We start from the raw sequence: 57,671 nt of genomic DNA, 5'->3' as shown, positions 1-57,671 counted from the left end.
GACGGGGGGCTGGGCGGCGGCTGCGGCGGCAGCGGTCTCCGGGGTCTGGAACATCGGCTCGGCGAAGACCGGCGCCTGGAACACGGCGACGGCGGGGCGCTCCGCCCGGCGGCTCCTGCGCGCGGGCTCCTCGACCTTGCCGGTGAACTCGGGCCGGCCCGCGGCCGCGGTGGCGCGGCGACGCTGACGGCCGCGCGGGGCGGCCTCCTCGACCTCGGCGGTCTCGGCGGCCAGTTCCTCCACGGCTGCCTCGGGCAGGCTCTCGCCCGTCTGGTTCCCGTTGCGCTCCTCGACGGCTTCCGTGACCTGCGGGGCACCCGCGGGAGAGGTCGCCTTGCGGGAGGCACGGCGGCGGCCACGCGGGGCCTCGACCGGCTCCGCGGCCTCTTCCTCGACGGGCTCGGCCGGCTCTGCAGCCGCGACAACCGGCTCCACGACGGCTTCGGTCCGGGCGGCCTGCGGCGCACCGGCGGGGGCGGAGGCCCTGCGCCGGGTACGGCCACGCGGCGCCTCGGTCACGGCGGGCTCGGTCACGGCGGGCTCGACGGCCTCGGCCGCGACGGCCTCCTCGACGATCTCGGCCACCTCGGCGGCCTGCGGCGCACCGGCAGGCGCGGTCGCCTTACGGGACGCACGACGACGCGCACGCGGGGCCTCGACCTGCTCCACGACCTCTTCCTCGACCGGCTCGGCAGCCGCGACAACCGGCTCCACGACCTCCACGGTCTCGGCGGCCTGCGGCGCACCGGCAGGCGCGGTCGCCTTACGGGACGCACGACGACGCGCACGCGGCGCCTCGACCTGCTCCACGACCTCTTCCTCGACCGGCTCGGCAGCCGCGACAACCGGCTCCACGACCTCCACGGTCTCGGCGGCCTGCGGCGCACCGGCAGGCGCGGTCGCCTTACGGACGGCGCGGCGGCGCGCGCGGACGGGCGGCGCGGCCTCGGCGGCGCTCTCGGTGCTGGTCTCCGACACTCCGGCGTCAACGGCCGGTATGGCCGAAGCCTCGGCTCCGGCCTGTACGCCCGCGGTCGGCGGGCCCGCCGGGCGGGATGCCGCGCGGCGCCTGCGGCGCGGCGGCAGCTTGTCCCCGGGGGTGTTGCTGTCTTCTGCGTTCCCGGCCGTGCCGGGTTCGGTGGGCTGAGGCATGCGGGCGGTTCTCCCGTCGGGCTCCCGGGCGCCGCGTCTGATTCCGGTCCGGCACGGTCCGCATGAGGTACGCGGTACCGCCGTCCGGGGCGCGGGCGCCGCACGGGGGCTGAATGTCTGGCTCGCCGGTTCCCTGCGCGGTGTGCGCACGGCCTGGCGAAAGTCTTATGGGTCAGCGCGCGGCCCGGCCCAGGTGGCTCCCGAGTCCGAGGGCTGCGCTACAACGACCGCCTTACGCGGAACCTGCACCTTCAGGCGCCGTCGCGACGGCGGTCCCGGTGGCCGTGGGTAGAACGGCCGGGGCTGCCTCGCGGTCGGGCGCGAGCGGGTCGGTCACCGTGCCGGACTCCTCGTCGAAGAGCCCCTGCGCCAGCCTGGTCACCGCTGCGGGGACCGGCGGCGCCAGGTCGGCCACAACGCGAAGACCGGACAGGACGTCGTCAGGCCGAACGGCAGGTGTCACGTGCCGAACAACCAGCCGCAGTATCGCACAGGCCTTGTCCCCGGGCCTATCAGGCTGATGATCAAGGGCCTGCAGGTCGACGACGGCGGACCGGGCGTCGAAGCTGCGGATGCCGTTCTTCGTACGGCGCTCGACCTCGACGGTCTCGGCCGCGTTGAACGCGGCGACGGCCTTTTCGGCGTCCTCAACGGCGACCCCGTTCAGCCGCATCTCCCAGATGGAGGCGGTGAGCCGGTCGGCGAGACCCGAGGTGCGGGCCTCGACGGCGTCGGTGATGTCCAGGCCGTCCGGCAGCGAGTCGTTGAGGAGCTCGCGCAGCGTGCCCGGATCACGGGCCTCGGTGAGAGCGATCTCCAGGAACTCGGCCTCGCTGCCCGTGCCGGTGGGTGCGGCGTTGGCGTACGACACCTTGGGGTGCGGGGTGAAGCCCGCCGAGTAGGCCATGGGCACCTCGGAGCGGCGCAGCGCCCGCTCGAAGGCACGCTGGAAGTCTCGATGACTGGTGAACCGGAGGCGGCCGCGCTTGGTGTAGCGCAGTCGGATGCGCTGCACTGCCGGTGCGGGCGGCGGGCCTTCGGGCTGTCGCTTGCCCAGTGGTTCTTCTCCTCGGTGCGGAGCGGACGCGGTGGCACGCCGCCCTCGAAATACGGGTGGCCCGGGGGTGTCCGGTCCGGCTCACCCCTGCTGGACGGATTTCTCGTTCCGCAGGGAGATCTCTGGTTCGGGCGCCGCGCTGGGCACAGTCGTTGTACTACCCAGAGTACGCGCAAGGACGCTTCCACGTTCCCGGGGCTCGGGTTCACGGGTCCCGCCGACCAGCGCCCGCCAGGCATCGCGCCTGGCCTGCCGGACGGTCTCGCGGGCCGTGCGCAACGTCAGCCGGGCCGTCCGCCCCACCGCCAGGGCAGCGCGCCCCGCCGGTGCGAAGACCGCGTCGCGCAGGAAGTGCCCGACCGGGGTGCACACCGTGCGGTAGGCCCAGGCCACCGGCGCCCCGACCAGGTGCCATGCCAGCCACGCCAGCGCCCGGCCGACGGCCCGCGAGACAAACCCGGCGACCCGCCAGGCGACGCCGAACGCGGCAGCGATCTCCCGGCCGACGGGGGCCAGGATCCGCCGGTACACCCAGACCACCGGGATGACGAGCAGCACCATGACCAGCCACCGGACCCCGGCCCACAGCCCCTGGCAGCCGGCCCCGATGCCGCGGACCAGCAGATCGAGGAGCCAGGCGATGCCGTGGCCCAGCGGGGTGAGCAGTTCCCGGTACGTCCACGCCAGCGGGAGCACGATCAGGTGCTCCACCAGCCAGGCGGCGGCCAGCCCCAGCGGCTTGAGGACGTAGCGCCACAGCAGGACCACGGGCATGACGAGCACGGCGGTGAGCAGCCACTTCACCGCGGTGGCGATCCCCCGTCCGGCCGGGTTCAGAAGCGCCCGCCGCACCCACCGCAGCCCGTGCCCGACCGGGGTGAGCACGTGCGCGTACAGCCAGGTGACCGGCACCACGATCCCGTACCGCGCACCAGGCACCACCACGTACCGCCACAGCGCGACCCACGGCCACACGAACACCGCCATGGCCAGCCACCGCAGTCCATGTCCGAGTGGCGTCAGCACCTGGGCGTACAGCCAACGGGCAGGAATCACGACCAGCACCTCGAGGAGCCACGCCAGCGCGCGCCCCAGCGGGCGCAGCAGAATCCGGTCGGCGGCACGGGCACCCGCGACGAGGGCGTCCCAGACCATCCGCACCGGCAGGACGAGAACGAGGACGACGATCCTCACCGGAATCCTGACGAGCGTGGTGAGGCAGCCGTCGCCGCTCTCGTACCGCGCGGGTGCCTGGTGCTTTCCGTATTCCATGCACGTCATGACGCGAAGGTCCGGTCGGGGGTTTCCCCGACCGGACCTTCGTCACCGAGCTGTCACCCGTCAGAAGCCGGGCGGTGTCACCTCACTGACGGCCGCTCACTTCACGACCGTCAGAGGCAGGAGCTTCTTGCCCGTCGGGCCGATCTGGATGCTCGTGTCCATCTGAGGGCACACCCCGCAGTCGAAGCACGGCGTCCAGCGGCAGTCCTCGACCTCGGTCTCGTCGAGCGAGTCCTGCCAGTCCTCCCAGAGCCAGTCCTTGTCGAGACCGGAGTCCAGGTGGTCCCAGGGCAGGACCTCCTCGTACGTCCTCTCGCGGGTGGTGTACCAGTCGACGTCCACACCGAAGTCGGGCAGCGTCTTCTCGGCGCTCTTCATCCACAGGTCGTAGCTGAAGTACTCGCGCCAGCCGTCGAAGCGGCCGCCGGCCTCGTAGACGGCGCGGATGACGGAGCCGACGCGGCGGTCGCCGCGGGAGAGCAGGCCCTCGACGATGCCGGGCTTGCCGTCGTGGTAGCGGAAGCCGATCGAGCGGCCGTACTTCTTGTCACCGCGGATCTTGTCGCGGAGCTTGGTCAGCCGGGCGTCGGTCTCCTCGGCGCTGAGCTGCGGCGCCCACTGGAACGGCGTGTGCGGCTTGGGGACGAAGCCGCCGATGGAGACGGTGCAGCGGATGTCGTTCTGCCCGGACACCTCACGGCCCTTGGCGATCACCTTGACCGCCATGTCGCCGATCTGGAGGACGTCCTCGTCGGTCTCGGTGGGCAGGCCGCACATGAAGTACAGCTTCACCTGTCGCCAGCCGTTGCCGTACGCGGTGGAGACCGTACGGATCAGGTCCTCCTCCGAGACCATCTTGTTGATGACCTTGCGCATGCGCTCGGAGCCGCCCTCGGGGGCGAAGGTGAGACCGGAGCGGCGGCCGTTGCGGGTCAGCTCGTTGGCCAGGTCCACGTTGAACGCGTCGACGCGGGTGGAGGGCAGCGAGAGGCCGATCTTGTCCTCGGTGTACCGGTCCGCGAGGCCCTTGGCGATCTCACCGATCTCGGTGTGGTCCGCGGAGGAGAGCGAGAGCAGGCCCACCTCCTCGAAGCCCGTCGCCTTGAGGCCCTTCTCCACCATGTCGCCGATGCCGGTGATGCTTCGCTCCCGCACGGGGCGCGTGATCATGCCGGCCTGGCAGAAACGGCAGCCGCGGGTGCAACCGCGGAAGATCTCCACGGACATCCGCTCGTGGACGGTCTCGGCGAGCGGGACGAGGGGCTGCTTGGGGTAGGGCCACTCGTCGAGGTCCATGACGGTGTGCTTCGACACCCGCCACGGCACGCCCGACTTGTTCGGTACGACGCGGCCGATGCGGCCGTCCGGGAGGTACTCGACGTCGTAGAAGCCGGGGACGTAGACGCCACCGGTCCTCGCGAGACGGAACAGCACCTCCTCGCGGCCTCCGGGGCGACCCTCGGCCTTCCAGGCGCGGATGATCTCGGTGATCTCCAGGACCGCCTGCTCGCCGTCGCCGATGACCGCGCAGTCGATGAACTCCGCGATCGGTTCGGGGTTGAACGCGGCGTGGCCGCCGGCGAGCACGATCGGGTCGTCGAGGCCGCGGTCCTTGGCGGAGAGCGGGATGCCGGCCAGGTCCAGGGCGGTGAGCATGTTGGTGTAGCCGAGCTCGGTGGAGAAGCTCAGCCCGAAGACGTCGAACGCCTTGACCGGGCGGTGGCCGTCCACGGTGAACTGCGGCACCTTGTGCTCGCGCATCAGCGCTTCGAGGTCCGGCCAGACGCTGTAGGTGCGCTCGGCGAGGACGCCCTGGCGCTCGTTGAGTACCTCGTAAAGGATCATGACGCCCTGGTTGGGGAGCCCGACCTCGTAGGCGTCCGGGTACATGAGGGCCCAGCGGACGTCGCATTCGTCCCACGGTTTGACGGTGGAGTTCAGCTCACCGCCGACGTACTGGATGGGCTTCTGCACATGCGGGAGCAGAGCTTCGAGCTGTGGGAAGACCGAATCGACAGACATCGCGAACTTTCGAGAGCTGGCAGGGGTGACCATCCAGCGTACCGCGCCGCTCAGCCTCCGGACGCCGACCGGATCTCCGCCTTGCGGGCCCTGGCCCAGACCCCGGGAAGTTCCCGCTCCCGTGCCGCGGCCGTCGCCTCCTCCTGTCCGTGCAGCAGGCCCCAGGTGAACGAGGACTCCCCCGCCGCGTGGGCCTGGACGGCGAGGGTGCGCAGGGCGTCGCGGGCGACGACGCTGTCCTGGTGGTCGCCGAGGACGCTCTGGACGGCCTTCAGCCGCTTGGCGGACTTCCGGGCCGGTTTCCCGAGCGCGGGGCGGGCCGCCTCCGCCGCGTACCGTGCGCGTTTCGCCGCTTTGCGGGCGTCGTGCAGGGCGGAGTCGCGGTCCGGGCCCGGCGGGTGTTCCAGGGCGTGTGCGATACGGGCGGCGAGGCGTTCGTGGTTCTTGTGCGCGGCACGGGTGAACGCCTTGCCCGGCGGGCCGGCGGCCGCGGGCAGCAGGGGCGGGTCGGCGAGGAGCGCGTGCAGGGTCCCCAGCAGTGCGAGGTAGCGGGCGCCGTCCAGCATGGCGACGGTGCGGCGGCGGGAGCCGCTGCGGCGGGCCGTGGACCAGATCCGCAGCCGGGCCCGGACCGGACCGAGGACCAGGGTGCGGGGCAGTGCGTCGAGGCGGGTACGCAGCCGGGTGTCGAGGACCTCCTGGTCGCGGTCGACGCCGAGTTCCGCCGCCAGCCACTTCAGCTCGGCGCCGACGGGGTCGGTGACCGCGCGGTCGAGGACCTTGCGGTAGGTGCGGAAGGTGCTGCGGAGCCTGCGGGTGGCGACCCGCATCCGGTGCACGGAGTCGGGCAGGCCCCGGCGCACGGCAGGGTCGAGGGCGACGATGTCGGTGATCTGTTCGCGTACGTAGGCGAGGACGTGGTCGCCCGCGGTGCGCGGGGGCGCGGCGTGTTCCCGCTGCCGTTTCCTCTTCGGGGACGTCTCGGCCAGGGCCCGGGCGAGTTTGGAGTGGGACGCGGAGGGCCGTATCCCTGCCTTGTGCAGCCGGCGCTCGACGGCGTCGAGGAACGCGGGGTCTCCGTCGTCGGCGAGTTCGGCCTCGATCTCGGTCCAGGCGGTGGCGCGGTCGCCGCCGTGCAGCCGCTGGGCCCGGACCGCGTCGACAGTGAGCTCGGCGAGCGGTTCACCGTCCGGGCCGTTCAGCACGTGGACGTCGCGGGCCGACCGGAGCCGGACCACGGGGACGAGGGCGGTGTCGCGGACCCGGGAGCGGACGAGGCCGGCCAGGTCCTCGGGCAGGGTGTCGGAGAGCGGGGCCCTGATCTCGTCACGGATGCCGGAGGCGACCGGGAACTTGAGGTGCCAGCCGGCGTCGGCGCCGCCGGCGCGGCGGCGCAGGGTGATGCTGTCGGCGGCGAGCCGGAGGTCATCGGTGTCGTAGTAGACGGCGTCGAGTTCGATGACACCCCGGTGGTCCACGGCGGCGACTCCGGCCACCCGCGTCAGGTCGGGCAGCCGGGCGTCACCAGTGGCTTCGTACTTCCGCTCGATCTCGCGCTTCACGTCCGCCATGCATCGAATCTAGACGTGATGGACGCGGATGGGCAGTGGTCCCACAACGGCTCAGGCCGTTATCGGCCGTTGGACCCTGATCGACTGGAGCAGTCCGATGGCTACCCAGACGGCGAACATCGAGGAGCCTCCGTAGGAGACGAACGGCAGGGGCAGTCCGGCGACCGGCATGATGCCGAGCGTCATGCCGATGTTCTCGAAGGCCTGGAAGGCGAACCAGGCGATGATGCCCGCGGCGACGACCGTGCCGTACAGCTCGGTGGTCTCGCGGGCGATGCGGCAGGCGCGCCACAGGACGACGCCGAGCAGGACCAGGATCAGTCCGGCGCCGAGGAAGCCGAGTTCCTCACCGGCGACCGTGAAGACGAAGTCGGTCTGCTGCTCGGGGACGAACTGACCCGTGGTCTGGGTGCCCTGGAAGAGGCCGGTGCCGGAGAGGCCGCCGGAGCCGATCGCGATCCGGGCCTGGTTGGTGTTGTAGCCGACGCCGGCGGGGTCGAGGGCGGGGTTGGCGAAGGCGGCGAACCGGGCGATCTGGTAGTCGTCGAGGAGTCCGAGCTGCCAGATGGCGACGGCTCCGGCGGCGCCTGCCCCGAGGATCCCGAAGACCCAGCGGTTCGAGGCGCCCGAGGCCAGCAGCACGCCGAGCACGATGACGACCATGACCATCACGGAGCCGAGGTCCGGCATGCCCATGACGACGGCCATCGGGAGCGCGGCCAGCCCGAGGGCCTTGGCGACGGTCCGGTGGTCGGGGTGCAGCTGGTCGCCGGCGTCGACGCGGGCGGCGAGCAGCATCGCCATGCCGAGGATGATGGTGATCTTGGTGAATTCGGAGGGCTGGAGGGAGAAGCCGCCGGGCAGCAGGATCCAGGCGTGGGCGCCGTTGACGGTGGCGCCCAGCGGGGTGAGCACCGCCATCACGAGGAGCACGGACAACCCGTACAGGATCGGCACCGCACCGCGCAGGGTCCGGTGGCCGAGCCAGATGGTGCCGATCATCAGGGCGAAGCCGATGCCGGTGTTGAGGGCGTGGCGGAAGAGGAAGTAGTACGGGTCGCCGTGGGTGAGCGAGTCACGTCCGCGGGTCGCCGACCAGACGAGCAGCGAGCCGATGAACGAGAGGGCGATGGCCGAGCCGAGCAGGGGCCAGTCGAGGCGGCGCACGACCGAGTCGCGGGCCATGAGCCGGCCCCAGCCGGACCGCTCGGGGCCGTAGCGCGGGACGGAGAAGCCTGCCATCAGTCACGCCTCCCCAGGACCGCGGCGAGCGTCTGCTCGGTCGCCGGCTTCTGCGAGTTCGGGTCGTACGGCTTGATCTTCGGGGAGTCGATGGTGCCGTCCGTCTGGATCTTCGGCAGCGACTTCTGCGGGGTCGGCAGCAGGGCCTTCTTGAGGTCCTGCTTGCCCGAGGCGTCGAGGCCGTAGAGGGCGTTGTAGATGTTGCGGACGGCGGGCCCGGATGCTCCGGAGCCCGTACCGCCCTGGGAGATCGTCATGACGATCGAGTAGTCCTTGGTGTACGTGGCGAACCAGGAGGTCGTCTGCTTGCCGTAGACCTCGGCCGTACCCGTCTTGGCGTGCATCGGGATCTCGTCCTGCGGCCAGCCGCCGAATCGCCAGGCGGCGGAGCCGCGGGTCGCGACACCCGCGAGGGCTTCGTCTATTTCGTTGCGCGTCTTCTTGGTGAAGGGGAGCTTGCCGTGCGACTTCGGCTCGATCTCCTGGACGGTCTTGCCGTCGCCGCTGACGATCGCCTTGCCGACGGTGGGGTCGTAGAGGGTGCCGCCGTTGGAGATGGCCGCGTAGATGGTGGCCATCTGGATCGGGGTGACGAGGGTGTCGCCCTGGCCGATCGAGTAGTTGACGGAGTCACCGGCGCGCATCTTGTCGCCTTCGAGGCAGTTCTCGTACGCGATCTGCTCGACGTACGTGCCGCCCTTCTTGCCCTGCTTGCACCAGGCGTCGTGGTTGGCCTTGGCGAAGTTCTTCTTCCACTCACGGTCCGGGACGCGGCCGCTGACCTCGTTGGGGAGGTCGATGCCGGTCTCCTTGCCGAGGCCGAACTGGTGGGCGGTCTTGTAGAACCAGTCGTTGGCGTTCTTCTTGGGGTTGTTCCCGCCGTCCTTCTGCCACTCCTTGTGCGCGAGGCCGTAGTACACGGTGTCGCAGGAGACTTCGAGGGCGCGGCCGATGGTGATGCTGCCGTAGCCCTGGGACTCGAAGTTCTTGAAGGTCTGGCCGCCGATGGAGTACGAGCTGGGGCAGGGGTAGTTGCCGTCGAAGGGGTATCCGGCGTTGACCGCTGCGGTGGAGGAGATGACCTTGAAGATGGAGCCGGGGGCGGCCTGGCCCTGGATGGCCCGGTTCAGCAGCGGGAAGTTGGAGTTCTTTCCGGTGAGCTTGGCGTAGTCCTTGGCGGAGATGCCGCCGACCCAGGCGTTGGGGTCGTAGTTGGGCAGGGAGGCCATGGAGACGACCCGGCCGGTCTTGGCCTCCATGACGACGACGGCGCCGGAGTCGGCCTTGTAGTTCTCGCCGGTGTTGGTGTCGAACTCGGTACGGGCCACCTTCATGGCCTGGTTGAGCTCGTACTCGGCGACGGCCTGGACGCGGGCGTCGATGGAGGTGACGACGCTGGCACCGGGCTCCGCCTCGTCGTTCTTCGCCTGGCCGATGACCCGGCCGAGGTTGTCGACCTCGTAGCGGGTGACGCCCGCCTTGCCGCGCAGCTCCTTGTCGTACGTGCGCTCCAGGCCGGAGCGGCCGACCTGGTCGGAGCGGAGGTAGGGCGAGTCGCTGTCCTGGGCCTTGGTGATCTCGTCGTCGGTGACGGGTGAGAGGTAGCCGAGGACCTGGGCGGTGTTGGCCTTGCCCGGTGCGGCGTAGCGGCGGACGGCGGTGGGCTCGGCGGTGATGCCGGGGAAGTCCTCCGCGCGTTCACGGATCTGGAGGGCCTGCTGGGTGGTGGCCTCGTCGGTGACCGGGATCGGCTGGTAGGGCGAGCCGTTCCAGCAGGGCTGGGGGGTCTTCGCGTCGCAGAGCCGGACCTTGTCGATGACGTCCTTGGGCTTCATGCCGAGGACGCCGGCGAGCCGGGTCAGGACGCTTTCGCCGTCGTCGTCCATCTTCAGCAGTTCGGTGCGGCTGGCGGAGACGACGAGGCGGGTCTCGTTGTCGGCGAGGGGTACGCCGCGGGCGTCGAGGATGGAGCCGCGGGCGGCGGGCTGGACGACCTGCTGGACGTGGTTGTTCTTCGCCTCGTCGGAGTACTCCTGGCCGTTGCGGATCTGGAGGTACCAGAGGCGGCCGCCGAGGGTGAGCAGCAGGGAGAAGACGAGGACCTGGATGACGATGAGGCGGATCTGGACCCGCTGGGTCCGTCCCGTCTCGGGGATGTTGGTCACGGGGCGCCCCCGGTGGTGGTCGGGCCGGTGGTACGGGGGCTGCCCCCGGAGGATTGCGGCCTCACAGTCGCTTGACTCCCTTGATCCGTCCGGCGCGCGCGGCCCGGTTGCGGGCGGCCTTGACGCGCAGTCCGCCGCGCTGGCTGCCGATCCGCAGCCCGGTGCCCGCGGCGAGCCAGCCGGCCGCGACGTCGCCGCGGCCGGAGGAGGACTCGGTCAGCGGGTCGTTCACGGTGCGTCTGGCGAGGGCCATGATCAGCGGGACGGTGAACGGCGCGAGGAGCAGGTCGTAGACGGCCGCGGTGAACAGCAGGCTGCCGAGGCCCACATGGCGGGCCGCCGTGTCGCCGACGAGGGCGCCGACGCCCGCGTAGAGCAGCGTCGATCCGATCGCCGCCGCGACGACCACGGCCATCGGGAGGAAGGCGGACTTGAGCTGGCCGTTCTCGGGCCTGGCCAGTCCGGCGAGGTAGCCGATGACGCAGAGCACCAGGGCGTAGCGTCCGGCGGCGTGGTCGGCCGGGGGTGCCAGGTCGGCGAGGAGACCCGCGCCGAAGCCGATGAGGGCCCCGCTGACGTGCCCGTACACGAAGGCCAGTCCGAGGACGACCATGAGCAGCAGGTCGGGTACGGCGCCGGGGAGCTGGAGCCGGGCGAGTACGGATACCTGGACGACGAGGGCGATCACGACCAGAACGATGGAGAGCAGAGTCCGGTTGACGCGCATGGGGATCAGCTCTACCTCTGTTCGTTTACCGCGTTGTCGGCGTTCGGTGTGGCGTTCCCGCTGGGGTTCGGGTCCGGGCTGCCGCTGGGACTCGTGCTCTGGTGGATGTTCCCGACCACGTTGCCGCTGGTGTCGACGATGTCGCCGTTGGGCGAGATGGTGACGGTGACGGTCGGGGTGGGCTTCGGCTTGGCCGGTTTGACGGCCTTCTTCGGCAGGACCGCGTCGCGCGGGTCCTCGCGCGGTGCCTGGACGACGATGCCGACGATGTCGAGCTTGGTGAAGCCGACGAACGGGCGGACGTAGACGGTACGGGTCAGGTCGCCGCCGGACGGGTCGACGCGGACGACCTCGCCGACCGGGACGCCGGGCACGAACGGCTTGTCCTTGCTGGAGCCGAACGTGACGAGGCGGTCGCCCTTCTTGACCTTGGCCTTGCCGTTCAGGAACTGGACGGACAGCGGGCGCGAGCCCTGGCCGGTGGCGAAACCGAGTTCGTCGGTGGACTCCATCCGGGTGCCGACGGTGAAGTCGGGGTCGTTGGCCAGGAGCACCGTGGCGGTGTCCGGGCCGACGGTGGTGACGCGGCCGACGAGTCCGTCGCCGTTGAGGACGGTCATGTCGCGCTTGAGGCCGTCCTTGGATCCGGCGTCGATGGTGACCGTCCAGGAGAAGCCCTGCGCCGCTCCTATGGCGATGACCTCGGCGGCCTTGATGCCGTACTGGCCGGCGTCCGACTTCTTGAGCATCTTGTCGAGCTCGCGGACCCGGCTGCGGTTGCGGTCGTCGCTGCCCAGCCTCACCTTGAGCGCGGCGTTCTCCTGCTCCAGCGCCGTGATCTTGTCGTGGCGGGTGCCGGAGGCGCGTACGGCCCCTATGGCGTTGCCCACCGGATCGACCGCTGCCGCCACGCCGTTCTCCACCGGTCCGAAGACGGTGGCGGCGGCCTGCCGGGCGCCGTCCACCGGTGACTCCTCGCCGCCGCGGATGTCCACCGTGATCAGTGCGAATGCGATGGCGATCAGCAGCACCAGGAGCAGCCGGCTCTCTCGTGTGTCCCTCACGTGCGGCGGCCGTGCCTTCCTCGTAGGAATGTTCGTGCCTGTATATCAACGATCCTCCGCGCGGAGCGGCAGCGTCCGCGCGGAGGGCCGTGGAATTTCTACCGTCGGGGCTGGGCGTCCAGCACCTGCTGGAGCGCCTCGAACTCCTCGACGCACTTGCCGGAGCCGAGCGCCACGGAGTCCAGCGGGTCCTCGGCGATGTGGATCGGCATGCCCGTCTCGTGGCGCAGCCGCTCGTCGAGGCCGCGCAGCAGCGCGCCGCCGCCGGTGAGGACGATGCCGCGGTCCATGACGTCGCCGGAGAGCTCCGGCGGGCACTTGTCCAGCGTCGTCTTGACCGCGTCGACGATCGCGTTGACCGGCTCCTCGATCGCCTTGCGGACCTCGGCGGCGGAGATGACCACGGTCTTGGGCAGGCCCGAGACGAGGTCGCGGCCGCGGATCTCGGTGTGCTCGTCCTTCTCCAGGTCGAACGCCGAACCGATGGTGATCTTGATCTGTTCGGCGGTGCGCTCACCGAGCAGGAGCGAGTACTCCTTCTTGATGTGCTGGATGATCGCGTTGTCCAGTTCGTCACCGGCGACCCGGATCGACTGGGCAGTGACGATTCCGCCGAGCGAGATGACCGCGACCTCGGTGGTGCCGCCACCGATGTCGACGACCATGTTGCCGGTGGCCTCGTGGACCGGCAGGCCGGAGCCGATGGCCGCCGCCATGGGCTCCTCGATGATGTGCACCTGGCGCGCGCCGGCCTGCGTCGACGCCTCGATCACGGCGCGTCGCTCGACCCCGGTGATGCCGGAGGGCACGCAGACGACGACCCGCGGGCGGGCCAGGTAGCGGCGCTTGTGGATCTTCAGGATGAAGTAGCGGAGCATCCGCTCCGTGATCTCGAAGTCGGCGATCACGCCGTCCTTCAGGGGCCGTACGGCAACGATGTTGCCCGGCGTACGGCCGATCATCTTCTTGGCCTCGGAGCCGACCGCGAGGATGCCGCCGGTGTTGGTGTTGATGGCCACGACGGACGGCTCGTTCAGAACGATGCCGCGCCCCCTGACGTACACCAGCGTGTTGGCAGTCCCGAGGTCGATAGCCATGTCACGGCCGATGAACGACATTGAGTTCCCCTTGTTCCCCATGAGGATGCGTCGGGCCTTCCCAGTCGAAAGCGATGGCTTGTTCTGGTAGGCGAGGTGAGCGCTGCGGGCGTGGAAGCTTCCATCGTAGTGCCGGACACGCCGACACAGCGCGAGGGTCCTTCGCCATGCTGAGCAGAACGGGTGGCCGTTCCACTCATGGTGACGTTACGTCGGAGGGATGCGTTCCCGCGATCGGGGACCCTATGCCGAAGGGCGACCGAATTACTTCGGTCGCCCCAGGTCATCAGCGCTGTTCGGCTGATCGCGGATCAGGAAAGACCCGGGAAGAAGAGCTTCATTTCTCGCTCTGCGGACTCCTCGGAGTCCGAGGCGTGGATGAGGTTCTCCCGGGTGATCGTGCCGAAGTCGCCACGGATCGATCCGGGCGCGGCGGCGATCGGGTCGGTGGGACCGGCCAGGGCGCGGACGCCCTCGATGACCCGCTCGCCTTCGGCCACCAGGGCGACGATCGGACCGGACTGCATGAACTCGACGAGCGGCTCGTAGAACGGGCGGCCGACGTGCTCGGCGTAGTGCTGTTCCAGCGTGGCGCGGTCGAGGGTGCGGAGCTCCAGCGCCGTGATCTTCCAGCCGGCCTTGCGCTCGATGCGGCCGACGATCTCGCCGACCAGACCGCGACGGACGGCGTCGGGCTTGAGAAGAACGAGGGTGCGCTGGGTCATGTGCGGCTCCTTGCAGGCATACGGGTGCGGTGAGGCGAGGTTACAGGGGGACGGTGACGGGCCGGCGGCCGGGTTTGGCCGCCCGGCGGCTCCTCAGCTGCCGGCAGGCGCCTGTGCCGCCTCCTGTGCGGCCCACCGGGCCTTCACCTCGTCGATCCTGCGGCCGTAGTGCACGGAGGCCCACCACAGGCCGCCGAAGACCACGCCGAGGACGAACATCATCGGGACGACGAAGCCACTGGCGACCAGCGCGATCTGGAGCGCCCAGCCGAGCTGTATGCCGCCCGGACGGGTGAGCATCCCGCAGAGCAGCACGGAGAGCAGCATGCCGATGCCGCAGACCGTCCAGACCGTGGCCGATGTCAGGTCGTCGGACTTCATCGCGACGAGTCCGGCGAACCCGATCACGAAGAACTCACCGATCAGCGTCGATGCACAGAGCGTACGCACGTCGGGTCAGCGCCTTCCCAGAAGCAGCCGGGCCTCGCCGACCGTGATCACGGATCCGGTCACCAGTACCCCGGCGCCCGCGTACTCGTCCTCTTCCTCGGCGAGGGTGATCGCCGCCTCCAGCGCGTCGTCCAGCCGGGGTTCGACCTGGACGCGGTCGTTGCCGAAGACCTCGACGGCGACCGCCGCGAGCTCGTCGGCGTCCATCGCGCGTCCGCTGGAGTTCTGGGTGACGACGACCTCGGCGAAGATCGGCTCGAAGGCTTCCAGGAGCCCCCGCACGTCCTTGTCGCCGCTGGCCCCGACCACACCGATCAGCCGGGAGAAGCCGAACGCCTCGGAGAGCCCCTCGGCGGTGGCCAGGGCGCCTGCCGGGTTGTGCGCGGCGTCCAGGACGACGGTCGGGCTGGAGCGGACCACTTCGAGGCGGCCCGGCGAGATCACCGAGGCGAAGGCCTTGCGGATGATGTCGGCGTCGAGCGATCCGGTCTGCTCGGCACCGATACCGAAGAACGCCTCGACCGCGCAGAGCGCCACCACCGCGTTGCGCGCCTGGTGGGCGCCGTACAGCGGAAGGAAGATGTTCTCGTACTCGCCGCCGAGGCCGCGCAGCGTCAGGAGCTGGCCGCCGACCGCGATCTCGCGGGAGACGACGCCGAACTCCATGCCCTCGCGGGCCACGGTGGCATCGACCTCGACGGCCTTCTTCAGCATCACCTGGGCGGCGTCGACGGGCTGCTGGGCGAGGATGACCGTCGCGCCCTGCTTGATGATCCCGGCCTTCTCCACCGCGATCTCGCCCGGTGTGGAGCCCAGCCGGTCGGTGTGGTCCAGCGAGATGGGGGTGACGACGGCGACCGTGGAGTCGATCACGTTGGTCGCGTCCCAGCTGCCGCCCATGCCGACCTCGACGACGGCGACATCGACCGGCGCGTCGGCGAAGGCCGCGTACGCCATGCCGGTGAGGACCTCGAAGAAGGAGAGCCGGTAGGGCTGCTGTGCGTCGACCATCTCGACGTACGGCTTGATGTCCTCATAGGTGGAGATGAACCGCTCGGGGTCCATCGGGGAGCCGTCCAGGCTGATCCGCTCGGTGATCGACTGGACGTGCGGCGAGGTGTAGCGGCCGGTACGCAGGTCGAAGGCGCCGAGCAGGGCCTCGATCATGCGGGCGGTGCTCGTCTTGCCGTTGGTCCCCGTGATGTGGATGGAGGGGTAGGCGCGCTGCGGGTCACCGAGCACGTCCATCAGCGCGGCGATGCGCGCCACGGACGGCTCCAGCTTGGTCTCGCCCCAGCGCCCGGCGAGCTCCTGCTCCACCGCGCGCAGTGCCTTGTCCACCTCCGGATCGGCGGGGCGGGCGGGGACCTCGTCGCCCTGGGGCGGTCCGGAGGCGGCGCGCAGCGTGCGGCTCCCGGCCTCGATCACCGCCAGGTCGGGGTCGCGCTGGGTCGCTTCGTCGACGATCTCCGCGAAGGTCTCGTCGGAGTCGGACGCGTCGTGCCGGTCGGAAGGGCGGGGCTCACTCACGGGGCCAGTCTACGGACCGGCACGGACATCGCGCGCAGCGCCCGGCGGCGCGGGTACGGGGAAGCCCCCGTACCCCTCGCGGGAGGGGTACGGGGGCTTCGTCGCGGTGTCAGGCCTGCGGCAGGGACGCCAGCTGGCCGGTGATCCGCTCGATGTCGGACTCGGCCTTGGAGAGCCGGCCGCGGATCTTGTCGACCACGTTGTCCGGGGCCTTGGCCAGGAACGCCTCGTTGCCGAGCTTGCCGGTGGCCTGCGCCTTCTCCTTCTGCGCGGCCTCCAGGTCCTTCGTGAGGCGCTTGCGCTCGGCGCCGACGTCGATCGTGCCGGACAGGTCGAGGGCAACGGTGGCTCCGGCGACCGGCAGCGACGCGGTGGCGTGGAAGCCGTCGCCGGCCGGCTGGAGCCGTGCGAGCTGGCGGATGGCCGCCTCGTGCGGGGCGAGCGGCGTGCCGGTGAGGGTCAGCTCGGCCGGGACCTTCTGGCCGGGCTGGAGACCCTGGTCGTTGCGGAAGCGGCGGACCTCGGTGACGACCTGCTGGACGAGCTCGATCTCCTTCTCGGCCGCGTCGTCGCGGAAGCCGCTGTCCTTGGGCCAGTCGGCGATGACGACGGACTCGCGGCCGGTGAGGGCGGTCCAGAGGGCCTCCGTGACGAACGGGACGACGGGGTGCAGCAGGCGCAGCATCACGTCGAGGACCTCGCCCAGGACCCGGCCGGAAACCTCGGCCGGGCGGCCGCCGCCGAAGAACGTGGTCTTGGACAGCTCGAGGTACCAGTCGAAGACCTCGTCCCAGGCGAAGTGCCGGAGCGATTCGCTGAGCTTGGAGAACTGGTAGTCGTCGTAGTACGCGTCGACTTCGGCGACCGTCTTGTTGAGCCGGGACAGGATCCAGCGGTCGGTCACCGACATCTCGTCGGCGGACGGCAGTTCGCCCTCGATCGTCGCGCCGTTCATCAGGGCGAAGCGGGTGGCGTTCCAGATCTTGTTGGAGAACTTGGCGGAACCCTGGACCCACTCCTCGCCGATCGGGACGTCGACGCCGGGGTTGGCACCGCGCGCCAGGGTGAAACGGAGCGCGTCGGAGCCGTACTTGTCCATCCAGTCCAGCGGGTTGACCACGTTGCCGAAGGACTTCGACATCTTCTTGCCGTGCTCGTCGCGGACCATGCCGTGCAGGACGATCGTCCCGAACGGCGGGACGCCGTCGTTGACGTACAGGCCGAACATCATCATCCGGGCGACCCAGAAGAACAGGATGTCGTAGCCGGTGACCATGACGGAGTTCGGGTAGAACTTCGCGAGGCTGTCGGTCCGTTCGGGCCAGCCGAGCGTGGAGAAGGGCCACAGGCCGGAGGAGAACCAGGTGTCCAGGACATCGCTGTCCTGGGTCCAGCCGTCCCCGGTGGGCGCCTCGTCGTCCGGTCCGACGCAGACGACCTCGCCGTTCGGGCCGTACCAGACGGGGATGCGGTGGCCCCACCAGAGCTGGCGCGAGATGCACCAGTCGTGGAGGTTGTCGACCCAGTCGAAGTACCGCTTCTCCATCTCCTGCGGGTGGATCTTGACCTTGCCGTCACGGACGGCGTCACCGGCCGCCTTGGCGAGCGGGGCGACCTTGACCCACCACTGGAGGGAGAGGCGCGGCTCGATGGTGGTCTTGCAGCGCGAGCAGTGGCCGACGGAGTGGACGTACGGCCGCTTCTCGGCGACGATCCGGCCCTCGGCGCGCAGGGCGGCGACGATGGCGGAACGGGCCTCCAGGCGGTCCAGGCCCTGGAAGGGGCCGGGGGCCGTGATGACGGCGCGCTCGTCGAGGACCGTGAGGAACGGCAGGTCGTGGCGCTTGCCGATCTCGAAGTCGTTCGGGTCGTGCGCCGGGGTCACCTTGACGGCGCCGGTGCCGAACGCGGGGTCGACGTGGTGGTCGGCGACGACCGGGATGGTGCGGTCGGTCAGCGGCAGCTTGATCTGCTTGCCGACCAGGTGCTTGTAGCGCTCGTCGTCGGGGTGGACGGCGACCGCGGTGTCACCGAGCATCGTCTCGGCGCGGGTGGTGGCGACGACGATCGTCTCGTCGCCCTCGCCGTACTGCATGGAGACGAGCTCGCCGTCGTCCTCCTGGTACTCGACCTCGATGTCCGAGATCGCGGTGAGACAGCGCGGGCACCAGTTGATGATGCGCTCGGCACGGTAGATCAGCTCGTCGTCGTACATCTGCTTGAAGACGGTCTGGACGGCCTTGGACAGGCCCTCGTCCATGGTGAAGCGCTCACGGGACCAGTCGACGCCCTCGCCGAGACGGCGCATCTGGCCGGAGATCTGGCCGCCGGACTCGTTCTTCCACTGCCAGACGCGCTCGACGAAGGCCTCACGGCCCAGGTCGTGGCGGGACTTGCCCTCCTTGGCGAGCTCGCGCTCGACGACGTTCTGGGTGGCGATGCCGGCATGGTCCATGCCCGGCTGGTAGAGCGCCTCGAACCCCTGCATCCGCTTGCGGCGGACCAGGGCGTCGATCAGCGTGTGCTCGAAGGCGTGTCCCAGGTGCAGGGATCCGGTGACGTTGGGCGGCGGGATGACGATGGAGTACGGCGGCTTGTCGCTGTTCTCGTCCGCCTCGAAGTAACCGCGTTCTACCCAGCGCTCGTACAGCTTCCCCTCTACCTCGGCCGGCGTGTACTGGGTCGGCAGTTCGGGGATGCTGGCTGGCTGCTGCGCTGCGTTCTCGGTCACGCCCCACAGTTTAGGGCCGTCACAAGCGTGCACTGAAACCGGTTTGTTCAGTAACGGTCTCCCTCCCGGTGCCCCACGCCCGCGGGCCGTCCGTCAGGATGTTCGGAACGCATAAGCATCACGAACAGGGGACACCGCAGATGAGCTACAACCAGCCGGGCCCGTACGGTGGCCAGCCGCCGCAGGGCCAGCCCGGACCGTACGGCCAGCAGCCGGGCCCCTACGGCGGTCAGCCGCCGCAGGGCCCGCCGCAGGGGCAGCCCGGTTATGGCTACCCGCAGCAGGCCCCCCAGGGCGTCCCGCCCCAGCAGCAGCCCCCGCAGCCGGGCTACGGCTACCCGCAGGCCCAGCAGCCCGGCCCCTACGGCCAGCAGCCCCCCACTCCCCCGTACGGCGGCCAGCCGGCCTACGGCGGCCAGCCCCCGTTCCCGCCGGCCGCTCCGCCGAAGAAGAAGACCGGCCTGATCGTCGGCGGCGTGATCGTGGCGCTGGCGGTCATCGGGGGCGGGGTGTACATGCTGACGTCGGGCGGTGCCAGCAACAGCGACGTCTCGGACTCCACCAAGGGGTACAAGCTGACGCCGGCGGCGACGCTGGACGGGTACAAGAAGCAGGCCGGCTCCGGGGAGTCGGGAGCACCGACCGGTTCCGAGAAGACCAAGCTCGAAGGTCTCGGCATCAAGAACCCGCAGAAGGCGGGTGCCACGTATCAGTCCGGCTCCGAGGACAACCCGCTCGCGCTGAAGTCGGTCACGCTCTCGGGTTACTGGGGTGACGTCACCGACCCGGCGAAGGTCATCGACAACGCGTTCAACAACGCGGAGTCGGAGTTCACGAAGGGCGAGGACGGGATGGATGTCCAGCGTGTCGGCAGCCCCGAGGCCGTCACGCCGGACGGCTTCAAGGGCGCCCTCATGAAGTGCCAGGAACTCAAGGTGCTGAACAAGGAGGGCGACGGCACCGCCGCCAAGGGGCCGAAGGAATTCACCATTCCCGTCTGTGTCTGGGCCGACTACGGCACCGTGGGCACCGTGATGGGCGTGGACGTGGGCCTCTCCATGACCGGCAAGGGAATGGCACAGGACGAGGTGGCGGACGTGACCGCCAAGCTCTACAACACCTCCCGCACCAAGATCTGACCCACGCAACGCGAAGGGGCGCCCCTCCGGCCGAACCGGCGGGGCGCCCCTTCGCGTACGTCTCTACGACACCGCTACGCGGACTTCTCGTGCCGCCCGTCGTCGCCCTTGCCGATCGTCCGCGGCTCGCGCGGGACCAGCGTCGGGTTGACGTTGTTGCGGACCACGTCCGAGGTGATGACGACCCGGGCGACGTCCTTGCGGGACGGCACCTCGTACATCACCGACTGGAGGACCTCCTCCATGATGGCGCGCAGTCCGCGCGCGCCGGTCTGGCGCAGGATCGCCTGGTCGGCGATGGCCTCCAGCGCCTCGCGCTCGAACTCCAGCTCCACACCGTCGAGTTCGAACAGCCGCTGGTACTGCTTCACCAGGGCGTTGCGCGGCTCGATGAGGATCTGGAGCAGCGCCTCGCGGTCCAGGTTGTGGACCGAGGTCAGGACCGGGAGGCGGCCGATGAATTCGGGGATCATGCCGAACTTCACCAGGTCCTCCGGCATGACCTCCTGGAACTGGTCGCTCGCCTGGATCTCCCGCTTGGAGCGGATCGTGGCGCCGAAGCCGATGCCCTTGGCGCCGGCCCGGGACTCGATGATCTTCTCCAGACCGGAGAAGGCGCCGCCCACGATGAACAGCACGTTCGTCGTGTCGATCTGGATGAACTCCTGGTGCGGGTGCTTCCGGCCGCCCTGCGGCGGCACGGAGGCGGTGGTGCCCTCCAGGATCTTCAGCAGGGCCTGCTGGACGCCCTCGCCGGAGACATCGCGGGTGATCGACGGGTTCTCGCTCTTACGGGCGACCTTGTCGATCTCGTCGATGTAGATGATCCCGGTCTCGGCCTTCTTGACGTCGTAGTCCGCGGCCTGGATCAGCTTCAGCAGGATGTTCTCGACGTCCTCGCCGACGTAGCCGGCCTCCGTCAGCGCCGTCGCGTCGGCGATGGCGAACGGGACGTTGAGCATGCGGGCCAGCGTCTGCGCGAGGAGGGTCTTGCCCGAGCCCGTGGGGCCGAGCAGCAGGATGTTGGACTTGGCGAGTTCGATCGCGTCGTCGCGGTTCGCGCCGCCGCCGTTCTCGCCTGCCTGGACCCGCTTGTAGTGGTTGTACACAGCGACCGAGAGGGCCTTCTTCGCGGGCTCCTGCCCGACGACGTATCCCTCGAGGAACTCGTAGATCTCGCGGGGCTTGGGAAGTTCCTCCCAGCGGACCTCGCTCGTCTCCGCGAGCTCCTCCTCGATGATCTCGTTGCAGAGATCGATGCACTCGTCGCAGATGTACACACCGGGTCCCGCGATGAGCTTCTTCACCTGCTTCTGGCTCTTTCCGCAGAACGAGCACTTGAGCAGGTCGCCGCCATCACCGATGCGTGCCACGAGGTGCTTCCCCTTCGCCTGGGATCCGCCTGGTTCAGCGGCTCCTGGTGCCTCTATCCGACGGTACCTTGCCTGGGCCCCCGTTCGGGCCCCCCTTGGCACGGTTCACACGGCCGGGGCCGGGTGACCCTGCCGTACCAAGGGGTAAAGGCCGACGTCAGGCGGCCGCTCCGGCCGCGCTCTTACGGGTCGAGACGATCTGGTCGACCAGGCCGTAGGCGAGGGCGTCATCGGCGGTCAGGATCTTGTCGCGCTCGATGTCGTCACGGATCTTCTCGATCGGCGTGGTGGAGTGCTTGGCCAGCATCTCCTCCAGCTGGCTCCGCATCCGCAGGATCTCGTTGGCCGCGATCTCCAGGTCGGAGAGCTGCTCACGGCCGGTCTGCGACGACGGCTGGTGGATCAGGACACGGGCGTTCGGCAGCGCCATGCGCTTGCCCGGTGTGCCGGCGGCCAGCAGCACCGCGGCGGCGGAGGCCGCCTGGCCCATGCAGACCGTCTGGATGTCCGGCTTCACGAACTGCATCGTGTCGTAGATCGCGGTGAGCGCGGTGAACGAGCCGCCGGGGCTGTTGATGTAGATGGAGATGTCCCGGTCCGGGTCCATCGACTCCAGGCACAGCAGCTGCGCCATGACGTCGTTGGCGGACGCGTCGTCGATCTGCACACCGAGGAAGATCACGCGCTCCTCGAAGAGCTTCGCGTACGGGTCGTACTCACGCACGCCCTGCGAGGTGCGCTCCACGAAGCGCGGGACGATGTAGCGGTTGTCCACCTGCGGGCCGGTGTAGAGGCCGCTCGCGGACGCGCCGGGGAAGTTGTTCATGTGGGTGTTCACCATCCTGGTGGCGTTCTGTGGGCTGGGTGTCTCGGCGTACGAGAGATGCGGTGCGGTACGGCGCGATCCGGTGGGACCCGGATCAGGCGCCGGTGCCGCCGCCGCCCGGAACGCCCGACGCGATCGTGATGATCTCGTCGATGAGGCCGTACTCCTTGGCCTCGTCCGCGGTGTACCAGCGGTCGCGGTCGCCGTCGCGGATGATCGTCTCCACGGTCTGGCCGGAGTGGCGGGCGGTGATCTCCGCCATCCGCTGCTTGGTGCGCAGCAGGTACTGGGCCTGGATCTTGATGTCCGAGGCGGTACCGCCGATACCGGCCGAACCCTGGTGCATGAGGATGTCGGTGTTCGGGAGCGCGAAGCGCTTGCCGGCGGTGCCACCGGTGAGCAGGAACTGGCCCATCGAGGCCGCCATGCCCATACCGATGGTGACCACGTCGTTCGGGATGTACTGCATGGTGTCGTAGACCGCCATGCCGGCTGTCACCGAACCGCCGGGGCTGTTGATGTAGAGGTAGATGTCCTTCTCCGGCTCGGCGGCAAGGAGGAGGAGCTGCGCGGTGATCTTGTTGGCGATGTCATCGTCTACGGCCTGGCCGAGGAAGATGATGCGTTCGCCGAGCAGTCGGCTGTAGACCTGGTCACCGAGGCCTCCACCGAGGGACGGCTCTCCGGCGGCGTAGGGCATCAGATTCGTCACGTATCCACCTGCTCGTCTCTGACGGCTCCGGCCGTCTCAGCGTCTTCGTACCGGGTGGGCCGGGACTCCCCGACCCTTCCTCTTCATGGACCCTAACGCGCAGGTGGGACAACGCCATCCCGCTTCCGCAACTGTTCGCTGGGAGCGCAAGCTCCGCAGTCCGCCCAAGGGTTGTGGGGGGCGGCCGCCGAAACGACGACGGGCTCCGGACGCGGTGGCGTCCGGAGCCCGTCGTGCGGGTTCAGCGCGAGGCTCAGGCCTCGGTCTTCTCCTCGGCGGCGTCGGCGGTGCCCTCGGCGGCCTCGACCACCTCGGCTGCCTCCTCCGTCGCCTCTTCGTCGTCCTCCAGCTCGACGACCTCACCGTTGGTGTCGATGACCTTGGCGGCCTCGACGACCACGGCCAGCGCCTTGCCGCGGGCGACCTCGCCGACGAGCATCGGAACCTGGCCGCCCTCGACGACGGCCTGGGCGAACTGGTCGGGGCTCATGCCGGAGGACTGCGCGCGCCGCAGGAGGTGCTCGGTGAGCTCCTCCTGGTTGACGTTCAGCTTCTCCTTGTTGACGAGCTCGTCCAGGATGAACTGGGTCTTGATGCCCTTGACGGCCTGCTCGGACGTCTCGGCCTCGAACTCCTCGAGGGTCTTGCCCTGGATCTCCAGGTACTTCTCGAGGTCGAGACCCATCTGGCCGAGCTGGTGGTGCTCCAGGTTGTGCTTGCGGGTCTGGACCTCGTCCGCGAGCAGCTTCTCCGGGATCGGGACCTCGGCGAGCTTCAGCAGCTCCTCGAGGACGCGCTCCTGGGCCTGGGTGGCCTGCTCGTACTGCTTGGTGTCCTCCAGGCGCTTGCGGCTGTCCGCCTTCAGCTCCTCCAGCGTGTCGAACTCGCTGGCCATCTGGGCGAAATCGTCGTCCAGCTCGGGGAGCTCACGGGCGGCGACGGCGGTGACCTTGACGGTGACCTCCGCGTCCTTGCCCTCGGCGGAGCCGCCCTTCAGCGCGGAGGTGAAGGTGGCCTCGCCACCCGCCTCCAGGCCGGTGACGGCGTCGTCGATGCCTTCGAGGAGCTCGCCGGAACCGATGGTGTACGAGACACCCTCGGCCACGCCGTCCTCGAGGACCTCGCCCTCGACCTTGGCCTGCAGGTCGATGGTGACGACGTCACCCTCGACGGCGGCGCGCTCGACCGGGTTGGTCGAGGCGAAGCGCTCGCGGAGCTGCTCCACGGCCTTCTCGACGTCCTCGTCGCTGACCTCAAGGGCGTCGACGGTGACCTCGATGCCGGAGTAGTCCGGGATCTCGATCTCGGGGCGTACGTCAACCTCGGCGGTGAAGGAGAGCAGTTCGCCGTCCTTCAGCTCCGTGATGTCGACCTCCGGCTGGCCGAGGACGTTGAGCTCACCCTCGTTGACGGCCTCGGTGTAGAACTTCGGGAGCGCGTCGTTGACGGCCTCCTCCAGCACTGCGCCACGGCCGAACCGCTGGTCGATGACCCGGTTGGGGATCTTGCCCTTGCGGAACCCCTTCACCGTGACCTGCTGGTTGATCTTCTTGTACGCCGCGTCGAGGCTGTCCTTGAGCTCCTCGAAGGGCACCTCAATGCTGAGCCGAACCCGGGTCGGGTTCAGGGTCTCCACGGCGCTCTTCACGGTTCGGTCTCCTTGGTGGCTGACTTCTTGGGGTTCTGCTCCACCGCACAGGAGGCGGCTTCGCGGACCGAGCCCGGTACATCAGACACACGGGCACGCATTTTGCATAGTAACGGCAAGGGGGAGAACTCCCACAATGCGATCTTGCCGGTGGTCGGGGTGGCCGGATTCGAACCGACGACCTTCCGCTCCCAAAGCGGACGCGCTACCAAGCTGCGCCACACCCCGTCGGTGCGACACGTAGGGTACATGCAGACAGGCGGTGCATCGGACGCTTTACGCGGGCTTCGCCGGACTCGGCGCCTCGCGTCGTCATCGGGTGTGCGCTCAGCGCCCACGACCCGCTACGATGCTTCTCGTGCCGCGGTCCCCGTGACCTGCGGTGCGCTGCATGCGGGCGTAGCTCAATGGTAGAGCCCTAGTCTTCCAAACTAGCTACGCGGGTTCGATTCCCGTCGCCCGCTCCATGCTTCGGGCCCGGCCCGGCGGATCCCTTCGGGGATGTCCGCCGGACCGGGCCCTTCGCGTGTCCCGGGTGCGTCCGCCGGGGCGGTCGCACCGCCCCGGGGCCGGAGGCCTCAGAAGCTGATCTCGTTGATGCTCTGCGCTATCGAGTCCATGAACCTCTGGATCGACGGCGCCATGCCGGTCGATGCCAGGAAGAAGCCGAAAAGCACCGCGACGATCGCGGGTCCGGCCTTGATGGAGCCACCTCGGATCAGGACCACCAGGATGATCGCCAAAAGAAGCACCACGGACAGTGAAATGGCCACGACTGCTCACACCCTCGGTCGGTCCGCCTTGCCGGCCCGGAGGTGTGCGGCCGCGCACCCCTCCGTTGCCGTCCATCGTGCCACCAACTCCCCTGTGGTCGCTGCCAGGTGACGAATCGACCTGGCGATATCGCGCCAACTTGCGCCCCCTGCGCCCCCTGTGCGCCGGTCACTTGACGAGGTCCGGGCACGCCCCCGGCCGGGCTGCCGCACGGACGGCGCCGGGGCGCTCAGCAGCGGAAATCCGGGACGGCGCGGCAATTGCAACGGGTGTCGTTTCCGTACCCACACAGTTTATTCACAGGCATTACCCGTGTCCGGTCGAGACATAATTCACCCACCCCAACTGCCTGGCGATATGCACGATTTAAGCGGGATTAACACGTCCATATCGGACAGATTTCGATGGTTTGGCATTTGATCCGATGGGAACACGCGATATCCGACGGCCGTTTTACGAATTGCAATCGAGACGTCTAGGGTGCCTGAGATGTTCCAAGCTCCGAACGTATTTCAGAGGGCCACGCTCCCACCGGCGACCCGGGAGTCGGAGCCCAGACGCCCAGCACCGACGGCGACGGACAACGGTCACGCACCGGCCCCCGCCCGGCCTGCCCAGCCGGCCGGTGCCGACCGGACGGCCGGCACGAAGAGGCGTGACGCCTACTTCGACAACGCCAAGTACCTGGCCATCGTGCTGGTCGCGGTGGCCCACTCGTGGGTGCCGGTCATGGACGGGAGCAGGGCCGCGCGTGCGCTGTACATGGTGACGTACACGTTCCACATGCCGGCTTTCATCATCATCTCCGGTTATTTCTCACGCTCGTTCGACATGAGCCCGGCCAAGGTGAAGCGTCTGGTCACCGGAGTCGCCGTGCCGTATGTGGTGTTCGAGACGGCGTACTCGCTGTTCCGGCGGTACGCGGACGATCCCGACGCCGCGATCACCCTGACCGAGCCCTGGTACCTGACCTGGTTCCTGGCCGCCTTGTTCATCTGGCGGCTCACCACGCCCCTGTGGCGCAGCCTGCGTCACCCGGTGGCGGTCTCGCTCGTCATCGCGTCCCTTGCCTCGCTCGCCCCCGGCATCGGTGACGATCTCGACCTGCCGCGCGTCCTGCAGTTCCTGCCGTACTTCGTGTTCGGGCTCCAACTCAAGCCCGAACATTTCCAGTTGGTCCGTCGCCGTGAAGTACGGCTGCTCGCCCTGCCGCTGTTCGCCATCGCGCTGGTCTTCGCCTACTGGGCGGCGCCCCGGATGGAGCTGGGCTGGTTCCTGCGCAACTCGGCCGCCCAGGACATGGGCAATCCGTGGTGGAGCGGCGTGGTGATGACGTTCGCGCTGTTCGGCTGCGCGACGCTGCTCACCGCCGCCTTCCTGTCCCTGGTCCCACGGCGCCACATGTGGTTCACGGTCCTCGGGGCCGGCACGATCTGCGGCTATCTGCTGCACGGGTTCATGGTGAAGGGCGCCACGTACGCCGGTGTCTTCGACCGGAACGAGTGGCTGATCTCCCCGACCGGTCTGGTCCTGGTCAGCGTCGTCGCCGCGGCCGGGGTGACGCTGCTGTGCACGCCGCCGGTGCGACGCGCCCTGCGCTGCGTGACCGAACCGGACATGAACTGGGCCTTCCGGCGGGAGTCCGCGAAGCTCTGAGCGCGGGACATCACACACCCGGAACACCCCCGGACATCCGCATACGTCGGAGCCCGGCCCGCTCATGGGCCGGGCTCCGACGTGTTGGCTCAATCCTGCCGCTCGGCGGGCGGTTGCGGTGCGGTGAGCCCGAGCAGCCCCCGTACCAGCGCATACTTCTCGGTCAGCCGGGTACGGGTCGCCGGTTCCAGCACCGCGAGGCGGGCCGGGTCGGCGTTGTGTGCGAGGTCGGCCTCCTTGATCAGCAGGGCGCCGGGCGTCGCCAGGATGCGCCGGGTGTACGCCGCCGGCTCCTCGCCGTCCCGCTTGGTGACGGCCAGCACCATGTCCTTGACCTGCTGCGGAAGTGCGGCATCGGCCAGCCACCGCTCCGTCAGGGCATCGTCCTCGACCGCGTCGTGCAGCCAGGCCGCGGCGATCTGGTCGTCGCTGCCGCCCCGCGCCCGCACCCCCTCGGCGACGGCCGCGAGGTGCTCGCTGTAGGGCCGGCCCGCCTTGTCCCGCTGTGCGGCATGGGCCTCGCGGGCGATCGCCTCTACTTCGGCCAGGGTCAGCTGTGCTCGGGGTGCGGTCATGGCACGAGCGTAGGAGAGGTCGCACCGCCGATGCCCACCCTTCGCCGCGAGGCCATCGGGACCGTCATAGTTGCAGCGTCAATCGTTCGGTAAACTAATTACTGACGATTCCTTGACGCTCTCTTGACCCGACGACCCGACGAAGGATCAAGCTCATCGGACACGCAGACACGCTCATCGCCATGGGCGGCGCCTTCCTCGCCGCCGCAGTCCTCGCCCGCGTCGGCAGCCGCATCGGGCTTCCGACCATCCCCCTGTTCATCCTGGCCGGGATCCTCCTCGGCCCGCACACCCCCGGCATCGTTCTCGTCGCCGACCCGCACGACCTGGAGATGCTCTCCGCACTCGGTCTGGTGCTGCTGCTCTTCTACCTCGGCCTGGAGTTCCACCTCGACGACCTCAAAGCGGGCGGCCGCAAGATGGCGGTCGCGGGCGGCGCCTATCTCGCCCTGAACGTCGGTGCCGGACTCGGCTTCGGCTTCGCGCTGGGCTGGGGCACGTCGGAGGCACTGGTCCTCGCCGGGGTGCTCGGCATCTCCTCGTCGGCCATCGTCACCAAGGTGCTCGTGGACCTCGGCCGCATCGGCAACCCGGAGACCAAGCCGATCCTCGGCATCATCGTCGTCGAGGACGTGTTCCTCGCCCTGTACCTGGCGGCCCTCCAGCCCATCCTCTCGGGCGCCGACAGCCTCGCGTCGGCCGCGGTCGACGGCGGCAAGGCCTTCGGATTCCTTCTGCTCCTCGCGCTGGCCGCCCGGTTCGGCACCAAGGTCATCGGCAAGCTCATCAACACCCGGGACGACGAGCTCCTCGTCATCTCCTTCCTCGGCGCCGCCGTCCTCGTGGCCGGGGTCTCGGAGTGGTTCGGGGTGGCGGACGCCATCGGCGCCTTCATGGTGGGCCTGATGCTCGGCAGCACCACCTCGGGGGAACGCATCCTCAAGCTGGTCCACCCGCTGCGCGACGCCTTCGGAGCGATCTTCTTCTTCGCGTTCGGCCTGTCCATCAACCCCGGCGACCTGCCGACCGTGCTGTGGCCGGTGCTGGCCGCCGTGGCGGTGACCCTCGCCATGAACGTCGTCGCGGGACTCGCCGCCGCCAAGGTGTACGCGTTCGGCCCGCAAGCCACGGCGAACATCTCCACGACCCTGGTGGCGCGCGGCGAGTTCGCCCTGATCCTCGCCACGATGGCGGCGGGCGCGGGGCTGGACGAACGGCTCTCCCCGTTCATCGCGGGCTATGTGCTCGTCCTCGCGGTCCTGGCTCCCCTGGCCGCCGGGCGCTCGCACTGGCTGGCCCGGTTGCTGCCCGGCGGGCGCGAGGCGGTTCCGCTCCCGATCCGGTGAGGGAGCGGTCCGCGTTGACGTACGTCCGGTTCGGGCCGGTTCTGTACGGTTCCGGATTCAGGACCGGCGAGACAGCAGCAGCAGCGCCCGGTCGTCGTTGACGTCCTTGGCGCAGGCCTCGATGAGATGCCAGGCCGCGCCCTCGAAGCCCGTGGTGACATAGCGGTCGGCCTCGCCCGTCAGCCGGTCGATGCCTTCCGCGATGTCCCGGTCGGATGCCTCCACCAGACCGTCGGTGAACAGCATCAGGACGTCGCCGGGCGCCAGATGGCCCTTCACGGTGTCGAACTCCGCCCCGTCGTAGACCCCGAGCAGCGGGCCCTCCGCCGCCATCTCCTCCCACTGGCCGCTGCCGGCGTGGAGCTGGAGGGCCGGCGGGTGGCCTGCCGAGAGGAGTTCGTAGTCGCCCGACTCCAGGTCCAGCACCAGATGGATGGAGGTGGCGAAGCCCTCGTCCCAGTCCTGGCGCAGCAGATAGCCGTTGGCCGCGGGCAGGAAGCCGTGCGGCGGCAGCGATCCGAGCAGACCGCCGAAGGCACCGGAGAGCAGCAGCGCCCGGGAGCCGGCGTCCATGCCCTTGCCGGAGACGTCGGTGAGCACGGCCTCCAGGGTGCGGCCGCCGTTGGTGCGGGCCGCCACGACGAAGTCCCCGGAGAAGGACTGGCCGCCGGCCGGACGCAGCGACATCTCGCGGTGCCAGCCCTGCGGGAGCCGGGGCAGCGCGCTCTGGATCCGGATGCGTTCGCGCAGGTCGAAGAGCATGGTGCCGCCGCGTCGCCACGGCACGCCGACCCGTGCGCGGAACTGGGCGAGGATCAGGCCGAGGAACCCGCAGGCGGCGACCGTCAGCACGGTGCCCGGGGTGACCCTGGCCGGGCCGTCCTCGTAGGGGCCGAGCCAGAGGGACTCCACGATCAGGGCCGCGGCGGCGGTCGCGTACAGGCCGAGCAGGCTGGCGGGCCGCAGCAGCAGGCCGCCGGCGACGATCGGCAGGACGAGCACGGTCGGCGAGCACCACACGGGGTTCAGCAGGGTCGCGCAGGTGATCGCGGGAATGGTCAGCAGCAGCGCGACCAGGGCGATCCAGTCCGAGCCGTCCCCGCGGAAGTAGTCGACTCCGGACCGGCGCAGCGTGGTGCGTACCCGGTGCGCCGATTTCCTCAATCGGGCCGGATATGTCTCTGCTCCTGCGCGTCGGGCCATTGCGGGGACCTTATCCACCCGGCGGGCTCCGGTGCAGGGGGACCCCTGTGACAATGTGTTCGAAAACGACTCGCCTCGCTGAGAAAGCCCTGGTAGGGATGGCATATGACAACTGAGCTCCGTGTTTTGCAGCCTTCCGAATGGAACCAGTGGTTCTCGTCCCTGGAGCTCGCGTTCGGCGGGTCCCAGGAGCCCGCTGAGCAGCGCGAGCAGTACCGGTCCGTGACCGAGTACGAGCGGTCGATCGGGATCTGGGACGGCGACGACGTGGTCGCGACGACGGGCGCGTTCACCTTCCGGCTGGCCGTGCCCGGCGGAGCGCTGGTCCCCGCGGCAGGGGTCACGATGGTGAGCGTCGCGTCCACGCACCGCAGGCGCGGTCTGCTGACCTCGATGATGCGCCGCCAGCTCGACGACGTACGGGCCCTGGGTGAGCCGATCGCGGTGCTGACGGCGTCGGAGCCGGAGATCTACGGCCGCTTCGGGTACGGGGCGGCGACCCGCCAGATGTCCCTGGCGATCGATACGGACCGGGTGCGGCTGAGCGTGCCCGAGGGCACGGACGAGGTCCGGCTGCGGTACGCGCGCAAGGACGAGGCGGTCGACGCGTGCGAGAGCGTGTACGCGCGGCTGGTTCCGGGCCGGCCGGGCACCCCGGCCCATGGCCCCGGCTGGGAGCGCAAGTCACTGATGGATCCGGAGAGTTCACGCGCGGGCGGCTCGGCGCTGCAGTGTCTGCTGGCGGAACGTGACGGCGAACTCGTCGGCTACACGAACTACCACATCAAGCCGGACTGGGACGATGCGGGCCCCAAGGGACGCATCGTGGTGAGCGATCTGGCGGCGCTCGACCCGGCGGCCTACGCGGCGCTGTGGCGGTTCCTCTTCGCGATCGACCTGACGTCGACGGTCGAGGCACGGAACCGGCCGACGGACGACGCGGTGCTGCATCTGGTGTCGGACGTGCGGCGGTGCGACATCCGGCAGCGGGACTCGCTCCATCTGCGGCTGGTGGACGTGGGCGCCGCGCTGGAGGCGCGGACCTACCGGGGGCCGCTGGACGTGGTGTTCGAGGTCGAGGACGCGTTCTGCCCCTGGAACGCCGGACGTTGGCGGCTGACCGCCGACGCGAAGGGCGGCGCGTCGTGCAAGCGCACCGAGGACGCGGCTGATCTGGCGCTCTCCGTACGGGAGTTGGGCACCGCGTACCTGGGCGGCGAGTCACTGGGTTCACTGGCCCTGGCCGGGCGGGTCCGGGAGCTGCGGGCCGGAGCGGTGGCGGAGGCGTCGTCGGCGTTCCTGTCCGACGTGGCGCCGTGGCTGCCGCGGGGGTTCTAGACGGGGGGCGGTAGCTGCCGCGAGGGGTCCGGGAGGATGCGGGTTCGTCCGGCGACGGGCTCTGTCCTCAATCGCCGGACGGGCTTGATCTGCCGGACGGGCGTCGCCGCTACGCGGACTGGCAGTCCGGGCACCAGAACAGGTTCCGGGCCGCCAGGTCCGCGGTGCGGATCTCCGTGCCGCAGATGTGGCAGGCCTGCCGGGCTCGCCGGTAGACGTACACCTCGCCGCCGTGGTCGTCCACGCGCGGCGGGCGGCCCATCGCCTCGGGCAGGTGCTCGGGGCGCACGGTGTCGATGCGGTTGTTCCGTACGCCCTCACGCATCAGCGCGCCCAGGTCCGACCAGATCGCGTCCCACTCGCGGCGGGTGAGGTCCCTGCCGGCCCGGTACGGGTCGATGCCGTGCCGGAACAGCACCTCCGCCCGGTACACGTTGCCCACGCCCGCGACGACCTTCTGGTCCATCAGCAGGGCGGCCACGGTGATCCGGCTGCGGGAGATCCGCTGCCAGGCCCGCTCGCCGTCGTCGCCGGGGCGCAGCGGGTCGGGGCCCAGCCGGTCGTGTATCGCGCGCTTCTCGGCGTCGGTGATCAGCGCGCAGGCGGTGGGGCCGCGCAGGTCCGCGTGGTGCGCGTCGTTCAGGAGGCGCAGCCGGACCGTGTCGGTGGGCGGCGGGGCCGGGACCGTACCGAATCCGAGCTTGCCGAACAGGCCGAGGTGGATGTGGACCCAGCCGGTGTCCTCGAAGCCGAGGAACAGGTGCTTGCCGTGGGCTTCCGCGCCGGACAGGACCCGGCCGTCGAGCAGGGCGGCGCTGTCGGAGAACTTTCCCTGCGGGCTGCTCACCCGCGCGGGCCGTCCGGCGAACCGGTCCCGGTGGTCGTCCGCGAGGCGGTGGATGGTGTGTCCCTCGGGCACGGCTGCGGGTCTCCTCGGTGAGGCGGGGGCGGACATGGCTGTGCCGCCGGGGGTACCGGCGGCACAGTTCAGGATATGGGGTGGTCAGCCCTGCTGCGGGTGGTGGGCCGGGATCGGGGGGAGCTCGCCGGTGTTCTCGTACGCGGTGAGCATCTCGATGCGGCGGGTGTGCCGCTCCTCGCCCGAGTACGGGGTCGTCAGGAAGATCTCGACGAACTTGGTGGACTCCTCGGCCGTGTGCATCCGGCCGCCGATGGAGATCACGTTGGCGTTGTTGTGCTCGCGGCCCAGCGCGGCGGTCTGCTCGCTCCAGGCGAGTGCGGCGCGGACGCCCTTCACCTTGTTCGCGGCCATCTGCTCGCCGTTGCCCGAGCCGCCGATCACGATGCCGAGGCTGTCCGGGTCCGCGGCCGTCTTCTCGGCGGCGCGCAGGCAGAACGGCGGGTAGTCGTCCTGGGCGTCATAGATGTGAGGACCGCAGTCGACGACTTCGTGGCCCTGGGCCTCGAGCCACTCGACGAGGTGGTTCTTGAGTTCGTAACCGGCATGGTCGGATCCGAGGTACACGCGCATGGGAGGAGTGTGGCACGAGCGACGCCGGGTAACCGACGACGGGGTGCCGTGTGGCCCCGATGTGCGGGCCCTGTGTGCGCAACGCCACTGAGGCAACGATCCGGTCAACGAATCGGAGTGAGGGGTTCCGCTTTCGGGGTTCGCCGGGCTTCAATGCATCGCTCGCCGCTCCACCACCGTGGGTGCGGCGAGTCACGCAACCGAGTGATCCGAAAACGTAAGGATTCGATCCATGACGTCGCAGACGACTCTGGCAGGGCCGGGCCACCAGCCCGACGGGCCGGACCGTTCGGACCGGACGGAGTCCCAGGACGGACTCCAGGCCGGTCTCAAGAACCGTCACCTCTCGATGATCGCGATCGGCGGTGTGATCGGCGCGGGCCTGTTCGTGGGCTCCGGGGCCGGCATCGCCGCCGCCGGACCGGCGATCCTGCTGTCGTACGCACTGGTCGGCCTGATGGTCGTCTTCGTGATGCGGATGCTCGGCGAGATGGCGGCCGCCCGCCCCGCATCGGGCTCCTTCTCCACCTACGCCGACCAGGCGCTGGGCCGCTGGGCCGGGTTCTCGATCGGCTGGCTGTACTGGTTCTTCTGGGTCGTGGTGCTCGCCGTCGAGGCCACGGCGGGTGCCAAGATCCTGGAGAGCTGGGTGCCGGGGGTGCCGCAGTGGGGCTGGGCACTGATCGTGATGCTGGTGCTGACCGCGACGAACCTGGTCTCCGTCGGTTCGTACGGAGAGTTCGAGTTCTGGTTCGCCGGGATCAAGGTGGTGGCGATCGGCGCGTTCGTGATCGTCGGCCTGCTCGCCGTCTTCGGGGTGCTGCCCGGGTCGGACCACGCCGGATCCGGACTGGCCCATCTCACCGACACCGGCGGCTTCTTCCCCGAGGGTCCGGGAGCGATCCTCACCGGGGTGCTGATGGTCGTCTTCTCGTTCATGGGCAGCGAGATCGTGACCCTGGCGGCCGGCGAGTCGGAGAACCCGCAGCGCGCCGTCCAGAAGGCCACCAACAGCGTCATCTGGCGGATCGCCGTCTTCTACCTCGGCTCGATCTTCGTCGTGCTGACCCTGCTGCCGTGGAACGACCCGTCGATCCTGGACAAGGGCAGCTATGTCGCGGCGCTCGACGTCATCGGCATCCCGCACGCCGGCCAGGTGATGGACGTCATCGTGCTGACGGCCGTGCTGTCCTGCCTGAACTCCGGTCTCTACACGGCTTCCCGGATGGCCTTCTCGCTCGGCGGCCGCGGTGACGCCCCCAAGGCGTTCGCCCGGACCAACAAGCGGGGCGTGCCGCAGGCGGCGATCCTCTCCTCCGTCGTCTTCGGGTTCGTGGCCGTCTTCTTCAACTACCAGTGGCCCGACACCGTCTTCGCGTTCCTGCTGAACTCCTCCGGCGCGGTCGCGCTGTTCGTCTGGCTGGTCATCTGCTTCACCCAGCTGCGGATGCGCGGCATCATCCTGCGCGAGTCGCCCGAGAAGCTCGTCGTACGGATGTGGCTCTTCCCGTATCTGACCTGGGCGACCATCGCCATGATCTCGTTCGTGCTGGTCTACATGCTGACCGACGACGCGGGACGCGAGCAGGTACTGCTCTCGCTGCTGGTCGCGGTGCTGGTGGTGGCCGTCTCCCTGGTCCGTGAGGCGCGCAGGCGCCGGAACGGCGAGCCGGCCGTGACCGTCGAGAAGTGATCATCCATACCTGACGGACGTTGTCAGGTAGAGCGGGGAGGCTCTCCGTCGTCAGCGCATCGAGCGAGCGACTGGAGAGCCTCCGCCATGACTGCCGCCCCCACCGGGTACCAGACCGGTTTCACGATCCGCCCGGACCTCGTCGTCGAGGCCGCCGAAGCCGAGGACGTACGCACCGCCGTGACCCGGGCCGCCCGGGACGGGCTCCGGGTGGGCGTCCACGCCACCGGCCACGGGCTGGCCGGACCCGTCGAGGGCGGCGTCCTGATCGTCACCCGCGCCATGGACTCGGTCCTGGTCGACCCTGTGCGCCGTACCGCCCGGATCGGCGCGGGTGTCACCTGGGGTCAGGTGATCGAGGCCGCCGCCCCGCACGGGCTCGCCCCGCTGAACGGCTCCTCCCCCGGGGTCGGCGCGGTCTCGTACACGCTCGGCGGCGGGCTGGGCGTGCTGGCCCGGGAGTTCGGCTACGCCGCCGACCTGGTCCGCTCGTTCGACGTGGTGACGGGGGACGGGATGCTGCGTCATGTCACCGCCGCGGACGAGCCCGAGCTGTTCTGGGGGCTGCGCGGCGGAGGACACCGGCTGGGTGTAGTGACCGGGATGGAGACCGGGCTGGTCCCGGTGGCCCGGCTGTACGGCGGCTCGATCGCCTTCGACGGGGACGGGGAAGCCGGCGCGCGGGTGCTCCGGCGCTACCTGGAGTGGTCCCGGTCCGTGCCCCCGGCGCTGACCTCCTCGGTCGGCGCGCTCGTGTACCCGGACCTCCCGCAGGTGCCGCAGGAGTTGCGCGGCCGGTACGTGATCTCGGTGCGGGTGGCGTACACGGGCACCGCGGACGAGGGCGAACGCCTCGTCGCACCGCTGCGGAGGATCGGACCCGCACGGGCGGACTCGCTGCGGGAGATGCCGTACGCCGACAGCCACACCATCCACAGCGATCCGCCGTTCCCGCACGCCTACTACGGGGACGGGCTGATGCTGAGCGGGATCGATCCCGGCCGTGCGGCAAGGGTGCTGGAGCTGACCGGGCGGAAGGCGCCGATGATGACCGTGGTGCAGCTCAACCACCTGGGCGGCGCCCTGGCCGCCGCCCCGGACCCCGGCAACGCGGTCCCGTACCGGGACGCCGGTTACCTCCTGCGGCTGCTGTCACCGCTCGACGGCACGGACGTGGCGTCGGTCCGGTCGCTGTACGAGGAGGTGGCCGCGGCCCTGGGGCCGCTGGTCGTCGGCCGTTCGCTGAACTTCTCCTTCGGCGGCGGGGACCGCACGGAGGGGTTCCACGACCTCCGGACACGCGAGAGGCTCGCCGGTCTGGTGTCGCGTCACGACCCGGCGAACCTCTTCGGAGGGAGTTACGGCATCAGCCGCGACGGCCGATGAGCTTCCAGGACGCCGGCAGCGCGCCCATCGCGAGCGCCGCCTTCAGCGCGTCGCCGAGGAGGAACGGCGTCAGGCCGGCCGCGATGGCGGCGCTCGCCGACATGCCGGTGGACAGCGCCAGGTAGGGCACGCCGACCGCGTAGATGATCGCCGAGCCGAGCACCATCGTGCCCGCGGTACGCAGCACGGAGCGGTCGCCGCCGCGGCGGGCCAGGCCGCCGACCACGGTGGCGGCGAGCAGCATGCCGAGCACGTAGCCGAAGGAGGCACCGCCCGCGCCGGAGCTGCCGGCGGAGAACCACGGCATGCCGGCCATGCCGACGAGCGCGTACACGGCGAGCGCGAGGAAGCCGCGGCGGGCGCCGAGCGCGGTGCCGACCAGGAGCGCGGCGAAGGTCTGGCCGGTGACCGGGACCGGGGAACCGGGGACCGGGACGGCGATCTGGGCCGCTATGCCGGTCAGCGCGGCGCCACCGAGCACCAGGGCGGTGTCCACGGCGTAGCGGTGCCGGGCGGCGGGCAGCAGATCGGCGAGGACCGCTCCGGTACGGACGGGGGCGGCGGCAGCAGTGCTCATCGGGACTCCGCGGGGTGAGGGCAGGTGGGGACAGACTGAGGCTGACGTTAGCCGACGGAGCATGGCTGGATCACCATCAGCGGCCCACAAAGGGACGGTTGAGGGATTGGTGGGGTTCGCACAAAGGTCGGCATGCAATCACGTCGGGGCGTGATGCTCGTCACGGAGGTGGGGACGGATGCGGCAGGCGCCGAGCGGGCAGGCCTCGGGCGTGCCGACTGTGAATTCCCTCTAAAACGACGGTCCATGGCCGCGGACGGCTCCACGCGGCCGGGTGTGCGCGGCGTGTGAGCCTGGTGACCGTATAGCGGACAGCTGTTCCTCGTGAACGGGGCGCGTGTTCAGACTGTGTACACGTCGTACACGCCCCCCACTCGCCGACCGAACAGAGCTCGTCCATGCCTCGGACCTCCGCGCCTCCCCCCACAGGCTCCCCGGCCGTCGCCTCCGACCCCGGAAGCGACTCGGCCCTCACCCACGGACTCAAGCAGCGCCATCTGTCGATGATCGCCCTCGGCGGTGTCATCGGCGCCGGACTCTTCGTCGGCTCCGGCGCGGGCATCGCCGCCGCCGGGCCCTCGATCGTCATCGCCTACGCGGTCTCCGGACTGCTGGTCATGCTCGTGATGCGCATGCTCGGCGAGATGTCGGCGGCCAACCCGGCCTCCGGCTCCTTCTCCGTCCACGCCGAGCGGGCGATCGGCCCCTGGGCGGGATTCACGGCCGGCTGGGCGTTCTGGGTACTGCTCTGTGTCGCCGTCGGCCTGGAGGGCATCGGTGCCGCGCAGATCATCGGCGGCTGGTTGCCCGGGACCCCGGAGTGGGCCTGGGTGGCGCTGTTCATGGTGGTGTTCCTGGGGACGAACCTGGCCTCGGTGACGAAGTTCGGCGAGTTCGAGTTCTGGTTCGCGGCGCTCAAGGTCGCCGCGATCACGCTGTTCCTGGTGCTGGGCGTGCTGGCGATCCTCGGGGTACTGCCGGGCACGGACGCCCCGGGCACGGCCAACCTCAGCGGTGAGGGCGGCTTCATGCCGAACGGCTCCGAGGGCCTGGTCATCGGGCTGCTGGCCTCCGTCTTCGCGTACGGCGGCCTGGAGACGGTCACCATCGCCGCGGCGGAGTCCGAGAACCCGGTGCAGGGTGTCGCGAAGGCCGTGCGGACGGCGATGTGGCGGATCGCGCTGTTCTACGTCGGCTCGATGGCGGTCATCGTCACGCTGGTCCCGTGGGACGACGCGAAGGTCGTGGAGGTCGGGCCGTTCTACGCGGCCCTGGACCACCTCGGCATCGGCGGCGCGGCGGAGATCATGAACGTGGTCATCCTGGTGGCGCTGCTCTCGGCGATGAACGCGAACATCTACGGCGCCTCCCGCATGGCCTGCTCGCTGGTCGCCCGCGGTCAGGGCCCGAAGCGGCTCGGCCGGGTCACCTCCGGCGTCCCGCGCACGGCGGTCCTGGTCTCGTCCGTGTTCGGCTTCCTGTGCGTGCTGCTGAGCTACTGGCGCCCGGACGACGTGTTCCCGTGGCTGCTCAACATGATCGGCGCGGTGATCCTGGTCGTCTGGATCTTCATCGCGGTCTCCCAGCTGATCCTGCGCGCCCGGCTGGAGCGCGAGGCGCCCGAGAAGCTGGTGGTGCGGATGTGGCTCTTCCCGGGCCTGACGGTGGTGGCGCTCCTCGCCATGGCCGGCATCTTCCTCCTGATGCTCCGCCAGCCCGACACCCGCGACCAGCTGCTGGCGACGGGTGCGCTGACGGCGGTCCTGATCGCGATCGGGGTCGTACGGCAGCGGCGCGCCGCGGCCACCACGGACCAGTAGCCCCGGTACACGACACGCCGGGCGGGCCCGATCACTCGGGCCCGCCCGGCTTTTCCGTGCGCCCACGGACACGTGGTCCTACGCCGAAGGGCTGATGACCCCTCACCCACTCCTACTGTTAGCCTGCTCTTGCACATAGGTTGCAATAACAACTATTCAGCAGCTGGAGGGTTCGATCATGGCCACGTACACGCTCCCGGAACTCCCGTACGACTACGCGGCGCTCGAACCGGTCATCAATCCGCAGATCATCGAGCTCCACCACGACAAGCACCACGCCGCGTACGTGAAGGGCGCCAACGACACCCTGGAGCAGCTGGCGGAGGCACGGGACAAGGAGGCGTGGGGCGCGATCAACGGGCTCCAGAAGAACCTCGCGTTCCATCTCTCCGGCCACATCCTCCACTCGATCTACTGGCACAACATGACCGGCGACGGCGGCGGCGAGCCCCTGGCCGCGGACGGGGTCGGCGACCTCGCGGACGCGATCACCGACTCGTTCGGCTCCTTCGCGGGCTTCAAGTCCCAGCTGACGAAGGCCGCGGCCACCACACAGGGCTCCGGCTGGGGCGTCCTCGCGTACGAGCCGCTCAGCGGCAGGCTGATCGTCGAGCAGGTCTACGACCACCAGGGCAACGTGGGCCAGGGCTCGGTCCCGGTCCTGGTCTTCGACGCCTGGGAGCACGCCTTCTATCTCCAGTACAAGAACCAGAAGGTCGACTTCATCGAGGCGATGTGGCGCGTCGTCAACTGGCAGGACGTGGCGAAGCGCTACGCCGCCGCCAAGGAGCGCGCGGACGTGCTGCTGCTCGCGCCCTGAACTCCGGCGCACCGAGAACGTCCTGCCTCGTGATCGTCTTCTCAACCTTCACCGGGCAGGCGGATGAAGGAAGGCCCCCGCGAGGACGTGACTCGCGGGGGCCTTCTGTGTGCGGGCGGGGGCGCCTTCACTGTCAGACCCCTGCCGCATGCTTCGTCCCATGGACACCAAGGACTTCTGGAAGCTGATCGACGACGCGCGCACCCTGGTCGTCGACCCCGCCGACGCCGAGGCCGTGGCCGGGCGGGCGACGGCGCTGCTCGCCGAGCGGCCGGCCGACGAGATCCTCACCGCGCAGCAGTTGCTGTGGGACCTGATGGCGGCTTCCTACCGGGCCCCGCTCTGGGCCGCGGCGTACACGATCAACGGCGGCTGCTCGGACGACGGTTTCGACTACTTCCGGGGCTGGCTGATAGCGCAGGGCCGGGAGGTGTTCGAGCGGGTGGTGACCGCCCCGGACACGCTGGCCGGGCTGCCGGTGGTCAGGGCGGCGGCGGCCGAGGAGGTGGATCTGGAGTGCGAGGCGGTGCTCGGGGTGGCGTGGGACGCGTACCTGGAGGCGACGGGCGAGAAGTTGCCGCAGGACGCGTTCACCATCGACTACCCCGAGCTGGATCCGGAGTGGGACTTCGACTTCGACGACGCCGAGCGGGTGGCGCTGCGGCTGCCGCAGCTGGACGCGCTGTACGGGTGAGGGGCGCGGTCTGCGGGGCCGGCCGACGACCGGCCCCGCAGCGCGACACGGTCAGTCGAAGACGGGGCCCTGCGTACGGGTCCGCTTGATCTCGTAGAAGCCGGGGATCGACGCCACCAGCAGCGTGCCGTCCCACAGTTTCGCCGCGTCCTCGCCCTTCGGGGCGGGGGTGACGACCGGGCCGAAGAAGGCGATCTGCTCGCCGTCCGCGCCGGGCACCGCGATGACCGGGGTGCCGACGTCCTGGCCGACCTTGTCGATGCCCTCCTGGTGGGAGGCGCGCAGTTCGGTGTCGTACGTGTCGGAGTCGGCGTACTCCGCGAGCTCGGCCGGCAGGCCGACGTCCTTCAGCGCACCCACGATCGCCTCGCGGGTGGGGCCTTCGCCCTGGTTGTGGAAACGGGTGCCGAGGGCGGTGTACAGCGGGCCGACGATGTCGTCGCCGTGCTTCTGCTGGGCGGCGATCACCACGCGGACCGGGCCCCAGGCCTTGTTCTCCAGCATGTCGCGGTACTCGTCGGGCAGCTCGTCCAGCCGGTTCTCGTTGAGCACGGCCAGGCTCATCACGTGCCAGCGGACCTCGACGTCGCGGACCTTCTCCACCTCCAGCATCCAGCGGGAGGTCATCCAGGCCCAGGGGCAGAGCGGGTCGAACCAGAAATCGGCGGGGGTCTTGCCGGTCACCGTGCTGTTGTCAGACATCTCTCTCCTCATGAGGACCTATCGCATCCTGTGGCCGAGAACACCGCCGGACGGTTCCGCCATTCCCGAATGCCGGGCCGGAAGACGGCATGGGAGGATCAAAGTATTCGAACGTGACACAAAGGAGTGTGCTCGTGCCCGGTGAGAACCTGTCCCGCGACGAGGCCCATGAGCGGGCCGAGCTGCTGACCGTCGACGGTTACGACGTCGTGCTCGACGTCCGTTCCGCGGTCGGTGGCCCCGACGGGGAGGGCGAGCAGACCTCCGGTCCGCGGACCTTCCGTTCGGTGACGACGATCCGGTTCCGCTCGGCGCGTGCCGGTGCGACGACGTTCGCCGACCTGATCGCCCCGTCCGTGAACGCGGTGACCCTGGACGGTACGGTGCTCGACCCGGCCACCGTCTTCGACGGGGTCCGCGTGACCCTGGCGGACCTGTCGGAGGGCGAACACGTCCTGGTGGTCGACGCGCAGTGCGCGTACAGCAGGACCGGCGAGGGCATGCACCGCTTCGTCGACCCGGAGGACGGCGAGGTCTACCTCTATACGCAGTACGAGCCGGCGGACGCGCGGCGCGTCTTCGCCAACTTCGAGCAGCCCGACCTCAAGGCCCCCTTCCGCTTCCGGGTGACGGCCCCCGAGGAGTGGACGGTCTGGAGCAACGGGGCCGAGGAGTCCCGCGACGGCGGCGTGTGGCGGTTCGCCGAGACGAAGCCGATCTCGACGTACATCACGGCGGTCGTCGCCGGTCCGTACCACTACGTGACCGACTCCTACAGCCGTACGTTCGATGACGGCACGACGCTGGAGATCCCGCTCGGCGCGCTGTGCCGCAAGGGGCTCGCCCGGCACTTCGACGCGGACGACGTCTTCCTGATCACCAAGCAGGGTCTGGACTTCTTCCACGACAACTTCGACTACCCGTACCCGTTCGGCAAGTACGACCAGGCGTTCGTGCCCGAGTACAACCTCGGCGCGATGGAGAACCCGGGCTGTGTCACGTTCCGCGAGGAGTACATCTTCCGCGGGAAGGTGACGCGGGCGGCGTACGAGAGCCGGGCCAACGTCATCCTGCACGAGATGGCCCACATGTGGTTCGGCGACCTCGTCACCATGCAGTGGTGGGACGACCTGTGGCTGAAGGAGTCGTTCGCCGACTTCATGGGCGTCTTCGCGATGGTGGAGTCCACCCGGTTCGAGGACGGCTGGATCACCTTCGCCAACAACCGCAAGTCCTGGGCCTACCGCGCCGACCAGCTGCCGTCCACCCACCCGATCACGGCCGACATCCGTGACCTGGAGGACGCCAAGCTGAACTTCGACGGCATCACGTACGCCAAGGGCGCCTCGGTGCTCAAGCAGCTGGTGGCCTACGTGGGACGGGACGCCTTCCTGGAAGGCGCGCGGCGCTACTTCAAGAAGCACGCCTACGGCAACACACAGCTGGGCGACCTGCTGTCGGTGCTGGCCGAGACGTCCGGCCGGGACATGACCTCGTGGTCGCGCTCCTGGCTGCAGACCGCCGGCGTCAACTCGCTGACCCCGGTGGCGACCTACGACGCCGCGGGCCGGATCACCGAGCTGGCCGTCCTCCAGGAGGCGGCCGAGTCCCACCCGGAACTGCGGCCGCACCGGGTCGCGGTCGGCCTGTACCGGCGTACGCCCGACGGTGAACTGGCGCGTTACGCGCGGGCCGAGGCTGATGTGGCGGGTCCGCGCACCGTGATCACTGAGCTGGCCGGGGCCGAGCGGCCCGAGCTGATCCTCGTCAACGACGACGACCTGACGTACTGCAAGGTCCGCTTCGACGAGGTGTCGCTGGCCACGCTCCGGGAGCACCTGGGCGACATCACGGACCCGCTCGCGCGGGCCCTGTGCTGGTCCGCGCTGTGGAGCCTCACCCGGGACGGGCTGATGCCGGCCCGCGACTTCGTCTCGCTCGTCCTGGCCTTCTCCGGCCGGGAGACCGACATCGGCGTGCTCCAGATGCTGCACACCTGGACCCGGACGGCGCTGACGCACTACGCGGCCCCGTCGTGGCGCGAGGAGGGCGGCCGCGCGCCGGCCGAAGGCGCGCTGCGCGAGCTGCGGCTCGCGGCGCCGGGCAGCGAACCCCAGCTGGCCTGGGCCCGCTTCTTCGCCGCGGTCGCCTCCTCGGAAACGGACTTCCAGCTGCTGTCCGGGATGCTCGACGGCACGGCCCGGATCGACGGGCTCGACGTCGACCAGGAACTCCGCTGGGCGTTCCTGTCCCCGCTGGTCTCGCACGGCGCGGCCGACGAGGCGGCCGTCGACGCCGAACTGGCCCGCGACGACACGGCATCCGGGAAGCGGCATCACGTGCGCTGCCTGGCCTCGCGGCCGTCGGCCGCGGTGAAGGCTCAGGCGTGGGCGGGCGTCGTGGAGTCGGACGCCCTGTCCAACGCGCTGGTGGAGGCCACGATCCTGGGCTTCTCGCAGTCCTCGCAGCGGGAGTTGCTGGCGCCGTACGCGGCCCGGTACTTCGAGGTGATCGAACGGGTGTGGGCCGAGCGGTCCATCCAGATCGGGATGGCCGTGGTCAAGGGCCTGTTCCCGGACCTTCAGGACGACCCCGCCACCCTGGCGGCGACGGACGCGTGGCTGGCGGAGCACGCGGATGCGGCGCCGGCGCTGCGGCGGCTGGTGCTGGAGGCCCGGGACGACCTGGCACGGGCGCTGCGGGCCCAGGCGTGTGACGGCAAAGCCGTTGACGGCGAAGCCGTCTGAGGGCGATTCGAGCCTTCCGGAGTGACGTCCTCGTCGGGGTGCCGGTCACCTCGGCGAGGGTTCCGTCCTCAAACGCCGGACGGCTGGAACGGGGCCCCGAGGGCGTGCGCGTGTGGCGCCCGGCCGGCGCGATGCGCCCCCGGTGACCGGCTCATAATCCCTGGCGGGTCCACCCTTTTCGGCAGTCGAACGTCCGTACTTTAGGACGGCGTTGTCCTGGAATGTCGACGGGCCTGTAACAGGGGTTAAGGTCCCGGCCCCGAGCGGGATACACCGGAGCATGAACTCGAACACCCCGCTCTCCCCCTGCCACCTCCGCATCACCTCCGCTGCCCGTCAACGCGTGCTGTCCGCAGCCCAGTTGAAGACCCACGGGGTGTCCCCCGCACAGGCCGCCGAGCAGTGCCGGACCGGCGGGCCGTGGCAGCAGCCGCTGCCCGGTGTCTTCGTCCTGCACCCCGGACCGCTCAGCGGCCGGGAGCGGCTGCGGTCGGCGCTGCTGTACGCGGGACGGCCGCCGGCCTCCGGGCGGCGGACCGTACCGGCGCAGTCCGGGGGTGCGGATCCCGGTTACGGCGAGGCGATGATCACCGGGCTGGCCGCGCTCTCGCTGTACGGCTTCGCCGCCGCGCCGCCCACCCTGTCCACGGACCGCATCGACGTACTGGTGCCCCGCATCCGGCGGCTGCGCTCGGCCCGGTACGTCCGCCTGGTGCGCAGTTCCGATCTGCCGCGGCCGGAGCAACTGGACGGCCTGCCGGTGGCACCGGTGGCCCGCGCCCTCGCGGACGCCGTCGCCGGGCTCGGGGACGCCCATGCCGTACGCCGGCTGCTCACCGAGGCGGTCCGCGGCGGCCACTGCGAACCCGCCGTCGTGGTCGGCGAGTTGAATCGCGCCAAGGTGCTCGACCGCCCCCAGGTGGTGAACGCCGTGGACTCGCTGCTCGCCGAGGGCCGGGCGCTGGCGGAGGAGCGGCTGTACGACATGGTGCGGACCCACGGACTCCCGGAGCCCCTGTGGAACGTGGACCTGCGGCTGCCCGGCGGCCCGCACCTGGGCGCGGTCGACGCCTACTGGCCCGAGGAGGCGGTCGCCGTGGAGCTGGACACCAGGGCCCCGCGCCACAGCCGGCTCGACGACGACCACCGCCGGCAGGAGCACGAGGCCGAGTGGTCCGCGTACGCCGCGCGGCGCGAGCACCTGGAGCGGCTGGGCGTCACCGTCGTCCACCTCAGCCCGAGGAAGCTGCGGGACGCACGGGAGCAGCAGGCGACCGTGGTGCGGACGGCGTTGATGGCCGCGGCCGACCGTGAGCCTGCCGCGTACGTGATGATCCTGCCCCGGTGAGCCCCCTCCACCCACCCCGTATGCACTGTTTCGTCCCGCATGACGCTTCGGCCCCACTGGCGGAAGTCCGCCATGTCCGCAACTCGCCCCTCACAACTCTCCACAAACCCCTGTCATTTACGAAAGGGTGAGCGGTCATCCGGTACCGATTTCCGGACTCTCTCTTTCACATACAGGGATGCTGATGACCTCCGAATCCCCCAGCTCCATACCCGGGGCGAGACGCGTGGCCCGCGTCGCGGCCGCCGCCGGACTGGTGGCCGCCCTGGCCGCCACCGGCGCCGCCCCCGTCTTCGCGGCCGACGACCCGGCCCCCGCGCCCGTCAAGACCGCCGCCGGCGGCAGCACGGCGGACAAGCTCGGCACGGCCGACGCCGACGTTCTCACCAAGGCGAAGGCCAAGGGCGAGAAGAACATCACGATGATGGTCGCCACCGCTCCCGGTGCGACCGAGCAGGTAACCGAGCAACTGGACGCCGTCAAGGGCTCCGTGCTCGGGCAGGCCTACGACAAGCTCGGCTATGTGCGGGCCACCGTGCCCACCGCGGCCGCCGAGGCCACCATCAAGGCGGCCTCGAAGCTGTCCTCCGTCCACGGCATCGACCTCAAGCAGGAGATCGTGCTGGACGACCCGACGCCGTCGGCCGACCGGGCGACCGGCAGCCGGGCCTCGGTGAAGTCGACGGGGACCTACCCGGCGCCCGGGAAGAACACCCCGGCGAAGAACCCGTACAACCCCTCCTTCGAGACGGGCGCGGTGGACTTCGTCAAGCAGCACCCGAAGGCCGACGGCCGCGGCGTGACCATCGGCATCCTCGACTCCGGTGTCGACCTCGGCCACCCGGCGCTGCAGAAGACCAGCACCGGTGAGCGCAAGATCACCGACTGGGTGACGGCCACCGACCCGGTCAGCGACGGCGACGGCACCTGGCTGCGGATGACGGACGCCGTGTCCGGCCCGACGTTCACCTATGACGGCCGCACCTACGCGGCCCCGGCGGGTTCGTACCGGATCAAGGTGTTCAAGGAGGCCGCCACCCAGGGTGGCGACATGGCGGGCGACCTCAACCGCGACGGTGACACCACCGACACGTGGGGCGTCCTGTACGACCCGGTCACCGGCACCACCCGAGTGGACCTGAACGGCAACGCGGACTTCTCCGACGACGCCGTCCTGAAGCCGTACAAGGAGAAGCACCAGGTCTCCTACTTCGGTACGGACGACCCGCGGACCGATGTCGTCGAGCGCATCCCGTTCGTCGTCGAAACCCGCAGTGACGTCGTGTACAACGCGGCCGGCGACACGTCCGACTTCGTCAACATCGGTGTCATCGAGTCGGAGCACGGCACGCACGTCGCCGGCATCACCGCCGCGAACGGCCTGTTCGGCGGCAAGATGAACGGCGCCGCGCCCGGCGCGAAGATCGTCTCCTCGCGCGCCTGCACCTGGTCCGGCGGCTGCACCAACATCGCGCTCACCGAGGGCATGATCGACCTCGTCGTGAACCGCGGCGTCGACGTCGTCAACATGTCGATCGGCGGACTGCCGCCGCTCAACGACGGCAACAACGCCCGCTCGGAGCTCTACAAGCGCCTCATCGACATCTACGGCGTCCAGCTGGTCATCTCGGCCGGCAACGACGGCCCGGGCGTCAACACCATCGGTGATCCCGGCCTCGCCGACCACGTCATCTCGGTCGGCGCGTCCATCTCCAAGGAGACCTGGGCCGCGAACTACGGCTCCGGCGTCACCAAGAAGTACGACATGCTCCCCTTCTCCTCGCGCGGTCCGCGTGAGGACGGCGGCTTCACGCCGACCCTGACGGCTCCCGGCGCGGCGATCAACTCGACGCAGACCTGGCTGCCCGGCGGACCGGTCAAGGAGGCGGGCTACTCCCTCCCGGCCGGCTACTCCATGCTCCAGGGCACGTCGATGGCCTCCCCGCAGGCCGCCGGCGCGACCGCGCTGCTGCTGTCCGCCGCGAAGCAGAAGCACATCGAGCTGCCCCCGGCCGATCTGCGCACCGCGCTGACCAGCACCGCCACCCAGATCAAGGGAGTGCCCGCGCACGCCCAGGGCGCCGGTCTGATCAACATCGTCGGCGCCTGGAAGCAGATCGAGAAGAAGGGCGCCCCGGCGCACGAGTACACGGTCAAGGCCCCGGTCGACACCGCGATCGACTTCGCGCTGAAGACCCCCGGCTTCGGCACCGGTCTCTACGACCGCGAGGGCGGCCTCAAGGCCGGCCAGAAGAAGTCGTACGACGTCACGGTCACCCGCACCACGGGCCCGGACAAGGACGTCAGGCACAAGCTGTCCTGGAAGTACAACGACGGCACCTTCACGGTGACCGGCCCGAGCACCGTCTCGCTGCCGCTCGGCAAGCCGGTGACGGTGAAGGTCCAGGCGAAGCCGGGCAGCGCGGGCGTGCACAGCGCGATCCTGCAGCTCGACGACACGAAGACCTCCGGTGTGGACCAGCAGGTCCTCGCCACGGTCGTCGTCTCCAAGGAGCTCGTGAAGCCGGGCTACGCGTACACGGCGTCCGGCTCGGTGCAGCGCAACGGCACCACGTCGTACTTCGTGACCGTGCCGGAGGGCTCCAAGACCCTTGAGGTCGCCATGAGCGCCCTGCGCTCGGGCAGCCAGACCCGCTTCATCTCCATCCACCCGTACGGGGTCGCGGTGGAGGACAGCGGAACGCCGTTCTGCTACCCGAACTACGAGAACCCGGCCAACACCTGCCGCCCCGACGTGCGCTCGTACGCCGACCCGCAGGCCGGTGTCTGGGAGATCGAGGTCGAGGCCCGGCGTACGTCGCCGCTGCTGGACAACCCGTACAAGCTGGACGTCTCGCTGCTCGGCGCGACCTTCGACCCGGCGGTGCAGACCATCGCCGAGGCGAAGATCGGCACCCCGGCCGCGGTGGACTGGACGGTCACCAACAACGCCGGTGACCTGGCGGGCAAGCTCAAGGGCGGCTCGCTGGGATCGGCCGACGTCGAGCGTCCGTCGATGTCCACGGGCGACGAGTACGTCAAGGAGGTGACCATCGGTGCGGGCGTCGAGAAGCTGGACGTCGCCATCGGCGGCACCTCGGACGCCAACGCCGACCTGGACCTGTACGTCTACAAGGGGACGACCGAGGTGGGTGCCTCCACCACGGCCGGTTCCGAGGAGTCCGTCAGTCTGGTGAAGCCCGCCGCGGGCACGTACACGGTCGTCATCCAGGGCTACGACGTCCCGGCCGGCACCACCGAGTACGACTACCGCGACGTGTACTACGCGCCGTCGCTCGGCACGATCAACGTCGACGAGACGAAGGCCGTCGACCTGGCCTCCGGCGCGTCGGCCCAGGTCGGTGCCGAGGTCGCGGTCGCCGGGGCGGCCCCCGAGGGCCGGCAGTTCTTCGGCGAGGTCCAGCTGGTGAACGCGCGCGGCACCGCCGCGGGCACCGGCAGCGTCGTGATCGAGAAGGTCACGCCGTAACCGCACCGCGGTGACCATGTGATCCGTACGACAGTGGGGCGGGCGCTCAACGGGCGCCCGCCCCGCTGCGCTGTCCGCACCCCGTCCGCAGGCCGGACAATGGATTGGACAAGGAAGCCGTGGACATACGCATCATGGAGCGGCAACCGTGCCCGTTCGTACGTTTGAAGGAGTCCCCGTGAAGGTCGGAATCGTCGGCGCCACCGGTCAGGTCGGCACAGTCATGCGCAGCATCCTGGCCGAGCGGAAGTTCCCGGTCGCCGAACTGCGGCTCTTCGCCTCCGCGCGCTCCGCGGGCTCCACGATCGCCTACGAGGGCATCGACATCACCGTCGAGGACGCCTCCACGGCCGACTACACGGGCCTGGACATCGTGCTGTTCTCGGCCGGTGGCGCGACGTCGAAGGCGCTCGCCGAGAAGGTGGCCTCGCAGGGCGCCGTCGTCATCGACAACTCCTCCGCCTGGCGCAAGGACCCCGAGGTTCCGCTGGTCGTCTCCGAGGTCAACGCGCACGCGATCGCGAACCGCCCCAAGGGCATCATCGCCAACCCGAACTGCACCACGATGGCCGCCATGCCCGTGCTGCGCCCGCTGCACGACGAGGCGGGCCTGGCGGCGCTGACCGTCGCCACGTACCAGGCGGTGTCCGGTTCCGGCGTGGCCGGTGTCGCCGAGCTGCACGGCCAGGCGTCCAAGGTCGTCGCCGACGCCGACAAGCTGACCCACGACGGCGGCGCCGTCGACTTCCCCGAGCCGGCCGTCTACAAGCGCCCCATCGCCTTCAACGTGCTGCCGCTGGCCGGCTCCATCGTCGACGACGGGTCCTTCGAGACGGACGAGGAGCAGAAGCTCCGCAACGAGTCCCGCAAGATCCTGGAGATCCCGGAGCTGAAGGTGTCCGGCACCTGCGTCCGCGTCCCGGTCTTCTCCGGCCACTCGCTCCAGGTCAACGCCCGTTTCGCCCGCCCGATCAGCGTGGAGCGCGCGTACGAGCTGCTGAAGGACGCGCCGGGCGTCGAGCTCTCGGACATCCCCACCCCGCTCCAGGCGGCCGGGCAGGACGCCTCCTTCGTCGGGCGGATCCGGGTCGACGAGACCGTGGAGCACGGTCTCGCGCTGTTCGTCTCCAACGACAACCTGCGCAAGGGCGCCGCGCTGAACGCGGTGCAGATCGCGGAGCTGGTCGCGGCGGAGCTTGCCGGCTGACGCCGGGGGGGCGGGTGCGGGTGCGGGTGCGGTGCCGCTGCGCGGAGCCGTCCCCTCCCCGCCCCTTCCCGAAACCGGGGGCAGGCCCCGGGCCCCGTTGTCCTCAATCGCCGGACGGGCTTGAATTTCCGCCGCGTCCGGCGTGCAAGCCCCCTCGCCGTACCTCGAAGTGCCAGCAGCCGTACTCCACGGCCCTGACGTGCACCAGCGCCACCTCCGGATCGGCGAACGCCTCCGCGAAGGCCTCGTCGTAGCCCCGCGCCTCGTCCGCCGGGATCTCCATCAGACGGCCGCCGACGATATGCCCGTCCGCGTCGTACCGCCGCACCGTGCGCAGCGCGCCCGCCCGGGAGAACGGATAGCCGGGCCGGTCCGCCGCCGGCCCCTCGCACTCCTCGGCGTGGATGAAGACCGGGCCCTGCTCGTCGTACGCCCCGGGGCGGGCCCAGGTGGCCGCCGCCCAGCGCCGCAGCGGCGCGTACGACACGAGGGCGATCCTCTCCCCCACCTCGTTGCCCCGCAGGCAGCAGCGCAGCGGGCTGCCCGCGTCCGTGGCGGTGTAAGGGACGCAGGGGCGCCCCGCGTCGTCCGTCTCCCGGAGTTCCTTCAGCGCGGCCGGGTCGATCGCGCGTGCCTCGTAACTGGTCATATGACGAGAATGGCCCGCCCCACCGGCGCGGTCCGGCGGAAAATGGACATCGCCCTGGGTACGGGTCACGTGGAAGGATGACCGGAAACATCACATATCAAGGAGATGACCGCGTGCCTGGCACGAATCTGACCCGCGAAGAGGCACAGGAGCGGGCGCGCCTGCTGACCGTGGACGCGTACGAGATCGATCTCGACCTCTCCGGAGCGCAGGAGGGTGGGACCTACCGGTCCGTCACCACCGTGCGCTTCGACTCCGCCGAAGCCGGTGCGGAGACCTTCATCGACCTGGTCGCCCCGGCGGTCCACGAGGTCGAGCTGAACGGCAGGGCCCTGGACGTCGCGGTCGTGTTCCGTGACTCCCGGATCGCGCTGCCGCATCTGGTGGCGGGTTCCAACGAGCTGAAGGTCGTCGCCGACTGCTCGTACACCAACACGGGCGAGGGCCTGCACCGCTTCGTCGACCCGGTCGACGAGCAGGCCTACCTGTACACCCAGTTCGAGGTCCCGGACGCGCGCCGCGTCTTCGCGAGCTTCGAGCAGCCGGACCTGAAGGCGACCTTCCGGTTCACCGTGAAGGCCCCGTCCGGCTGGACCGTGATCTCCAACTCGCCGACGCCGGAGCCCAAGGACGACGTCTGGTCGTTCGAGCCGACGCCGCGCATCTCCACGTACATCACGGCCCTGATCGTGGGTCCGTACCACTCGGTGCACAGCAGTTACGAGAAGGACGGCCAGTCCGTTCCGCTCGGCATCTACTGCCGCCCCTCGCTCGCCGAGTACCTCGACGCGGACGCGATCTTCGACGTGACGCGGCTGGGCTTCGACTGGTTCCAGGAGAAGTTCGACTACGCCTACCCCTTCGCCAAGTACGACCAGCTCTTCGTCCCGGAGTTCAACGCGGGGGCGATGGAGAACGCGGGCGCGGTCACCATCCGCGACCAGTACGTCTTCCGGTCCAAGGTGACGGACGCGGCGTACGAGACGCGGGCCGAGACGATCCTGCACGAGCTGGCCCACATGTGGTTCGGCGACCTCGTGACCATGGAGTGGTGGAACGACCTGTGGCTGAACGAGTCGTTCGCCACGTACACGTCGATCGCCTGCCTGGCGTACGCCGACGGTTCGCAGTGGCCGCACTCCTGGACGACGTTCGCCAACTCCATGAAGACGTGGGCGTACCGCCAGGACCAGCTGCCCTCGACGCACCCGATCATGGCGGACATCCGTGACCTGGACGACGTCCTGGTCAACTTCGACGGCATCACGTACGCCAAGGGCGCCTCGGTCCTGAAGCAGCTGGTGGCATACGTCGGCATGGACGCGTTCTTCCAGGGCGTCCAGGCGTACTTCAAGGCGCACGCGTTCGGCAACACGCGCCTGTCCGACCTGCTGGGCGCGCTGGAGGAGACCTCCGGGCGCGACCTGAAGACCTGGTCGAAGGCGTGGCTGGAGACGGCCGGCATCAACATCCTTCGCCCGGAGATCGAGACGGACGGAAACGGTCACGTCACTTCGTTCACCGTCCTCCAGGAGGCACCCGCGCTGCCCGCCGGCGCGAAGGGCGAGCCGACGCTGCGTCCGCACCGGATCGCGATCGGCTGCTACGACCTCGACGCCGCGTCCGGCAAGCTGGTCCGGACGGACCGGATCGAGCTGGACGTCGACGGCGAGCGCTCCACCGTGCCGTTCCCGGCCGGCACCGCGCGCCCGGCCGTCATCCTCCTCAACGACGACGACCTCTCGTACGCGAAGGTCCGCCTCGACGAGGAGTCGCTGCGGGTCGTCACGGAGCACCTGGGCGACTTCACCGAGTCGCTGCCGCGCGCCCTGTGCTGGGCGTCGGCGTGGGACATGACGCGCGACGGCGAACTGGCCACGCGCGACTACCTCTCGCTCGTCCTGTCCGGGGTGGGCAAGGAGTCGGACATCGGCGTCGTCCAGTCGCTGCACCGTCAGGTGAAGATGGCGCTGGACATGTACGCGGCGCCGGAGTGGCGCGAAGCGGGTCTGACCCAGTGGACCGAGGCGACGCTCGCGCACCTGCGTGCGGCGGAGCCGGGCAGTGACCACCAGCTGGCATGGGCCCGCGCGTTCGCGGCCACGGCCCGCAACCCGCAGCAGCTCGACCTGCTGCAGGCGCTGCTCGACGGCACCGAGGCGATCGAGGGCCTGGCCGTCGACACCGAGCTCCGCTGGGCCTTCGTGGAGCGGCTGGCCGCCACCGGGCTGCTCGACGACGAGGAGATCGACGCCGAGTACGCGCGCGACCGGACCGCGGCGGGCGAACGCCACGCGGCGGCCGCCCGGGCGGCGCGGCCCTCCCAGGAGGCGAAGGCGGAGGCGTGGGCCTCGGTCGTCGAGTCCGACAAGCTGCCGAACTCCCTCCAGGAGGCGGTCATCGGCGGGTTCGTCCAGACCGACCAGCGTGAGCTGCTGGCCCCGTACACCGAGAAGTTCTTCGCCGCGGTGAAGGACGTCTGGGACTCGCGGAGCCACGAGATGGCGCAGCAGGTCGCCATCGGCCTCTACCCTGCGCTCCACGTCTCGCAGGAGACCCTGGACGCCACGGACGCCTGGCTGGCCTCGGCGGAGCCGGGCGCGGCGCTGCGCCGGCTGATGTCGGAGTCGCGGTCGGGTGTGGAGCGGGCCCTGAGGGCCCGGGCCGCGGACGCCGCGGCGGCGACCGCCTGAGCGTGATCCGAAGGCGGGGGCGGGTGTCACGGACACCCGCCCCCGCTGTGCGTGGGGCGGACGAGACCCCGGTGAAGGCAGTGTGACCTTGTGGTGTAGGTTCCGGGCACGCCATGGGGGTACCTGGCGTTTCGCGGCAGCTGGGCTGCCGCCTTCATCCGGGGGGATACCGCATGCGAAGAATCCTTGCCGTTTCGGGCTCGGTGGCGCTTCTTGCCACCGGCGCTCTCGCGGGGGCCCTGCCTGCCGCCGCGGCCAACTATTTCGCCTTCGAGATGGGCCGCGACTGGACGCTCATGCCCGGCGAGGGCCGGGCCGAGCTTCGTCCGGACGCCTGGTACGACGAGGCCGACGGGACCCTGGTCTACGCCCTGAGCAAGAAGCAGCTGAACGACCCGGCGTGGGCCGCCGGGGGTGTGCCGGCGGGCCTCGCGGTCTCGCTGGACTCGGGCTGCAAGGCGGCCGCCACCGCCGGTGTCTACCTCTGTGACGCCCACGGCGACATCTCCTATCCGGAGGTCTCGGCCACTGCCACGGCCGCACACGGAACCACGGCCTATCTGGGGCTGGCGTACGCGCCGAGCGGCACGAACGTCGACAAGGCGGTCAAGGAGGCCCAGACCGCGGCGACGTTCTCCGAGGACGGTCTGCACGCCGCACGCACCATCACCGTCAAGTCGGCCGAGCACGTCGCGCAGAACACGCTCACACTGAACACGCCGACGCTGAAGGCGGGGGACTCGGTCACCCAGTCGATCACCGTGCACGCTGTGGACACGGGGCATCTCTCGATCACGTTCGCCCCCTCGGAGGGCCAGCGCGGCTGGGAGGAGTCCGAGGCCGACATCACGATCGACTCGGTCTCGCGCGGCGACAACGCGACCTGCGACCACAGCCTGGGATCGGTGGCCTACGGCGGCGATGTCCGTTGCGACATCACGCCCGGCGACGTCACGATCGACTACACACTGACCGCCGGAGCGAACATGGCGGCGTGGAAGGTCGATGCCGCCGCGGTGTACGAGGTCTACAACTACGGCACCCACAACCCCGAGACGTCGAGCCGCTTCGTGATCGACAGCCCGTACCCGGTCAGGCCGCACCACCTGCTCCTGGCCCGCGGCAAGGACGGGCTGCTCCGCTCCCACTACGGGACCGGCAGCGCCTCGGTGCCCTTCCGGGACTTCGAGGAGGTCATCGGCCACGGCTGGAACATCTACGACCAGCTCACGAAGCTCTCCCCGGTCACCGTGCAGGCGGCCGGCGGTGGCCTGGTGGGCCGCGACACGTCCGGTGTGCTGTGGCACTACCGCACGACCGGCGACTGGAACACCCTCGCGGGGCGGACCAAGGTCGGTGGCGGCTGGAACGCCTACAACAAGCTGGCGGGTGTCACGGACGTGACGACCGACGGCAAGGCTGACCTGCTGGCCCGCGACACGTCGGGCGTCCTGTGGCTCTACCAGGGCACGGGCAGCACGGCCCCGTTCACCGCGCGGACGAAGGTCGGCGGCGGCTGGGGCGTCTACAACGAGCTGACCGGCGCGGGTGACGTGACGGGCGACGGCAGGGCGGATCTGCTGGCCCGCGACGGGTCGGGGGTGCTGTGGCTCTACCGGGGCACCGGCAAGGCGGCATCGCCGTTCACGGCACGGACCAGGGTCGGCGGCGGCTGGAGCGCGTACCGCTCCCTGTCCTCACCCGGTGACCTGACCGACGACGGCCGGGCCGACCTGGTCGTCCAGGACAAGTCCGGTGTGCTGTGGCTGTACCGGGCGACCGGCAGCGCGACCACCCCGTACGCGGCGCGCGTCAAGGTCACCGGCGCGGGCGAGACGTCGACGATCAGCGGGTACAACACCCTGCTCTGACCGTCCCGCAGGACACCGCTGAGGGCCCGGACCGGCGTGCGCAGCCGGTCCGGGCCCTCTCACGTGACGGGGTGCCTGGTGAACCACCCGGCGAACGGGGCGCGGGGCTCAGCCGTTCGCCGGGCGGCGGTCGTGAGGGCTGTTACGCGCCCGACTCCTCGCAGCGGCGGGCCAGTCCGGCCGCGCCGGACTCCGTAAGCGAGCCGTGCAGGCGCATCCTGGCCACTCCGCCGTCGGGGAAGGCGTCGAGGCGTACATGGGTGACGACGGCCTGGGCGCGGAGCGGGAAGCGGTGCAGGGTGTCGGGCTGGAGCCTGGTGCGCGGGATGACCTCGAACCACTCGCCCGTCTCGCCGTTGCGGCCCTGGAGGGCGATCCAGCCGGCCGCGTTGCCCTTGAGGTAGGCCGTGTCGATCTCGACCGCGCGGACCGCGCCCTGGGCGGGCAGCCGGAAGCGTACCCAGTCGTTGGTGTCGCGGACGCGGCGGCGGCGGTTCTCCCACCCGTCATCCATCTTGCGGGACGTGCCGGGCAGGATGATCTGGGTCGGCGAGGAGTAGAAGCGGTCCGAGGCGTCCTCGTAACTGCCGCCGTTCAGGACCGAGATCAGGTCGAAGGTGCCGAGCGTCGCGAGCCAGGACGGGTCGGGGAGCACCTCGCCGTGCACCCGCAGGCGGGCGATGCCGCCGTCGGGGTGCTGGCAGAGACGCAGGTGCGTGTAACGGCGGCCGCCGGTGATCTCGAAGCCGTTGGCGGCGTGGCCGCGTACGGGGGTCGGCGGGACGATCTCCTCCCACTTCACGTCGTCGGCGAGGAGTTCGGCAGGGCCGGGCGAGCCTGCGACGGAGGTCGCCTGGACCGAGACGCGCTGCGGGTAGTTGCCGCGGAAGTGGGCGGTGTCGACGACGATGCCGCGGATGATGCCGGGGGCGCCGAGCCGGATAAGGGCCCAGTCGTGCTCGTCCGGGGCGGGGAACGGGTGGGCGGCGTCCGCGCCGCGTCGGCGGCGGGTCTCCCAGCCGTCCATGATCTTGCCCTTGTGGCCGAAGTGCTCGGGGTCGAAGACGGCGCGCTCGCGGACCAGGAGGTTCTCGCGCTGGGCGAAGAACTCGTCGTTGGCGGCGATCACGCCCGCGCCGAGACGGCGGTCGGCGAGGTCGACGAGCTCGGTGAAGGGGAGGTCGGTGGTGCGGTAGTCGGCGTACGGGTCACCACCGCCGTACGGGGCCGCGTCGTTGGCGTGGGGGTCGTCGTGGTGGTTCTCATTCTGTTCGAAGGTCATGCGTTCACTGTCGTACGCGTGAAGCCATTAGGTCCATCGAAAGTTTTCGCATGAATCGTTAAGGGTGACTGAATGGTTTCGCCGCCTCCCGCAGCGCCGTGAGTACCCGGGCCACCGCCGGGCCCTGCTCGGCCCCCTGCCGGACCGCGGCCACCACATGGCGCCGGGGCCGGTCCGCTTCGAGGACTCGCATCACCACACCGTCCCGGCTCTGGCGCTCCGCCGACGCCATGCGGGGGATCAGCGCGACGCCCATTCCCCCCTCGACCATGGCGAGGATCGCGGTCCAGCCGGAGGCGCTGTGCGCCTGCTCCGGGACGAAGCCCGCGGCCTCGCACGCGGCCGTGGTGATCTCGGACCAGGGCCCCGAGCCGCCGAAGATCCATGGCTCGGCGGACAGGTCCGCCAGCCGCAGCCCGGACGCGCCCGCGAGCCGGTGGCCGGCCGGCAGCGCCACGTCCAGCGGGTCCGCCAGCAGCGGCAGCACGGCGAAGCGGGGGTCGCGCGCGGTCGGGGCGTGGGCGGCCAGGGAGAGCGCCAGGTCCACGTCGCCGGCGACCAGGAGTTCGTAGGCCTGCGCCGCCTCGGCCTCCCGGACCCGTACGTCCGGCCCCGGCCGTTCCTCGTCCCGCAGCGCCTGCACGGCGGGCACGACGAGGGCGGGGACGGCGGTGGCGAAGGCGGCGATCCGCACCTCGCCCGCCTCGCCGTGCAGATAGCCGGTCAGTTCGGCGTCGGCGCGCTCCAGTTGGGCGAAGACCGCCTCGGCGTGGCGGAGCACCAGATGGGCGGCATCGGTCAGGCGCACGCGCCGGCCCTGTGCCTCCAGCAGGGGTACGCCGAGCTGCCTGGACAGGTTGGAGAGCTGCTGGGAGACGGCCGACGGGGTCATCAGCAGCGCCTCGGCAGCCGCGGTGACGGTGCCCCGGTCGCGCAGGGTGCGCAGGATGCGGAGCTTCTTGACGTCCCACTCGATCATGGCCGCAACCTACCGGGCGTGCCGCGCTCCGCCCCGGGTCCGGCTCCCGTTCCCGCTCCGGACATGCGAATGCGCCGCTCGGTACGTGAGTACCGGCGGCGCACCCGGAGTGTCCTGGGTGTCCGGTGGGGGACTAGGCCTGCTTCTTCGACTTGTCGAGGACCATGACCAGGCCCGCGATGACCGCGAACAGGGCCAGGGGGGCCACGACGAACAGACCGATCGTGTCGATCACGCTCAGGCCCGGTCCCGGGTCGTCGCCGTCGTCGCGGGTGAGCGCGAGCGCGGGGGACGACATCAGCAGCATCATCAGCGTCGTTCCGGCAGCGACCGCGCCGGCGCGCATAGCGTTCTTCTTGTCCACGGTGCAAACGTAGCGAACGCCTACGACGGCCGCGCGCCCGGGGGTGCCGTACGGGTTCTCGGAGGCTCCTGACGGGGTCGGAGTACTTCCATCAGCCGGTGCAGCCGGGGTGAGGCGGCCAGTTCCTCCAGGGTGACCGGGCGGCCCTCGGCATCGGCGATGGGCAGCCGCCAGTTGGGGTACTGGTCCCAGGTGCCCGGCAGGTTCTGCGGGCGGCGGTCACCGATGGTGTCGGGGAGCCAGACGCCGGCCATGCGGGCGGGGGTGCGCAGCAGGAAGCGGTGGACGGCGCGGACGGCGGCCTCCTCGTCGCCGCCGCCCTCGGGGAGCAGGCCGAGGCGGGAGAGGAGGCCGAGCCACTCCGCGGTGTCGGTGCCGTCCTCGGTGCGCTCCTCGTCCAGCGGGCGGGTGAGCAGGCCGAGGCGGTGGCGCAGCGTCACATGGTCGCCGGTC

At 70.2% G+C, this 57,671-nt stretch carries 45 protein-coding genes and 2 tRNA genes (2 of these 47 cut by a window edge); 16 read left to right on the top strand and 31 right to left on the bottom strand.

What is annotated here, in order from left to right:
• The 14 genes from OG959_RS26190 to OG959_RS26125 form a co-directional block, all read right to left on the bottom strand.
• Positions 1-1,152, bottom strand: partial view of an Rne/Rng family ribonuclease gene (locus OG959_RS26190; RefSeq protein ID WP_326662273.1) — the 5' end (the start) only. The gene continues 2,922 nt to the left of window position 1, outside the view; the window shows 1,152 of its 4,074 coding nt (coding positions 1-1,152); it begins with the start codon at positions 1,150-1,152; the stop codon falls past the left edge of the window.
• A gap of 232 nt (positions 1,153-1,384) precedes the next feature.
• Positions 1,385-2,167: a TIGR03936 family radical SAM-associated protein gene (locus OG959_RS26185; RefSeq protein WP_219569606.1), complete on the bottom strand. Its 783-nt coding sequence runs from the start codon at positions 2,165-2,167 to the stop codon at positions 1,385-1,387.
• 123 nt (positions 2,168-2,290) lie between these two features.
• On the bottom strand, positions 2,291-3,481 hold the full coding sequence (locus OG959_RS26180) for a hypothetical protein (protein WP_326666614.1): 1,191 nt from the start codon (positions 3,479-3,481) through the stop codon (positions 2,291-2,293).
• 105 nt (positions 3,482-3,586) lie between these two features.
• Positions 3,587-5,512 carry a TIGR03960 family B12-binding radical SAM protein gene (locus OG959_RS26175; protein WP_148018672.1) on the bottom strand — a complete coding sequence of 642 codons (1,926 nt, stop codon included), beginning with the start codon at positions 5,510-5,512 and terminating at the stop codon, positions 3,587-3,589.
• A 50-nt stretch (positions 5,513-5,562) separates the two neighbouring features.
• Complete coding sequence (locus tag OG959_RS26170; RefSeq protein WP_326662268.1) at positions 5,563-7,083, bottom strand: CYTH and CHAD domain-containing protein; 1,521 nt, start codon at positions 7,081-7,083, stop codon at positions 5,563-5,565.
• A 51-nt stretch (positions 7,084-7,134) separates the two neighbouring features.
• Positions 7,135-8,325 carry a rod shape-determining protein RodA gene (gene rodA / locus OG959_RS26165; protein ID WP_326662266.1) on the bottom strand — a complete coding sequence of 397 codons (1,191 nt, stop codon included), beginning with the start codon at positions 8,323-8,325 and terminating at the stop codon, positions 7,135-7,137.
• Positions 8,325-10,490, bottom strand: a complete 2,166-nt coding sequence (gene mrdA, locus OG959_RS26160) for a penicillin-binding protein 2 (RefSeq protein ID WP_326662264.1) — start codon at positions 10,488-10,490, stop codon at positions 8,325-8,327. The genes rodA and mrdA overlap by 1 nt, the downstream gene beginning before the upstream one ends.
• Positions 10,491-10,551: 61 nt before the next feature.
• Entirely contained in the window at positions 10,552-11,217 is a 666-nt protein-coding gene (gene mreD / locus OG959_RS26155) for a rod shape-determining protein MreD (RefSeq protein ID WP_219569623.1), read from the bottom strand.
• 11 nt (positions 11,218-11,228) lie between these two features.
• Entirely contained in the window at positions 11,229-12,281 is a 1,053-nt protein-coding gene (gene mreC, locus OG959_RS26150; protein WP_326662262.1) for a rod shape-determining protein MreC, read from the bottom strand.
• Between the two features lie 98 nt (positions 12,282-12,379).
• Positions 12,380-13,399, bottom strand: coding sequence for a rod shape-determining protein (locus OG959_RS26145; RefSeq protein WP_148018678.1), 1,020 nt, complete (start codon positions 13,397-13,399; stop codon positions 12,380-12,382).
• Positions 13,400-13,689: 290 nt separating this feature from the next.
• Positions 13,690-14,103 carry a nucleoside-diphosphate kinase gene (gene ndk / locus OG959_RS26140; protein WP_018103190.1) on the bottom strand — a complete coding sequence of 138 codons (414 nt, stop codon included), beginning with the start codon at positions 14,101-14,103 and terminating at the stop codon, positions 13,690-13,692.
• Between the two features lie 93 nt (positions 14,104-14,196).
• Complete coding sequence (locus tag OG959_RS26135; RefSeq protein WP_326662257.1) at positions 14,197-14,553, bottom strand: DUF4233 domain-containing protein; 357 nt, start codon at positions 14,551-14,553, stop codon at positions 14,197-14,199.
• Positions 14,554-14,559: 6 nt separating this feature from the next.
• A complete protein-coding gene (gene folC, locus OG959_RS26130) occupies positions 14,560-16,083 on the bottom strand; it encodes a bifunctional tetrahydrofolate synthase/dihydrofolate synthase (protein WP_326662255.1) in 1,524 nt (507 codons plus the stop codon).
• Between the two features lie 109 nt (positions 16,084-16,192).
• Complete coding sequence (locus OG959_RS26125; RefSeq protein WP_326662254.1) at positions 16,193-18,814, bottom strand: valine--tRNA ligase; 2,622 nt, start codon at positions 18,812-18,814, stop codon at positions 16,193-16,195.
• Between the two features lie 140 nt (positions 18,815-18,954).
• Here OG959_RS26125 and OG959_RS26120 point away from each other — a divergent pair, with 140 nt between their 5' ends.
• Positions 18,955-19,953, top strand: a complete 999-nt coding sequence (locus OG959_RS26120) for a hypothetical protein (RefSeq protein WP_326662252.1) — start codon at positions 18,955-18,957, stop codon at positions 19,951-19,953.
• A 74-nt stretch (positions 19,954-20,027) separates the two neighbouring features.
• Here OG959_RS26120 and clpX read toward each other — a convergent pair whose 3' ends face one another.
• From clpX to OG959_RS26095, 5 genes are all read right to left on the bottom strand, one after another.
• The gene (gene clpX / locus OG959_RS26115; protein ID WP_326662250.1) at positions 20,028-21,326 is read right to left on the bottom strand and encodes an ATP-dependent Clp protease ATP-binding subunit ClpX; all 1,299 of its coding nucleotides are present in this window, start codon (positions 21,324-21,326) and stop codon (positions 20,028-20,030) included.
• A gap of 157 nt (positions 21,327-21,483) precedes the next feature.
• Positions 21,484-22,167: an ATP-dependent Clp protease proteolytic subunit gene (locus OG959_RS26110; protein WP_326662248.1), complete on the bottom strand. Its 684-nt coding sequence runs from the start codon at positions 22,165-22,167 to the stop codon at positions 21,484-21,486.
• Positions 22,168-22,246: 79 nt separating this feature from the next.
• Positions 22,247-22,852, bottom strand: a complete 606-nt coding sequence (locus OG959_RS26105; protein WP_326666613.1) for an ATP-dependent Clp protease proteolytic subunit — start codon at positions 22,850-22,852, stop codon at positions 22,247-22,249.
• Positions 22,853-23,117: 265 nt separating this feature from the next.
• Complete coding sequence (gene tig, locus OG959_RS26100; RefSeq protein ID WP_326662246.1) at positions 23,118-24,512, bottom strand: trigger factor; 1,395 nt, start codon at positions 24,510-24,512, stop codon at positions 23,118-23,120.
• Between the two features lie 151 nt (positions 24,513-24,663).
• Positions 24,664-24,740 (bottom strand) — tRNA-Pro (locus OG959_RS26095).
• 165 nt (positions 24,741-24,905) lie between these two features.
• Between OG959_RS26095 and OG959_RS26090 the strand changes: the two genes are divergently transcribed.
• Positions 24,906-24,979 (top strand) — tRNA-Gly (locus OG959_RS26090).
• A 111-nt stretch (positions 24,980-25,090) separates the two neighbouring features.
• Here OG959_RS26090 and OG959_RS26085 read toward each other — a convergent pair.
• The gene (locus OG959_RS26085) at positions 25,091-25,285 is read right to left on the bottom strand and encodes a hypothetical protein (RefSeq protein WP_326662244.1); all 195 of its coding nucleotides are present in this window, start codon (positions 25,283-25,285) and stop codon (positions 25,091-25,093) included.
• 490 nt (positions 25,286-25,775) lie between these two features.
• On the opposite strand from OG959_RS26085, the gene OG959_RS26080 reads away from it, so the two are divergent.
• On the top strand, positions 25,776-26,942 hold the full coding sequence (locus OG959_RS26080) for an acyltransferase family protein (protein ID WP_326662243.1): 1,167 nt from the start codon (positions 25,776-25,778) through the stop codon (positions 26,940-26,942).
• An 89-nt stretch (positions 26,943-27,031) separates the two neighbouring features.
• Here the strand turns inward: OG959_RS26080 and OG959_RS26075 are convergent, their stop codons facing one another.
• Positions 27,032-27,517 (bottom strand): HD domain-containing protein, encoded by a 486-nt coding sequence (locus tag OG959_RS26075; protein WP_326662241.1) that lies wholly within the window; start codon positions 27,515-27,517, stop codon positions 27,032-27,034.
• A gap of 182 nt (positions 27,518-27,699) precedes the next feature.
• Here OG959_RS26075 and OG959_RS26070 point away from each other — a divergent pair, with 182 nt between their 5' ends.
• Positions 27,700-28,863, top strand: a complete 1,164-nt coding sequence (locus tag OG959_RS26070; protein WP_326662239.1) for a cation:proton antiporter — start codon at positions 27,700-27,702, stop codon at positions 28,861-28,863.
• A 57-nt stretch (positions 28,864-28,920) separates the two neighbouring features.
• Here the strand turns inward: OG959_RS26070 and OG959_RS26065 are convergent, their stop codons facing one another.
• Positions 28,921-30,066 carry a PP2C family protein-serine/threonine phosphatase gene (locus OG959_RS26065; RefSeq protein WP_326662237.1) on the bottom strand — a complete coding sequence of 382 codons (1,146 nt, stop codon included), beginning with the start codon at positions 30,064-30,066 and terminating at the stop codon, positions 28,921-28,923.
• Positions 30,067-30,171: 105 nt separating this feature from the next.
• Here OG959_RS26065 and OG959_RS26060 point away from each other — a divergent pair, with 105 nt between their 5' ends.
• Entirely contained in the window at positions 30,172-31,404 is a 1,233-nt protein-coding gene (locus OG959_RS26060) for a GNAT family N-acetyltransferase (protein WP_326662235.1), read from the top strand.
• Positions 31,405-31,513: 109 nt separating this feature from the next.
• Here OG959_RS26060 and OG959_RS26055 read toward each other — a convergent pair whose 3' ends face one another.
• Positions 31,514-32,323 carry an Fpg/Nei family DNA glycosylase gene (locus OG959_RS26055; protein WP_326662233.1) on the bottom strand — a complete coding sequence of 270 codons (810 nt, stop codon included), beginning with the start codon at positions 32,321-32,323 and terminating at the stop codon, positions 31,514-31,516.
• A gap of 84 nt (positions 32,324-32,407) precedes the next feature.
• Positions 32,408-32,896, bottom strand: coding sequence for a ribose-5-phosphate isomerase (locus OG959_RS26050; RefSeq protein WP_326662231.1), 489 nt, complete (start codon positions 32,894-32,896; stop codon positions 32,408-32,410).
• Positions 32,897-33,128: 232 nt separating this feature from the next.
• Between OG959_RS26050 and OG959_RS26045 the strand changes: the two genes are divergently transcribed.
• Together OG959_RS26045 and OG959_RS26040 are read left to right on the top strand one after the other, a co-directional pair.
• Positions 33,129-34,589 (top strand): amino acid permease, encoded by a 1,461-nt coding sequence (locus tag OG959_RS26045; RefSeq protein WP_326662229.1) that lies wholly within the window; start codon positions 33,129-33,131, stop codon positions 34,587-34,589.
• 87 nt (positions 34,590-34,676) lie between these two features.
• Entirely contained in the window at positions 34,677-35,975 is a 1,299-nt protein-coding gene (locus tag OG959_RS26040; RefSeq protein ID WP_326662227.1) for an FAD-binding oxidoreductase, read from the top strand.
• Here OG959_RS26040 and OG959_RS26035 read toward each other — a convergent pair.
• Positions 35,956-36,552: a biotin transporter BioY gene (locus tag OG959_RS26035; RefSeq protein WP_148018696.1), complete on the bottom strand. Its 597-nt coding sequence runs from the start codon at positions 36,550-36,552 to the stop codon at positions 35,956-35,958. The two genes, OG959_RS26040 and OG959_RS26035, sit on opposite strands and share 20 nt — an antisense overlap.
• A 398-nt stretch (positions 36,553-36,950) precedes the next feature.
• On the opposite strand from OG959_RS26035, the gene OG959_RS26030 reads away from it, so the two are divergent.
• From OG959_RS26030 to OG959_RS26020, 3 genes are all read left to right on the top strand, one after another.
• Positions 36,951-38,372, top strand: coding sequence for an amino acid permease (locus tag OG959_RS26030; RefSeq protein ID WP_326662223.1), 1,422 nt, complete (start codon positions 36,951-36,953; stop codon positions 38,370-38,372).
• Positions 38,373-38,550: 178 nt separating this feature from the next.
• Positions 38,551-39,192 carry a superoxide dismutase gene (locus OG959_RS26025; RefSeq protein WP_326662221.1) on the top strand — a complete coding sequence of 214 codons (642 nt, stop codon included), beginning with the start codon at positions 38,551-38,553 and terminating at the stop codon, positions 39,190-39,192.
• Positions 39,193-39,352: 160 nt separating this feature from the next.
• Complete coding sequence (locus OG959_RS26020; protein ID WP_326662219.1) at positions 39,353-39,886, top strand: DUF4240 domain-containing protein; 534 nt, start codon at positions 39,353-39,355, stop codon at positions 39,884-39,886.
• A 51-nt stretch (positions 39,887-39,937) separates the two neighbouring features.
• On the opposite strand, the gene OG959_RS26015 is transcribed toward OG959_RS26020, so the two are convergent.
• On the bottom strand, positions 39,938-40,588 hold the full coding sequence (locus tag OG959_RS26015) for a mycothiol-dependent nitroreductase Rv2466c family protein (protein WP_326662217.1): 651 nt from the start codon (positions 40,586-40,588) through the stop codon (positions 39,938-39,940).
• A gap of 134 nt (positions 40,589-40,722) precedes the next feature.
• On the opposite strand from OG959_RS26015, the gene pepN (OG959_RS26010) reads away from it, so the two are divergent.
• From pepN (OG959_RS26010) to OG959_RS25995, 4 genes are all read left to right on the top strand, one after another.
• On the top strand, positions 40,723-43,335 hold the full coding sequence (pepN, locus tag OG959_RS26010; RefSeq protein WP_326662215.1) for an aminopeptidase N: 2,613 nt from the start codon (positions 40,723-40,725) through the stop codon (positions 43,333-43,335).
• Between the two features lie 280 nt (positions 43,336-43,615).
• Positions 43,616-44,683 (top strand): hypothetical protein, encoded by a 1,068-nt coding sequence (locus OG959_RS26005; RefSeq protein WP_326662213.1) that lies wholly within the window; start codon positions 43,616-43,618, stop codon positions 44,681-44,683.
• 178 nt (positions 44,684-44,861) lie between these two features.
• Positions 44,862-48,173: a S8 family serine peptidase gene (locus OG959_RS26000; protein WP_326662211.1), complete on the top strand. Its 3,312-nt coding sequence runs from the start codon at positions 44,862-44,864 to the stop codon at positions 48,171-48,173.
• Positions 48,174-48,351: 178 nt separating this feature from the next.
• Positions 48,352-49,380: an aspartate-semialdehyde dehydrogenase gene (locus OG959_RS25995; protein WP_326662209.1), complete on the top strand. Its 1,029-nt coding sequence runs from the start codon at positions 48,352-48,354 to the stop codon at positions 49,378-49,380.
• A 103-nt stretch (positions 49,381-49,483) separates the two neighbouring features.
• Here the strand turns inward: OG959_RS25995 and OG959_RS25990 are convergent, their stop codons facing one another.
• Positions 49,484-50,029: a DUF1203 domain-containing protein gene (locus OG959_RS25990; RefSeq protein ID WP_326662207.1), complete on the bottom strand. Its 546-nt coding sequence runs from the start codon at positions 50,027-50,029 to the stop codon at positions 49,484-49,486.
• Positions 50,030-50,142: 113 nt separating this feature from the next.
• Here OG959_RS25990 and pepN (OG959_RS25985) point away from each other — a divergent pair, with 113 nt between their 5' ends.
• Both pepN (OG959_RS25985) and OG959_RS25980 read left to right on the top strand, forming a co-directional pair.
• Positions 50,143-52,722: an aminopeptidase N gene (pepN, locus tag OG959_RS25985; RefSeq protein ID WP_326662205.1), complete on the top strand. Its 2,580-nt coding sequence runs from the start codon at positions 50,143-50,145 to the stop codon at positions 52,720-52,722.
• A gap of 173 nt (positions 52,723-52,895) precedes the next feature.
• A complete protein-coding gene (locus OG959_RS25980) occupies positions 52,896-54,593 on the top strand; it encodes an FG-GAP repeat domain-containing protein (protein ID WP_326662203.1) in 1,698 nt (565 codons plus the stop codon).
• 142 nt (positions 54,594-54,735) lie between these two features.
• On the opposite strand, the gene alc is transcribed toward OG959_RS25980, so the two are convergent.
• The 4 genes from alc to malQ form a co-directional block, all read right to left on the bottom strand.
• On the bottom strand, positions 54,736-55,875 hold the full coding sequence (alc, locus tag OG959_RS25975; RefSeq protein WP_326662201.1) for an allantoicase: 1,140 nt from the start codon (positions 55,873-55,875) through the stop codon (positions 54,736-54,738).
• Between the two features lie 58 nt (positions 55,876-55,933).
• Positions 55,934-56,854 carry a LysR family transcriptional regulator gene (locus OG959_RS25970; protein ID WP_326662199.1) on the bottom strand — a complete coding sequence of 307 codons (921 nt, stop codon included), beginning with the start codon at positions 56,852-56,854 and terminating at the stop codon, positions 55,934-55,936.
• 133 nt (positions 56,855-56,987) lie between these two features.
• On the bottom strand, positions 56,988-57,218 hold the full coding sequence (locus OG959_RS25965) for a hypothetical protein (RefSeq protein ID WP_148018711.1): 231 nt from the start codon (positions 57,216-57,218) through the stop codon (positions 56,988-56,990).
• Positions 57,219-57,238: 20 nt separating this feature from the next.
• On the bottom strand, positions 57,239-57,671 hold the 3' end of the coding sequence (malQ, locus tag OG959_RS25960) for a 4-alpha-glucanotransferase (protein WP_326662197.1). It continues 1,808 nt past the right edge of the window; 433 of the gene's 2,241 nt are visible here — the last part of the coding sequence; its start codon lies beyond the right edge, outside the window; the stop codon is at positions 57,239-57,241.

The organism is Streptomyces sp. NBC_00385 (genome assembly GCF_035917155.1).
Classification (GTDB): Bacteria; Actinomycetota; Actinomycetes; order Streptomycetales; family Streptomycetaceae; genus Streptomyces; species Streptomyces poriferorum.
This window is presented reverse-complemented; position numbering and strand designations above follow the sequence as displayed.

Excerpts from the sequence above, each read along its gene's own strand:
- OG959_RS26180 (WP_326666614.1), bottom strand. The coding sequence starts at position 3,481 with ATGGAATACGGAAAGCACCAGGCACCCGCGCGGTACGAGAGCGGCGAC.
- OG959_RS26175 (WP_148018672.1), bottom strand. The coding sequence starts at position 5,512 with ATGTCTGTCGATTCGGTCTTCCCACAGCTCGAAGCTCTGCTCCCGCAT.
- OG959_RS26170 (WP_326662268.1), bottom strand. The coding sequence starts at position 7,083 with ATGGCGGACGTGAAGCGCGAGATCGAGCGGAAGTACGAAGCCACTGGT.
- rodA (WP_326662266.1), bottom strand. The coding sequence starts at position 8,325 with ATGGCAGGCTTCTCCGTCCCGCGCTACGGCCCCGAGCGGTCCGGCTGG.
- mreD (WP_219569623.1), bottom strand. The coding sequence starts at position 11,217 with ATGCGCGTCAACCGGACTCTGCTCTCCATCGTTCTGGTCGTGATCGCC.
- OG959_RS26145 (WP_148018678.1), bottom strand. The coding sequence starts at position 13,399 with ATGTCGTTCATCGGCCGTGACATGGCTATCGACCTCGGGACTGCCAAC.
- ndk (WP_018103190.1), bottom strand. The coding sequence starts at position 14,103 with ATGACCCAGCGCACCCTCGTTCTTCTCAAGCCCGACGCCGTCCGTCGC.
- OG959_RS26120 (WP_326662252.1), top strand. The coding sequence starts at position 18,955 with ATGAGCTACAACCAGCCGGGCCCGTACGGTGGCCAGCCGCCGCAGGGC.
- OG959_RS26110 (WP_326662248.1), bottom strand. The coding sequence starts at position 22,167 with ATGGTGAACACCCACATGAACAACTTCCCCGGCGCGTCCGCGAGCGGC.
- OG959_RS26105 (WP_326666613.1), bottom strand. The coding sequence starts at position 22,852 with ATGCCCTACGCCGCCGGAGAGCCGTCCCTCGGTGGAGGCCTCGGTGAC.
- OG959_RS26080 (WP_326662243.1), top strand. The coding sequence starts at position 25,776 with ATGTTCCAAGCTCCGAACGTATTTCAGAGGGCCACGCTCCCACCGGCG.
- OG959_RS26075 (WP_326662241.1), bottom strand. The coding sequence starts at position 27,517 with ATGACCGCACCCCGAGCACAGCTGACCCTGGCCGAAGTAGAGGCGATC.
- OG959_RS26070 (WP_326662239.1), top strand. The coding sequence starts at position 27,700 with ATGGGCGGCGCCTTCCTCGCCGCCGCAGTCCTCGCCCGCGTCGGCAGC.
- OG959_RS26065 (WP_326662237.1), bottom strand. The coding sequence starts at position 30,066 with ATGGCCCGACGCGCAGGAGCAGAGACATATCCGGCCCGATTGAGGAAA.
- OG959_RS26060 (WP_326662235.1), top strand. The coding sequence starts at position 30,172 with ATGACAACTGAGCTCCGTGTTTTGCAGCCTTCCGAATGGAACCAGTGG.
- OG959_RS26050 (WP_326662231.1), bottom strand. The coding sequence starts at position 32,896 with ATGCGCGTGTACCTCGGATCCGACCATGCCGGTTACGAACTCAAGAAC.
- OG959_RS26045 (WP_326662229.1), top strand. The coding sequence starts at position 33,129 with ATGACGTCGCAGACGACTCTGGCAGGGCCGGGCCACCAGCCCGACGGG.
- OG959_RS26040 (WP_326662227.1), top strand. The coding sequence starts at position 34,677 with ATGACTGCCGCCCCCACCGGGTACCAGACCGGTTTCACGATCCGCCCG.
- OG959_RS26035 (WP_148018696.1), bottom strand. The coding sequence starts at position 36,552 with ATGAGCACTGCTGCCGCCGCCCCCGTCCGTACCGGAGCGGTCCTCGCC.
- OG959_RS26030 (WP_326662223.1), top strand. The coding sequence starts at position 36,951 with ATGCCTCGGACCTCCGCGCCTCCCCCCACAGGCTCCCCGGCCGTCGCC.
- OG959_RS26025 (WP_326662221.1), top strand. The coding sequence starts at position 38,551 with ATGGCCACGTACACGCTCCCGGAACTCCCGTACGACTACGCGGCGCTC.
- OG959_RS26020 (WP_326662219.1), top strand. The coding sequence starts at position 39,353 with ATGGACACCAAGGACTTCTGGAAGCTGATCGACGACGCGCGCACCCTG.
- OG959_RS26015 (WP_326662217.1), bottom strand. The coding sequence starts at position 40,588 with ATGTCTGACAACAGCACGGTGACCGGCAAGACCCCCGCCGATTTCTGG.
- OG959_RS26005 (WP_326662213.1), top strand. The coding sequence starts at position 43,616 with ATGAACTCGAACACCCCGCTCTCCCCCTGCCACCTCCGCATCACCTCC.
- OG959_RS26000 (WP_326662211.1), top strand. The coding sequence starts at position 44,862 with ATGCTGATGACCTCCGAATCCCCCAGCTCCATACCCGGGGCGAGACGC.
- OG959_RS25990 (WP_326662207.1), bottom strand. The coding sequence starts at position 50,029 with ATGACCAGTTACGAGGCACGCGCGATCGACCCGGCCGCGCTGAAGGAA.
- OG959_RS25980 (WP_326662203.1), top strand. The coding sequence starts at position 52,896 with ATGCGAAGAATCCTTGCCGTTTCGGGCTCGGTGGCGCTTCTTGCCACC.
- alc (WP_326662201.1), bottom strand. The coding sequence starts at position 55,875 with ATGACCTTCGAACAGAATGAGAACCACCACGACGACCCCCACGCCAAC.
- OG959_RS25970 (WP_326662199.1), bottom strand. The coding sequence starts at position 56,854 with ATGATCGAGTGGGACGTCAAGAAGCTCCGCATCCTGCGCACCCTGCGC.